General features: G+C 42.0%; 38 protein-coding genes. 14 read left to right on the forward strand and 24 right to left on the reverse strand.

Annotation, left to right across the window (positions count from 1 at the left end):
* Nucleotides 1–119 precede the first annotated feature (119 nt).
* A complete protein-coding gene (locus F8S12_RS27235) occupies nt 120–506 on the reverse strand; it encodes a four helix bundle protein (RefSeq protein WP_196517134.1) in 387 nt (128 codons plus the stop codon).
* Between the two features lie 121 nt (nt 507–627).
* Here F8S12_RS27235 and F8S12_RS27240 point away from each other — a divergent pair, with 121 nt between their 5' ends.
* The 9 genes from F8S12_RS27240 to F8S12_RS27280 all read left to right on the forward strand — a co-directional run bounded on the left by F8S12_RS27240 (nt 628) and on the right by F8S12_RS27280 (nt 10,127).
* Nucleotides 628–4,191 carry a strawberry notch family protein gene (locus F8S12_RS27240; RefSeq protein WP_230968309.1) on the forward strand — a complete coding sequence of 1,188 codons (3,564 nt, stop codon included), beginning with the start codon at nt 628–630 and terminating at the stop codon, nt 4,189–4,191.
* 249 nt (nt 4,192–4,440) lie between these two features.
* On the forward strand, nt 4,441–5,247 hold the full coding sequence (locus F8S12_RS27245) for a P63C domain-containing protein (RefSeq protein WP_196519412.1): 807 nt from the start codon (nt 4,441–4,443) through the stop codon (nt 5,245–5,247).
* Nucleotides 5,248–5,903: 656 nt separating this feature from the next.
* Complete coding sequence (locus tag F8S12_RS27250; RefSeq protein WP_190944375.1) at nt 5,904–6,494, forward strand: ParA family protein; 591 nt, start codon at nt 5,904–5,906, stop codon at nt 6,492–6,494.
* Nucleotides 6,494–7,045, forward strand: a complete 552-nt coding sequence (locus F8S12_RS27255; protein ID WP_196519413.1) for a hypothetical protein — start codon at nt 6,494–6,496, stop codon at nt 7,043–7,045. The genes F8S12_RS27250 and F8S12_RS27255 overlap by 1 nt, the downstream gene beginning before the upstream one ends.
* A 94-nt stretch (nt 7,046–7,139) precedes the next feature.
* Complete coding sequence (locus tag F8S12_RS27260; RefSeq protein WP_196519414.1) at nt 7,140–7,469, forward strand: hypothetical protein; 330 nt, start codon at nt 7,140–7,142, stop codon at nt 7,467–7,469.
* Nucleotides 7,470–7,883: 414 nt separating this feature from the next.
* A complete protein-coding gene (locus tag F8S12_RS27265) occupies nt 7,884–8,843 on the forward strand; it encodes a ParM/StbA family protein (protein ID WP_196519415.1) in 960 nt (319 codons plus the stop codon).
* An 8-nt stretch (nt 8,844–8,851) separates the two neighbouring features.
* Entirely contained in the window at nt 8,852–9,142 is a 291-nt protein-coding gene (locus tag F8S12_RS27270; protein WP_196519416.1) for a hypothetical protein, read from the forward strand.
* Nucleotides 9,143–9,340: 198 nt separating this feature from the next.
* The gene (locus F8S12_RS27275) at nt 9,341–9,586 is read left to right on the forward strand and encodes a hypothetical protein (RefSeq protein WP_196519417.1); all 246 of its coding nucleotides are present in this window, start codon (nt 9,341–9,343) and stop codon (nt 9,584–9,586) included.
* Between the two features lie 199 nt (nt 9,587–9,785).
* On the forward strand, nt 9,786–10,127 hold the full coding sequence (locus F8S12_RS27280) for a hypothetical protein (protein ID WP_196519418.1): 342 nt from the start codon (nt 9,786–9,788) through the stop codon (nt 10,125–10,127).
* A 76-nt stretch (nt 10,128–10,203) separates the two neighbouring features.
* Here the strand turns inward: F8S12_RS27280 and F8S12_RS27285 are convergent, their stop codons facing one another.
* Both F8S12_RS27285 and F8S12_RS27290 read right to left on the reverse strand, forming a co-directional pair.
* Nucleotides 10,204–10,380, reverse strand: a complete 177-nt coding sequence (locus tag F8S12_RS27285) for a hypothetical protein (RefSeq protein WP_196519419.1) — start codon at nt 10,378–10,380, stop codon at nt 10,204–10,206.
* A 217-nt stretch (nt 10,381–10,597) separates the two neighbouring features.
* Nucleotides 10,598–15,790, reverse strand: a complete 5,193-nt coding sequence (locus tag F8S12_RS27290; protein ID WP_196519420.1) for a hypothetical protein — start codon at nt 15,788–15,790, stop codon at nt 10,598–10,600.
* A 74-nt stretch (nt 15,791–15,864) separates the two neighbouring features.
* On the opposite strand from F8S12_RS27290, the gene F8S12_RS27295 reads away from it, so the two are divergent.
* Nucleotides 15,865–16,368, forward strand: coding sequence for a hypothetical protein (locus F8S12_RS27295; protein ID WP_230968310.1), 504 nt, complete (start codon nt 15,865–15,867; stop codon nt 16,366–16,368).
* A gap of 220 nt (nt 16,369–16,588) precedes the next feature.
* On the opposite strand, the gene F8S12_RS27300 is transcribed toward F8S12_RS27295, so the two are convergent.
* From F8S12_RS27300 to F8S12_RS27320, 5 genes are all read right to left on the reverse strand, one after another.
* Nucleotides 16,589–16,993: a hypothetical protein gene (locus tag F8S12_RS27300; protein ID WP_196519422.1), complete on the reverse strand. Its 405-nt coding sequence runs from the start codon at nt 16,991–16,993 to the stop codon at nt 16,589–16,591.
* A gap of 252 nt (nt 16,994–17,245) precedes the next feature.
* Nucleotides 17,246–17,581, reverse strand: a complete 336-nt coding sequence (locus tag F8S12_RS27305) for a hypothetical protein (RefSeq protein WP_230968311.1) — start codon at nt 17,579–17,581, stop codon at nt 17,246–17,248.
* 86 nt (nt 17,582–17,667) lie between these two features.
* Nucleotides 17,668–18,483, reverse strand: coding sequence for a hypothetical protein (locus tag F8S12_RS27310; protein ID WP_196519423.1), 816 nt, complete (start codon nt 18,481–18,483; stop codon nt 17,668–17,670).
* Between the two features lie 16 nt (nt 18,484–18,499).
* The gene (locus tag F8S12_RS27315) at nt 18,500–18,934 is read right to left on the reverse strand and encodes a hypothetical protein (RefSeq protein WP_196519424.1); all 435 of its coding nucleotides are present in this window, start codon (nt 18,932–18,934) and stop codon (nt 18,500–18,502) included.
* Between the two features lie 16 nt (nt 18,935–18,950).
* On the reverse strand, nt 18,951–20,057 hold the full coding sequence (locus F8S12_RS27320) for a ParM/StbA family protein (RefSeq protein WP_230968316.1): 1,107 nt from the start codon (nt 20,055–20,057) through the stop codon (nt 18,951–18,953).
* A gap of 725 nt (nt 20,058–20,782) precedes the next feature.
* Between F8S12_RS27320 and mobF the strand changes: the two genes are divergently transcribed.
* Nucleotides 20,783–26,068: a MobF family relaxase gene (gene mobF, locus F8S12_RS27325; RefSeq protein ID WP_196519425.1), complete on the forward strand. Its 5,286-nt coding sequence runs from the start codon at nt 20,783–20,785 to the stop codon at nt 26,066–26,068.
* 603 nt (nt 26,069–26,671) lie between these two features.
* On the opposite strand, the gene F8S12_RS27330 is transcribed toward mobF, so the two are convergent.
* The 16 genes from F8S12_RS27330 to F8S12_RS27405 form a co-directional block, all read right to left on the reverse strand.
* A complete protein-coding gene (locus tag F8S12_RS27330) occupies nt 26,672–27,160 on the reverse strand; it encodes a restriction endonuclease (RefSeq protein WP_230968312.1) in 489 nt (162 codons plus the stop codon).
* A 92-nt stretch (nt 27,161–27,252) separates the two neighbouring features.
* Complete coding sequence (locus tag F8S12_RS27335) at nt 27,253–28,500, reverse strand: hypothetical protein (RefSeq protein WP_196519426.1); 1,248 nt, start codon at nt 28,498–28,500, stop codon at nt 27,253–27,255.
* A complete protein-coding gene (locus F8S12_RS27340) occupies nt 28,493–28,909 on the reverse strand; it encodes a hypothetical protein (RefSeq protein WP_193949933.1) in 417 nt (138 codons plus the stop codon). Before F8S12_RS27340 ends, F8S12_RS27335 begins: the two co-directional genes overlap by 8 nt.
* A 52-nt stretch (nt 28,910–28,961) precedes the next feature.
* Complete coding sequence (locus F8S12_RS27345; protein WP_196519427.1) at nt 28,962–30,725, reverse strand: type IV secretory system conjugative DNA transfer family protein; 1,764 nt, start codon at nt 30,723–30,725, stop codon at nt 28,962–28,964.
* Complete coding sequence (locus F8S12_RS27350; RefSeq protein ID WP_196519428.1) at nt 30,722–31,936, reverse strand: hypothetical protein; 1,215 nt, start codon at nt 31,934–31,936, stop codon at nt 30,722–30,724. The genes F8S12_RS27345 and F8S12_RS27350 overlap by 4 nt, the downstream gene beginning before the upstream one ends.
* Nucleotides 31,937–32,002: 66 nt before the next feature.
* A complete protein-coding gene (locus tag F8S12_RS27355) occupies nt 32,003–32,812 on the reverse strand; it encodes a hypothetical protein (RefSeq protein ID WP_196519429.1) in 810 nt (269 codons plus the stop codon).
* 12 nt (nt 32,813–32,824) lie between these two features.
* Nucleotides 32,825–34,249: a hypothetical protein gene (locus F8S12_RS27360; protein WP_196519430.1), complete on the reverse strand. Its 1,425-nt coding sequence runs from the start codon at nt 34,247–34,249 to the stop codon at nt 32,825–32,827.
* Complete coding sequence (locus F8S12_RS27365) at nt 34,246–34,965, reverse strand: hypothetical protein (RefSeq protein ID WP_196519431.1); 720 nt, start codon at nt 34,963–34,965, stop codon at nt 34,246–34,248. The genes F8S12_RS27360 and F8S12_RS27365 overlap by 4 nt, the downstream gene beginning before the upstream one ends.
* The gene (locus F8S12_RS27370) at nt 34,962–36,020 is read right to left on the reverse strand and encodes a hypothetical protein (protein WP_196519432.1); all 1,059 of its coding nucleotides are present in this window, start codon (nt 36,018–36,020) and stop codon (nt 34,962–34,964) included. The genes F8S12_RS27365 and F8S12_RS27370 overlap by 4 nt, the downstream gene beginning before the upstream one ends.
* 87 nt (nt 36,021–36,107) lie before the next feature.
* A complete protein-coding gene (locus F8S12_RS27375) occupies nt 36,108–36,839 on the reverse strand; it encodes a hypothetical protein (RefSeq protein WP_230968313.1) in 732 nt (243 codons plus the stop codon).
* Entirely contained in the window at nt 36,781–37,323 is a 543-nt protein-coding gene (locus F8S12_RS27380; RefSeq protein WP_196519433.1) for a hypothetical protein, read from the reverse strand. The genes F8S12_RS27375 and F8S12_RS27380 overlap by 59 nt, the downstream gene beginning before the upstream one ends.
* The gene (locus F8S12_RS27385) at nt 37,320–40,058 is read right to left on the reverse strand and encodes an AAA family ATPase (RefSeq protein WP_196519434.1); all 2,739 of its coding nucleotides are present in this window, start codon (nt 40,056–40,058) and stop codon (nt 37,320–37,322) included. The genes F8S12_RS27380 and F8S12_RS27385 overlap by 4 nt, the downstream gene beginning before the upstream one ends.
* Nucleotides 40,052–40,390, reverse strand: coding sequence for a hypothetical protein (locus F8S12_RS27390; protein ID WP_196519435.1), 339 nt, complete (start codon nt 40,388–40,390; stop codon nt 40,052–40,054). The genes F8S12_RS27385 and F8S12_RS27390 overlap by 7 nt, the downstream gene beginning before the upstream one ends.
* A gap of 2 nt (nt 40,391–40,392) precedes the next feature.
* Nucleotides 40,393–40,842 (reverse strand): hypothetical protein, encoded by a 450-nt coding sequence (locus F8S12_RS27395; protein WP_230968314.1) that lies wholly within the window; start codon nt 40,840–40,842, stop codon nt 40,393–40,395.
* A 33-nt stretch (nt 40,843–40,875) separates the two neighbouring features.
* Nucleotides 40,876–41,166, reverse strand: coding sequence for a hypothetical protein (locus tag F8S12_RS27400; RefSeq protein ID WP_196519436.1), 291 nt, complete (start codon nt 41,164–41,166; stop codon nt 40,876–40,878).
* A 104-nt stretch (nt 41,167–41,270) separates the two neighbouring features.
* Nucleotides 41,271–41,477 carry a hypothetical protein gene (locus F8S12_RS27405; protein ID WP_012412959.1) on the reverse strand — a complete coding sequence of 69 codons (207 nt, stop codon included), beginning with the start codon at nt 41,475–41,477 and terminating at the stop codon, nt 41,271–41,273.
* Nucleotides 41,478–41,678: 201 nt separating this feature from the next.
* Between F8S12_RS27405 and F8S12_RS27410 the strand changes: the two genes are divergently transcribed.
* The 3 genes from F8S12_RS27410 (at nt 41,679) to F8S12_RS27420 (ending at nt 45,444) form a co-directional block, all read left to right on the forward strand.
* Complete coding sequence (locus F8S12_RS27410; protein WP_196519437.1) at nt 41,679–42,071, forward strand: hypothetical protein; 393 nt, start codon at nt 41,679–41,681, stop codon at nt 42,069–42,071.
* Between the two features lie 497 nt (nt 42,072–42,568).
* The gene (gene recD2 / locus F8S12_RS27415; RefSeq protein ID WP_196519438.1) at nt 42,569–44,878 is read left to right on the forward strand and encodes an SF1B family DNA helicase RecD2; all 2,310 of its coding nucleotides are present in this window, start codon (nt 42,569–42,571) and stop codon (nt 44,876–44,878) included.
* A gap of 332 nt (nt 44,879–45,210) precedes the next feature.
* The gene (locus tag F8S12_RS27420; protein WP_230968315.1) at nt 45,211–45,444 is read left to right on the forward strand and encodes a hypothetical protein; all 234 of its coding nucleotides are present in this window, start codon (nt 45,211–45,213) and stop codon (nt 45,442–45,444) included.
* Nucleotides 45,445–45,606 lie beyond the last annotated feature (162 nt).

Consider the following 45,606-nt stretch of genomic DNA (forward strand, 5'->3'; position numbering starts at 1 on the left):
GGGAGCGATGCGATTTTGTGAGATGCCTTGCTTCGTTTGGGCAGGGGGCAGGGAGCAGGGAGCAGGGAGCAGGGAGCAGGGAGCAGGGAGCAGGGAGCAGGGAGCAGGGGGATTAGAAATTAGCGTTTTATGAGCCAAGGAGATGGATTGTTAATTATGGTTACTAGAATCCCTAAAACTCGGTTGTAAACTCCATAAAGCTCTCTGCCTATATCAACGTCTAAATAACTACATTTAACAGCAAATTTCAGCCAAGTCTGAGTTTCTGCTGCTTCCGCTTCTGAATCATTCAATTTTGCAATAAAAGCAGCTTCATAACGGCGTTTTCTCCATGCTTCTGCCAGATTTGCACAAACTGAACGAGATGAACGACGAATTTGATCAGTTAAAGAATAACGTTCTTCAACAGGAAACTTCTTAGATAATTCAAAAATTTTCATGGCTACATCAAATGCCATTTTATATACTTCCAAGTCTTCATGACTTTTTATTGGTTCTTTTTCCATTCCCCCTGCCCCCTGCTCCCTGCTCCCCTGCTGTCTTTAACATGATCTCACAAAATCGCATTGCTCCCGCTCCCGCTTCTGTGACGCAACTCCTCGGCATATTAACTCAGCACTACAAAGATTGTGCGATGGTGGACGGCTGATAACGATCACAGCCAACTGGTTTTCTCCAGCTAACCCAACTTGGAGAGAAACTTTTGTGAAATGGCAGGACAACGCAAGGGTGGTACTTTCGGTTGGGGTTAATGGTAAAGCCTACGCGAAGCATGGAACAACAATAGAAACCCGAATCACGGTGATTGATAAAGTTCCTGCTGATAATCCTGCCGCAATCCCTTGTATTACTGAGACTCTGGAGCTGCCCGAACTACTGACATTGATTGAACAGTTACCGCAGCGTTTTCCGTGGCAGCATTCTCAAGCTAAACTTCTTACCACTGTTAACAAAGTCGTTGCGCTACCAAAACGTACCGTAGTTGCTCAACCAGAAGCAGAAACAGTTTCCTCCATTCTAGATGTTGTCATCTTAGAATATGAAGTCATTGAGTGGTTTGCCACCGATGGCTTAAAAGATACTCTTTACGAAACCTATCGCCCACAACGTATCCGAATCAAGGACGCTTTACCCCATCCCTCGTTACTTTGCGAGAGTGCAGCCCTAGCACTTGTCTCGCCACCAGCCCCAACTTACAAACCGCATTTTCCTAGCAATATTATCACACAAGGCTTGTTGTCAGAGGCACAACTTGAAAGCGTTATTTACGCTGGTCAAGCGCACTGTGAATTTCTCTCTGGTTCATACTTGGTAGATGACTCGCTTGATAATGTAACTGTAGCAGCAACTAGCTCAGAAAACGCTGTTAGATTTCGCCGTGGCTGGTTCCTTGGTGATGGTACTGGTGCTGGTAAGGGTCGTCAAGTCGCTGGTATCATTCTCGACAATTGGTGTCAGGGGCGGCGAAAAGCAATTTGGGTATCTAAAAGTTCTGCCTTAATTGAAGATGCCCGTAGAGACTGGTGTGCTTTAGGAGGTGATGCAAAAGACATTATCGACCTCAGTAACATCAAACTTGGCGACCCCATCCCTTTCACCCAAGGCATCTTATTCTGCACATACTCGACTCTGCGCTCACAAAAGAATGGTAAAAGTCGGCTCAAGCAAATCGTGGAGTGGGTAGGTAAGGACTTTGAGGGAGCGATCGCCTATGACGAGTGCCACAGTATGGGCAATGCGATGGCGCAGGAGGGGACACTCGGCTTAGTGAGTGCATCACAACAGGGCATTGTTGGGCTGCGGTTGCAAAACGCATTACCGCAGGCACGGGTTGTCTATGTCTCCGCGACTGGAGCGACGAAGGTTTCTAACCTATCTTATGCAAATCGTTTGGGGCTTTGGCAAACAGGTGATTTCCCGTTTACCTCCCGTGAGGATTTTGTGGAATCCATAGAGGGCGGTGGTATTGCAGCGATGGAGGTAGTAGCCAGGGATCTCAAGGCTTTGGGGCTGTATCTGGCGCGGAGCCTTTCATTCGAGGGAGTTGAGTATCAGACTCTCGAAATTGAGTTAACGCCGACGCAAGAACGGATTTATAACAGCTATTCTGATGCTTTTCAAGTTATTCACCATAATTTAGACAAAGCCCTGCAAGCTTGTAATATCTCTGGTTCCAAGACTTACAACCGTGCTGCGAAGATGAGCGCGGTGTCTCAGTTTGAGTCGCACAAGCAAAGATTCTTCAACCATCTGTTGACTGGCATGAAATGTCCGCAGTTAATTAAAGCAATTGAAGAGGATTTAGCTGCTCTTAACGCCATTGTTATTCAAATTGTATCAACTAATGAGGAGTTGCTTAAGCGCCGACTCAATGAAGTTGCACCCGAAGAATGGCAGGATCTCAATCTTGACCTGACTCCACGGGAATATGTTATGGACTACTTAATGAGTGCTTTCCCTGTTCATCTGCATTCCATTCATTCTGGTGAGGATGGAGAAGAAAGATCCGAGCCAGTCTTTGATGCCGATGGCTCTCCAGTTATTTCGCAAGAAGCCGTAGCTTTGAGAAATGCCTTAGTCGATAAGTTAGCAAGTCTTGACCCAATCCCTGGCGCATTAGAACAATTGCTGTGGCATTTTGGTCACAAGCAAGTGGCTGAAGTCACAGGTCGTAGCAAGCGAGTTCTCAAGGATGATTCCGGGCGTTTGTTTGTTGATTCGCGTGGTTCCGGCGCTAACATTGCTGAAACTGCTGCATTCATGGCGGACGAGAAACAAATTCTCATCTTCTCTGATGCTGGTGGTACTGGTCGCAGTTACCATGCTGACCTTAACGCTGTGAATCGTCGGCGGCGATCGCATTATTTGTTGGAAGCCGGCTGGAGAGCAGACAATGCCATCCAAGGACTTGGGCGATCGCACCGCACAAACCAAGCATCTGCACCCGTGTTCAAACCTGTTACCACTAACGTCATAGGTGAACGCCGCTTTATCTCAACCATTGCCCGAAGGCTGGATAGCTTGGGCGCTCTTACTCGTGGTCAACGGCAGACGGGTGGCAATGGGATATTTGAGGCTAAAGATAATCTGGAATCGAACTATGCAGAACACGCCCTGTATGAATTATTCAGACAAATATACCAAGGTCGATTTTATGAAGTTCCACTAGGGACTTTTGAGCAAATGACAGGACTGAGTTTAACCTCTCATGAAGGCGGGATGAAAATCGACTTGCCTCCATTGCGGCAATTCCTCAATCGACTGCTGGCTCTACGCATCGACATGCAAAACATCATTTTTGAGCGTTTTGAGTTGTTGCTAAGTCAGCAGATTGAAGCAGCGATCGCGGCTGGTGTCTACGAGATGGGTGTAGAGACTTTACGGGCTGAACGCTTTACTGTTGAGAGCCAGGAAGCTGTATATACTCATGCTCAAACTGGTAGCGTCACCAATTACTTGAAAGTGGAACGCACCCAGAAGAACAACATCAAAACTGCTGAAGAGATGTTGGAGTTCGCCACTCAATATCAAGGACGGCTCATGATCAACTCCAAGTCAGGCAATGCTGCTGTATCAATTCCAACACATAGTATCTACGACGCTGATGGTGGTGTTGTACCAAGAGTGTTACTCGTCCGCCCTCAAAAAGAAACCCGTATACCAGTCAAGGATTTAGAATCTTCCACTTGGAAAGCGGTTTGTGTCGATGCGTTCGTCGCAGGGTGGTCTATTGAAGTAGACGCACTGCCCAAGTTCACTACCGATTACCTGCATTTGGTAACTGGTATTTTGTTGCCCATTTGGAAAATCTTGCCGCAGCACAATAGCCGAGTATTCCGCTTGCAAACCAGCGATGGACAAAAGATACTCGGTCGGGTGGTGAATGCTAATGATATTAAGTCGGTGGCTGAACAACTCGGACTCAGGAACAAGCTGTTAAGTCCACAGAAGTTAGTCTCTTTAGTGCTAAACGAAGGCTATTCCCAGCAGTTACCGGGTGGCGTAACTTTGCGGCGTTCTTACATTGCCGCAGAACCTCGCATAGAACTGGTTAATGCTATCTCACTGGCAGAGCGACTCTTAGCTGTTGGATGTTTCACCGAGATCATCAACTGGCAAAAGCGCCTATTCATTCCGGTTTCAGACAAAGCACCGGCTATTCTAGCGGCTGTGATTGAAATCTTGGGGTAATTCCTAACCTCAAAGACCCAGATTAAATATCTGGGTCTTTTTTACTTTTAAAAAATTAATAAGCTAATCGGTATTGAAGTTTTACCTTCATCCTTTGAGTGTTAACTCTTACCCCTTACTGGCGTTGACTATCTTAACTAAATACTGATTCAAATAACTTTGGGCAGCGATGATAACACCAAGGGAAGTGCAATCTACCATACAAACGCTCCGCGAGAAATTAATGAAATTCTTGTGGAGAAAGCGATTATGGCTAAGAAAGACTTTGCAACCGCCCAAGCCGTTGAGTTGTACATCGGCAACTATCGATTTGATGCCATTAGGATTGTTGAAACGAAAGAGTACCGGATGTCTCAAAATCACATACTTGAGACAATAGGTATAAATAAAAACTGGTTGACCAGGTTACAGTTTAGCCTACCCCGTGTCTACAAAACCCTTATAGAGCAAGGGTTAAATCAGGTTACACTTTCTGCGGAATATACGGTTAAAACGACAGTAACACGTGCTATAACGTGGTCACTAAGAGATGCCAGAATAATTTGGCGTTACTTTGACACAAAAGGAAATGCACAAGCTCGAAGGTTAATTGATGCCTTATCTGAAGACTCACTTACTAGCAGATTCGATCAAGTCTGGGGTGAACGACGTACAGTCGAACAGCGACGCATCGATGATTGCCGCATCCTTGATACCCCGCGTCCTTGGACAAAACTTTTTGAAACTGAGTTTGAGGAGAATCTAGCACGGATAAGCAAGCTGCATAAAAAGCATATACAAAATGGCAAATACTATTGGGAGTTTGTCTACAACTGGATGACTCCAGAAGAAAAAGCCAAGCTCGATATCGTTAATCCAATTTTGCCTAACGGGAGGAGGAAGTACAAAATACATCAAATGCTGTCGAAAGAAACAAAGGAGAGATTATCTCCCCATGTGATATCAGTTCTGGTTCTAATGAAGTCGGCTAACTCGGTGGCAGAACTGAGGCGGCTGGTGCAGCGGCAGTACGGAATAGATCAGCCAAATCTCTTTGATGGTTGGAATGTGGAATAGTTGACGTAAGTTCTGCGGTAAACTGTTGTCAGCTTACCGCAATCTTGTGTGAGCTTTAAAATGGCATTCCAGCAATATGAAGCTTTGGTTTTTCAGAGTTTCGCTATATCAGAATTTTGCATACGTGAAAATAACATCATTGTTTAACCTTGGTTTGAGAAAACCTATAATGGCATTCCAGCAATATGGAGCTTTGGTTTTTCAGAGTTTCGCTATATCAGAATTTTGCATACGTGAAAATAACATCATTGTTTAACCTCGGTTTGAGAAAACCTATAATGGCATTCCAGCAATATGGAGCTTTGGTTTTTCAGAGTTTCGCTATATCAGAATTTTGCATACGTGAAAATAACATCATTGTTTAACCTCGGTTTGAGAAAACCTATAATGGCATTCCAGCAATATGGAGCTTTGGTTTTTCAGAGTTTCGCTATATCAGAATTTTGCATACGCGAAAATAACCAAATTACTTGGCAGAACAAATCTTAATTTTGTAATTTTTGATATAGTGCTATTTTAGCATATTGGAATTTTGCATACGCGAAACTACAAAATACTGAAATTGTGAAAAACTAAATTTTTAAAGTTGTATAATTTCACTATTTCGCTAACATACGCTATAAGTCTAAGCTCTAATTCAGCAAAAGGAACCAATAGTGATTATTACAGTGGCTAGTTTCAAAGGTGGAGTAGGCAAGACAACAACGGCTGTTCACTTAGCAGCTTATTTAAACCGAAAGGGGGCAGCTTTACTTGTTGATGGTGATCAGAACCGTTCTGCTATGACATGGGCTGCACCAGGGAAACTACCATTCAAGGTAGTCACTGATATTCAGATGCCTAAATATATTCGTCAGTTTGAGCATATTATAATTGACACCCAAGCCCGACCAACTAAAGAAGACCTTGAAGAGCTAGCTGACTCTTGTGATCTTCTTATCTTGCCAACGACACCAAAAGCTTTAGATTTGGATGCTCTTTTAAGAACAATTGAAATCTTGCACCAGATGAAATCCAATTTTAAAGTTTTACTAACGATGGTTCCACCACCACCAAGCCAGTCTGGGAAGGAGGCAAAAGAAATGCTTTTAGCTGAAAATATTCCTATTTTTAAAGCCGAAATTAAGCGCCTAGTAGCTTTTGAGAGAGCGCCTTTAGAGGGTGTTATCGTCAAAGATTACCCTGACCCAAGAGCAGATGCTGCTTGGGCTGGGTATGAAGAACTTGGAAAGGAGATAATGGTCTAATGACACAAGAAAAACCAGCAGGTGGTCGCTTTGCAAGTCTTCGAGCATTGCGAGAACAGCGTACAGAAGAACCACTTGAACCGCAAGAATCGCTCGAAGCACAAGAAGTACTTGAACCACAAGAAGTACCTGAACCACAAGAAGTACCTGAACCACAAGAAGTACTTCAAGAGCAAGAAATAGAACAAGCTAGTTTATTACAAACAGATGTAACAGACAAAACAGAGAAAGGCTTGAAAGAGATACCAGAGGCAATGAAGCTTCAACCAGTTGTAGCAAAGAAAACAAAAAGCAACCTGCCTCAGAAAAATAAAACTGTACCTCAAGATGAAAAGCGTGGGCCAGGACGCCCTGCTGGTCGTCGGAGCAATCCCGACTATACTCAAATTTCTGCATATATTCCTTTGGATATGTTATTAGAAGTTCAAGATGTCTTAGCAGAGGAAAGAAAAGAATTGAGAAAGCGAACACCGCGCCCTGTAAGCGATTTAGTAGAAGAACTATTAGGAACATGGCTGAAAAAGCAAAAATCTAGTAAATCAGATAGATGAAAAACTGAAATTTCATATTTTTGCGTATGCAAAATTCTGAAGTCTTTCATTCCTAATCTTTAAGCAAAACATTGAAACATGAACGAATACTTCAGTGGTGAATCCGAATGAATCGAAACCGCCAGGAGCAGTTGTTGGCCTAGATGACCAAGGGTTATGGTGGCCTACTTTACCGTTGCGGCTAAGTGTTGATGAAGTTGAACAACACAAAAGACCTCAAGAAGAGGCTGGAAAACCTGAATTGGTGAAAGATATAAATTACAAACTAACCTATGAGTGGGTAATTCTCACTACTACACTACCTGCTAATTATGATGTTTATCGCCAAGTAGTAAAACCTTACCTCCAAAAAACTCTTTTGGAATTGACTTTGGGTGTGAATGATAATTCAGTTGAGAAAGCTGAACCTGTAAGCAAGTACTAACGCACTCGTTACATAGTCAGCGAGAAGTTAAAGAGCAAGACTGAATTGCTTTTCAACAAAAGATTGACGGTAAAGTATAAATCAAAGAGTCAACGATGATCTAATTTAATTTCTGCTGTGTTGATAAAAAAGATTTCAAAAATGACTATTGGGGGCTATATGGGGGCTATATATACCCCAACACAGGTTCAAGACTTTGGGGATATTTTGACCCCTATATAGGGTGTATATAGGTGCTAAGTAGGGTATATTTGACTGATTAATATTTTATACCCCATTTAGCCCCCAAGGGGTTATGATAAGCTCTTGAGTTGGGAAAATAAGGGTGAAGTTATTTTATTCTCCTTTCTCTTGCTCTTGCAGATCGCTTGAACAGATAATTTTCACAAATCAAAGTCTATTACCTTTCTCTTTATGTCTAACATTCACACCTTGCAAAAAATTTTTCCTGCCGGCTTTGATAACGGTTACGGAAGCCTAAAACTTTTAGTCGAAGGGTTTGAAGTAGTTCGCGTCCCCAGCTATATAACTAATGCCGAGATGGAAGATGTTCCAGGACGTGTAGTTTTCAACGGTACTGCTTACACAGTTGGAGAGTCTGCTTACCGTACAGGAAATTATTTTGACCGCAACACAGACAATAATGAAAATAAAGTCAATAACGCGTTGTTGACTTTATTAGGTGCATTAGCACATCTCCCGCACCGTAGGGCTTGGCACTTAAAATTAGTAGTTAGTTTGCATGATGTCGGTCTGGCTGAAGAATTACAAAAAGTACTCAATGGAGAATATCAGCCAATACTTGCTGGCAAACAATCAGATGTAAAAGTAGAAGTGCTGAAAGTTGTACTAGAGGGTATGGGTGCATTATTTGGGCATCCACTACCCAAAAAATTAACCATTTTAGACTTTGGCAATGGTACGACTTTGTATTCTCGTTATAACCGGGGTCAGCGAGAAGTTCACACTGCTTACCCCATAGGTGTAGAAGTTCTCATCGATGATATCTCCCAAAAAATGAAACATTTAAATGGCGGAAAAATTGGGGATGCTTCCAAAATCCGATTTTGTCTGGAAATGGGGCATACCAGGTACAGCCGTGACATCGATATCAAAGATATATACAGTGCAAGTTTAAAAGATTGGTATGAAAAATACTTGAAGAAAGTGGTGAATCTGACACTTGATGCCAAGCACCAGGGGGATGAAATCTGGGCGATTGGTGGAGGTTGCCTCTTACCAGGATTTAAGAAGCTGTTGGAGAAAAACGGCTTCAAAATCCTGGACAATCCGGTAGAAGCCAATGTCTCTGGGCTTTTAGAGATGGCAAAAACTATGACCAGCAAGAACCCAACTACTACATCTCTTAAGTGAATATAACTATGGCAGATAAAAAAGACTTAGCACCGGAAAAAGTTCGCCTTAAAGATAATTACCGAGAGCGCATATTTGCAGAATCGCAAAAACTAGATAAAAGTTACCTGGACACGCTTTACTTTATAGTTGATTGCTATTTTGTTTTCATCAAGGCTGGATTACCTGCACAACTTTTAGCTGACACACCGATTAATACTGAAGATAACCAACTCACGTCTTGGACTCCAACTCCATTTGCAGAGGAGAAAGAAGAAGATTCTTCAGGGGAAACATTCAGCCTTGATTTTGATTTGTAACCGTCAAAGGAAGTTGGCAACGTAGTAGTCACGGTATCAATTTGATACATTTTGAGCGATATCCGTTCCTCAGCTCCCTCTGAAAAATCACCACTCAACGCCGGCGATCGCTGCCCTTGACATATCTACCTTGCCTTTATCTGTAGGCAAATATCATAAATGTAGCTATTTGACAAGACATTTGTTATACTTGTTTACATGAACAATGATTTAGACTTCAAATCTCCTGAGCTATTTGGTTCTGTTGTTTTCAGACCTGATTTTAATAGCTTTAAGACTATCAATGCTTCCCAAGCTTGGTCTTTATTCTTTACAGGTGGTAGAGAAGACAAAAAACTAGATTCTAACCCTCGAATAGGTCTTTTGTTTACTAGTATTTTGCTAGGTCTTAGTGTTTCTGGGTTCGCCAGCGCACTGATTACCCGGACAATATTTCCTGCTTAAGTGCTTGACTAGTAGCTAATACGAACTATAACTCTGAACCACCAACTTCTTGGTGGTTCAGAGTTATAGTGTGTCTTCACTAATATCTGAGTAACGCCATCGTTTTGCCTAACCTACAAATCTTTTAAAGTCTGACTAACCTTGAGGATATCAGGACAAATATTCATCTAAAATTTGGCAATTTAATCTAGGAGAATTCATGTTAGACTTTAACACCTTGACGATATTCTCAAGCACTTACTGCATTGGCATTTGTGCCTTTCTAATCCCAGTCAACCTAATTGCTACCTCGTTAACAATAGGTTTGACATTATTGTGTCGTCCAGCTATTGAGATTTGGCGAAGTGCTGCAATTGCCAGTACCTTTGCTTTATTAATCATACTGCACGTATTTGCTTGGTTCATGATTGGAGTTGTCATGGCTCCCACATACATTTTATTGGGACTAGGAAGCATCTGCCTGGGAGCAAATTTAGGAGCAATTCTCCTATACAAACGCTTTGCAAATGCGTATGTAGCGATGAAAGTTGAATTTTCCTAAGTACACTGAAAAGTAGCCCTTTATAGAGCAACCTTCTAGCCAACTTAGTTTTTCAAAAATCCAAAACTACTGTGTGCTAAAGTTGACGAACTTGATGGAAAACTTCTGTAATATCACCTTCTCTGTCAAAAGCATGAATCACACGAGTGGACTTGCTTACAAGGTTTTCTACAGTCGTAAGTGCCTTTACCCACCTGTAATAGCATTTTTTGCTCAAAGGGTCGGTTTCTTGCTTCTTTACGTGCTGCTGCAAGTCATTTTTCCTTTCAAGCTCCTAACTTTAGCTATAGGAGACAAAGAAATGCTTCCGCTCCATATTCCAAGCTCCTGAATTTATTCATGGGGTTATTAATTACGGATTACGTAAAGCCTGCGGCATAGCTTTGCTTAGAGCGTAGCGGGGCGCAGCCCATTAGTAATTACGAATTGGAGCAAAGCGACTTGGCTCCTGGCTGCCGAATTCTTCAAATCTATCTTTGTAAGTCTATTTGTTGCGCTTGAGATTTAGCTAATATTTGATCAATTTGAGTATTAGCATCCTCAAAAGTTTGCAATATCTGTGGAGTTAGTTTATTAGTCTGTACCTGACCAGATTGCAAGTTTAAAATTACCTCTCCATTTTTCTGCGAAATAGTTAAACTTCTCTGCTGGGTATTGAAAGCCAAGTCATAAATTTTTCCAAGAAATTGAGTACCATTTTCATCAGACTTACCCCAGACCATGCCAATCCTTTGAGCAATTTGACTTAGCCGACTGATGGCTTCAAGCTCAAATGTATCTTTCTTCATTACTGTCAACGCTTGGGCTGATAATTGCTCACCAGCTTTAAACTGATTGGCCACCTCTATAATGCGTTTTTTGTAATTTTCCGACTTCCCTAACTTATCTGCGGCATTGTACCAATTTCTTAAGTCATCAATAGTAACTGATTGAGTTTGGACTTCTTGGTTGGGTGCGGCTCTGTTTTGTGGTTCAGGAAACGGGACTATAAAACCCTCCACATAATCCCCCAAGGGTTCAAGATATAGTCCCCAGACCTGCCCTTTGCCCGTGAACAGTTCTGGTAATGCTTTGGGTGAGTGCTTTTCCATATCAGCCCATTGCTGTTGATAAACGGGGTCAGCAATCATATCAGGTGTGATTTGATACTGCTTACCAACTCGAAAGGCGACTTGTTTATCAATACCTGTCGCCAGAGCAATGTCCCCTTCCTTAAACCCATACTGTTTGTAAGGCTGATAAGCTCTAGTGGTATGAGTCCGACCATATCCTCTGATCGCATCAATGCAAGTATCCACGGGTAAAAGATTGGTGTCACCATGCATCATTAATGGGTAGTTCATGGGAATCGGTTTGCCTTTGATGCCTGAAGGAGCAACATTTTGAATATCTTGGGGTGGAGTGGTTGGAGTGCTTTGCAAAGGCTGGGATTGCGCTGATTGAGATGGAGGTTTCAAAAACTGCGGTCGTGTGGCGAGGGAGCTAACTCTTTGCTGATACTCAAGGGTAGACTCAATAATTGCCCCAAATTTCTTAGTCATATTATCCAAAGTTTTGGGAGGAATTGAACTACTGACTAAGTTAAAGACCGTTAAACCTTTTTGGGTTTCCCTGATAACATCATCTATTGGTACTTGCTGACATTCAACTTTTTGAGCAGTTAACCATTTAGTAACAGCCTCAGCTTTCTGGTTGTCAACAGCCAAGCCCATGACTCCAAGTTTTCTGTTTGATTCTGTCGAAAATAAGAAAGTAGGACGCTCTTTAATATGATGGAGAATTTTCGCACTACTCTCAATCATCTCTTGTTGTTCAGGATTAACCGATTGAGTCTCAAAAGCCTGAAATTCCTTCGTCCATTTCTGGGGATATTCAACGGTATTAGGATCAATTTGAGCGCAAATAACAGAAAAATTACTTTGAATAATCGCCGGTGCGGGTGTAAGTTGTCTGCTTTTGAGCAGTCCAAGCTGTCTGAGCGCGTCTTTGTCTTTTTTGAAATGTAATACCCCCAAGGGTTCACCATTCAAAAATACACCATCTCTAGTTTTAGAAGCTGAGGTTTGGATAGTCAGTTTTCGATAATCTTGATCATTGAATGTCTGACCAGAAAAATCATAAAAGTTAATTTTATTAATTTTGAGGAGATTCCCATTAGGAGACTCACCCAGCACGAAAGCTTGATCTCCAGTTTCAGAGATAGACGTGAGCTTTAATTTTAGAGGATTACCATTTTTTAAGTAATCAATTTGTTTCAACTGAAGGAGCGAATCACTGTCTAACTCACCCAAAGTCAAAGCATCAATTTTGATTTTTACAGTTTTGTCAGGAATCGGCACAGTGCCAAATTCCAAGTTGACCGATTCGGTATTAAAAACAAGTCCTGCATAAGAGAAGTTCTTGAGTTCACGGATAGTAATTTCAACCGGCTCGTTTCCTGGCAGCCCAATAGTTGCTTTGGCAGTAGCAGGTTCTACCCCAACGAAACTAGCTTGCGCTTTCGTACCAATGGGAAGCTGTGCGGTTCTGGTTTCGAGCATGGCGAATTCCTTATATTCGCCGTCACTATCCTGGACAAATAACAATCTGGAAACATGGCGCTCATGTCCGACTGGGTGGTGAGAAGCTCTGATTTCTACAGGGTGCAAATCATCCTTGTTCCAGCCTCGACCCAAAAATTGATTCGCTTCATTCAAAAGTGTGACTAACTTCGGTTCAGTAAATTGCAATTTATCTAAGCGAGAAATAATCTCATTGGGGAAAGCAGCGAAGGCGAAATTAGAGACTTTTTTAGCGATCGCCTGGGGGTTTGCGTTTTCTTTTCTTGCAACTTCGAGTTCATCCTGGCGGGATGCACAGATGTTCCAAGCGGCGGCAGCGGATGCAAGTTTTTCTGACTCTGGTATCTTCGCATAAAATGCTTCTGCCCCTTCATAAGCCAAGGCAAAGAGTAGTTTAGTTTGGCTTCTAGTAAGTTCTGGTTTTAGTTCTAGGAGTTTAGCTCCCTGCATGGTCATCCCCGTCTTGAGGTTGTGGTCAGTCACAGATTGTTGGCTAACTGTTCCCAGTTTATGGTATGCGGGTTTCCTATCCTCCCCAATCTCACCATCTATCTGTGCAACTGCTAATAATCGGTGCGGGCGTTCTTTACTTCTGAATTGCTCTCTTATTTCATCTAGGCGAATGTTCAACATCTGGGCTTTCCAGATTAGGGGATGCCCGTAACGGGTGATATTGGTAATTTCGAGTTTCGCCCCTTGTGGAGTTTGCACAATTGCGGATGGCCCTTTCTCAGTTTCACGCCGTTGGGACATCCGAACCGCAGCGTTGAATTTCCGATCAAACTCGTATTTGGCGGCGATCGCTGCCAATTTTTGCTGTGGTGTAAATTCTACTCCTTGGAACAAGTCTTTAAACTGGACGATGGGACGCGATTCTAACTGTGATTCTTGGAAATATTTATTGGTTTGGCTAATTAATAATTCTACTGGCGAGTAGCCCTTTGGTGTTATCCCCGTGTTTAAATAAACTGACGAAGATTTCTTATCTTTAATATAATTAACATCACGATACAAGTAGCGGCTGTTTTCCCTGATTAAATCCATTTCAGGTTTTTTTGCACTTTTGAATAAATCAACCGCTATTTGGTTTTGATAACACCCCTCACCAATCATTTCTCGGTACATCAGGCGGTTAACATCCATCGCCTGCTGAATAATCTCTGGAGTTCTTTGACCCAAAGCAAGTTCAACAAACCCTTGCATATAAGGCTTGTATTCTTCTCGAATTAACTTTGGATCTTTCTGGCGTTCTTGCTCAAACAGGGTTTCGTAATGGTTTGAAACTTGGTCTAGATAATTTGATTTCTGCTCAAAAGTACCGTAAGTCTTTAGTACCTCAATTTCTGATTCTAATGCCTCCAGTGCTGTCACTTGATTGTTGATTATGCCCACGCTAATGCTATCGCTCATGTGAATAGCGATTTTTTCAAATGGGGGCTGGCTTCCATCTTCCAAATAAAATGATTGCTTTTTGAGCTTAACTGTGGGGGAATAGGCGTTTTGGGGAAGATTTCTTCGCTCTGCCTCTGCTGTTAAATTAGGATATAAGCCGGCTCGTGCTACACCAATACAATCACCATCGTAGTCTCGTGCTTGGCGTTCTGATTCTGTTTCTGCTGGGTCGATAAAATCAACATCAACCAAGAGTGCTTCTAGCTCTGTGATTCTTTGCTGTATGCGCTTGTGGTCTTCGTCATTGACTACAATTATGCCTTGCAATGATTTACCATCTGGCGCAACACGGTCTTCAACGTGTTTATTAGTAGAGACACACAAACCATTAGAGTTGAGGAAAGGAGAGCGAAAATTAAGAACTTTTTCTCCAAGCTTCAGCCAAGGGACACAAATTTCACCATTTTTGAGTTCCTTGGAGGGAATAATCATTGCTCGGTCAAAAGTAAGCGTTTTCCCAATAGCAATATCTCGCCACTCACTTTGTACAAACCGACTTAATTCCTGTTTAACCTTCTCAGTTTCTAATAACTGCTGATGCCCTAGTAAATCGGTTTTAATGAGTTGGTACATGAACAAATCATCTTTGGTACTCTCGTCATCCAATTCCTGATCTGCATCTAAGTCATCATTTGTCCTTAAGTTTTTAACATCTGCTTCTTGATTGTTGACTTCTCCTATTTTTAATTTATTTTGGCTCAATGATTCTTTACGTTTTTCGTATCTTTCACAATAGTAAGCAGCAACAATTCTTGGGTCATTTTGAATAGAGGCTAATCTTTGAGCTTGTACCTCTAGTTCCTCGGCAAAATCTTTCATTCCTTGGGGGAAAGATGCCAGCAGTTGGGAGATAGACATCTGACCTTGTTGAGATTGCCCTTTTTCAGCTAACCAAATATTTTGCTGATATAATCCTGGCTTAATCTGCGGTTTAGTAGATCCTTTGGGTCTATCCTTGTCTGTTCCCTTAAAACTGCTTACGGGGAGAATTATCTCTATTTTTGGTTTGTTATTTGGATCTGCATATTTTATTCTATCTAGTCTGTATGGTCGGAGCGTTCCTTTGCCAAAACGATATTTAGTAGTATCTTCTCCAACTCCATCCACCCAACCAAATCGATGCTGAATTACACGATAGCTTTTATCTACTTGGGATTCTCTTAAGGTTAGCTTGTCATAAAGCTGTGTTGAAATCTGCCCATAACAATCGCCAACTAATTTATATGCTAAATCATTTGATAATATTCCTCCATTTTCACCCCTATTATCAGTAGAATCATCTACTACCAGAATGTTTAGCTTTTCGTGGATCGCATTTTTACAAGCCCCAAGGAAGATGGAACCATAAGCGCCCCGGTCTTTACTATCTGGACAAATTTTTTGAATCGTTTCTAAACATTCCTTTTCTCCATAAAGTAAACGAGTTTTTGAAGATAATAGTAAAATCTGTCCATCTGGATGATTTTTTAAATCTTCGTCTGTACTGTATTCATCTGAATGTCCAAATGAGAATTTTTTGTCAGGAAAGTAAAATTCCAGTAAAGTATTACTGAGCTTTTCAGTTAAAATTGATTGAGAGTTCGTTTTGTTATCGTCTATATAGATCCATTGATTTAAACGAGGGTCAAAATGCTTCAATTCCAGAGTCATAAAATTTGAAACTTGATAAACATTAATTAAATTTTTGAGAGGTTTTTATGTCAAGGATTAAGCGCTGGATAAATATGAATAAAAAAGAATTCAACCCAGATGGAAGTTTGAAAGATGAAGCCCGACAACAAATGTTGTCTACAGGAATGAGTAAGGAAGCAATTACTGACTATGCTCTTTCGTTGAAAGAAGAATACGACGAGTGGAAGCACTTGGACGAGACTGATCCAGAGCCGTGGCCAATCTACACAGCTTACGATTTCTTCACTGAACAGGAAAAAAAGGAATTCAACCCAGATGGTTCTCTTAGACCTGAATATGTAGAATATGCTCGTCAAATTGGCATCAGTGAAAGTGCGCTGGAACAGCTTGAGTGGCGTAAGAAAATAGAGGTTGATGATTATAATGAAATGTCTGCGGATCACGTAGAACAAGGCATCAACTTTGGTGAATGGTTGATGCAAGGGAGGATTGGAAACAGCAGAACATACGTCCAACGTCGTCAGCAGATGGAGCAAGACCTGCGTAACTTTGAGCCGGAAGACAGTTTGCCTTTCGACAAGTACACCTCTTATTAAAGTAGGTGAGTTACGCTGTAAAGAAAGTTTTTATCCATCAAATACAGTGATTTTACTTGAATATGTGAAAGAAAGCGATCGCCTCACCTTGGGCATGAAAGTAAATATTCATAAACTGCCTTTTTACTCCGTTGACTTGAAAGATTTTAGAAATTACTGATGGAGTATCATAGTCAGTAATCGCAGTGCAGTAAATAAATATACTGCACTGTCACTGTGTTTATCTATGATGTTTTTTACTGTGTGGTGGGGTGCTTTTTGATAATTGTTTGCTAAGAGATAATTCCGACGAAGAATTGCTAGATATTAATGATGAAGTAGCTATTTTATACGTTGCAAAACAGCAAGGAATAGCGACTAAAAAGATTAATGTAGCCTGACCAATTATTTGCCACGAGTTGAAAGTCAGTTGAGACTGAACTCGCCTAAAGAAAACAGACTCTAACTTTTGCTGAGTCGTGCGATTTTTCAAGTACTCTAAAACTTGCAGACATTCAGATATGTCCTCGCCTTTGTGGACTTTTTGGCACAGCAGAATTTCTAAACGTTCAATGCGACGTTCTGGAGTAGATAAATTAATATCGTCCCAATCATCCCAAAGTTTAATTTCCTTTAGTTCGTTCATAACTTCATCCCATTATCATTTAGTTGCGTTTTTATCAAAAGCTAGGGGAGAACTTAAGAGGTTGTTTAAAAAGTGTTTCGCTGTGAATTTAGGCACTTTTAGATCCCCCCTATTCCCCCTAAAAAATGGGAAAACGGAATCAAAGTCCCCCTTTATTAGGGAAATATAGGGGAATCTAAAACTATATTTGATACCGACAAGAGGAATTTTCAAACATCCTCTAAAGACAGTTTATTTTTCGCCAAAACTTTATTACTTGCGCCGTTTAGGTTTATTCTTATTGCGCTCATACTCGGCAATAATATCCTTAGTCTGCTGTGGAAGAATCACACTTTTATTGTTGAATCGCATTTGGTATACCAGATAACAGAGACTTTTGGGATCAGGGCAAGAAAGATTTGTTGGTAGATTAATGATTGATACTCCTGCAAAAGTCGCAGAAGCTAACATGGCAGAGATAAAAAAGAAAATCCCAGAGCGACCAGAACCGACCCAACCACCGAGCCAAAAAACAAACCCCTTGAATTGTTCAAACTGCTTGTGACGAAGCTTTTGACGTTCTAGTTGTGCTTCGTTCCAAGCTTGCAACTTTTCCAGTTTGTGAGCAGCGAGTCGGGTGGCTTTGGCATCAGAGGTTTTTACTGCCTGAATCTCAATAGTTTGTCGTTCCTGTTCTAGTCGGAAGTCAAACCATTCTCTGAGTTCGGTGGCAAACTGTTCAAGAGCTGCTGTGGCATCAGGGTTTGCACCTTCGAGGGAAATTGGACTTGAGACTTTCCCACTGCACGAGCCTTAATCATTTCCAGCAACTTTCGCCAATTCTGCTGAGATGATTCTGAGGCTAACTCTTGTGCTAAATATTTGAGATAAAGTGCGGGGGCAACAGCTGCGTGTTTTTCAGCTTTATCTCGGAGCATTTCACCAAAAAGCTGATCACCTCCATCTTGTATTAGTAGTTCGGTTTCTTCAATGGTTAATTGAATATCTAGATCATCCGACTCACTTATCCCAAAGTGTGCTGCAATCTCTCGTTCTGTTTTTCCTTGTTTTAAAAGGTCACAGGCTTCGAGAAAACGCCTCAATTCCTCTGAAGTATATTCCTCTTGTTCTTTTAGTCCACAAGAAGCGAGAATCCCTAAAGCTTTGCTGAGTGTGAGTTGAAAGCCTTCCTCACGAGCTGTAGATAGGAATTCCGAAATGTCTAGAGATTGTGAATTGGTAGATTTTTTCGACTTTTTTTGTTTGGAAGTGCTAGCTTTTTGGCTATTATCGCTATCAGTAGTCGTCTGAGTTGTTTCTGCTACAACAGGCGGCAATAAATTCATTATCTCAGAGTCAGTCTTGCCTTGTTCAATTAAAGAGCGACATTCACGAAAACGGTCTGCATCGTCTTCGGTATACAATTCCTTTTCAGATATACCGCTTAAATGCAAAGTTCGGTTAACTTCTTCTGGTGCGAGGTTGTTAAAAAGTTCTTGTGGTTGATACATAATCATGGACTCCTATCTAAAAAGGATTTAACCAGTCAGTTCCCGACTCCGATTCTTCTAGTAGATGAGTTCTGGCTATTTGTAATGGTTCTTTGGCTGAAGTCCTGGATATTGGTAATGGTTCTGATTGTATTAGTTGTAGTGGCTGTGATTGATTAGAGGCTACTGCAATCATCGGCGTTCCTTGAGACGGGATTTCTCCCAGCAGTCCCATCAGATATTGCTGGTGTAGTTGAAGGCGGTAAAGACAACCACGAACGTGTTGCTCTAAATCCACAGATTGATCCATAGCTTGATAAGCTAAAGGCAACCAATAACTGCTAATGGCAATCATCGCCATATCCCTAGCAGGATAAAGAGTGTCCCTGGAGTTTAGATACTTAATTACCACGGCTTCGGAACTATCAGCCTTAACTCTACTTCGTAAGCGAAACTCAACATCTGAAAGCATTTCATTATTCCTTTAATTAAGAAGCACGATGAGTTGAAATGGATGACGTAGCGTGTTGGTAACGAAACAATCCATATACATCAGTGAAACGCAAGCACAAGGCATCTTTTTTAATCGGCAGGTTAAAAGCCAAACGCACATCCTCTGATAATTCTGCTGCCCATGAAATGTCGGTATGAGTAAACAAATTTTTCAACTCCGAGCCTAAATATTCCGACGTTCCACCACCAATAATGACTTGCTCAATATGGGCAGGAATATTAATTTTGAGCCAAGTGGATACCCTTTCCCAGTATTCTTTACGAGATAAGTCAGCCACTTCAATAATTTGTGCTATCTCCTCAACCTTAAAATCAGACTTCTTGCTCCGAGCCAAAGGTTTGCAGTATCTCGGTTTCAATGTCGGGCCTGATAGATGAACAGCCTTTAACAGATCATGTAAGTTTTGCCCTGATGTTCGGCTTTTGATTCTCTCCAGCATCCACGCCAAGCCCAATCCTTCCGTTTTTCCAGTTGAGATACCACGCTCAAAGATTACGGCTGATATATCCCGAAAACCCAGCATCACCACAGCAATGTTCATTTTATTAAAATCTGTGCCAAGTTTTTTACTTCGTGTTAATATCAGTCCCCCACCTTCGGGCAAGCACTGAAAGTTAATTAGATTTATACAAAATTGTTTCCCTCGAAAGCTAAAGCTAGACAGTGCCTTAGTTAAACCCCTCTCCAATCTCTCTCTATCTTCCCACTCCCCATAAGGCAATAGCAGTCCCAAGGATAAATCAAAGTTTGCCTTCAACCCTTCTCTAATCGCTATTGCCCCCACTGCTGCCAAAGTTTTTGGAATCGCGTTCTCATACTTGAGTTCTAAAAAATTGATTCGCGCTTCAAAATACTTTTGTGCCAAAAAGCCAACCGCATAATATTCTTCGTTGTACTCTATCCATGCTTCATTCTCTGGATTGGGCCGATTCATTTGCCCAGACTCATATAAATCCAGTGAGTCTTTGGAAATCTTAATCAACTCTGGCTCCATACACAGCAATTCTGACTTGTACGAAATCTCCGAGAGAACACGATAAACCATCTTCGTCATTGAAGTTCCCGGATCAAGGCTCAACATTAAATCCACAAGAAAATTTCTCCCTGTTTTTGACCTTTTTTTGTCTATCTAATTGATAATTACTCTCAAGATAAACCGCTCAGACCGTGATTATTGATACATTTATCAAGAAATATTACAGTTTTGGCACTACTTTTTGACTTTTCATGAATTCGTGCATCTGATAGAAAATCTCCACAAAATCTCCAAATTCCCAATGTTCACCAACTACATTCAATATCTACCAATATCTCAACAACATCTCCCAAATCGCCAATTCATTTCTTACCTTTTCAACTATTAAACATCATCCAGTCACCAAATTCTCATTAGCTTAATATTTTCCAACAATTCCTAGTACTTCCCAAGACTTCCTAGTACTTCCCAACACTTCCCAATTTTCTCAAGGATTCTCCCAATTATCTAGTAATTAGCTTAAATAACCACAAGCCCTGAAATCCATCTTTTGTTGACGCACAGTACGCCATATTTGGCGGAAAGAATGCTCTAGTTTTTTGCTATATTAAATATCAATTACCTGTTGGAGAAAAAACTAAAAATACAAGAATCGTGAAAATATTTTCACTCGTCATCAAGCGTGGCTGCATTTGATGATGGGGATTCACAATCACATTTAATAGTTATTTAAAGGGTGATTATCTTGCCAACAGAGAAAATAATCAGAATTTCTGTCAGTGGAATAGAAGGAGTATTAAGTTATGTTTTGTCCAGAGTTGGGGTGAGCCATGCTAACAGCGGCTAACGTCTCCTCAGAGATGGCGGTGAACTACTTCATCAAGAATTACTATCACCTTGGTAAGTCGCTTTGGAGTGGTCAAGGTGCTGAAAAATTGGGTTTGTCAGGGGCAGTCGATGACGAAGAAGCTTTTAAAAATATCATTGAGGGGCGATCGCCTGATGGTCGTGAGGTATTGAATGCCAGAGTAGTCAAAGAAAAGGGGAAAGGAGAACGCAGAGCCGCATTAGACTGTACATTTTCTGCGCCCAAAAGTGTAAGCTTGATGGCCTTGATTGGTGGGGATACTCGTTTAATCGATGCTCACCATCAGGCATTGAAAGAAGTCCTGCAACTGATAGAGCAGAGGTACGCCTACACCAGAGTGACAGATGACAACAAGAGACATAGAGTTCAGACTGGTAACTTGGTCGTCGCTCAGTTTGACCATATCGAGAGTCGGGACTTAGATCCACATCTGCACACACACTGTTTGCTGATGAATATGACGCAAACAAGAGATGGTAGATGGTTAAGCCTGGGCAATAATGAAATATTTGCCAATAAGAAATTCTTGGGAATGGCATATCAAAGTTATCTGGCGCGTGAAGTCCAGAAACTAGGGTATGAAGTGGAGCCGCGTAAACATGGGCAGTTTGATATCAAAGGCTTTTTGGAGAAAGATTTAGAAACGTTTTCTAAGCGACGACAACAAATCATCGCTTCATCTGGGGTTAATTCTACTTGGGCAGAACGTGAGAAAATCTGGGACGATACCCGCCAGCGTAAGCAAAAACTACCAGAATCAGAGTTACTTGCATTCTGGAAAGAAGAAGCTGCGGCGTTAGGGATTAGGTTTGTTAAGCCTTCTCTTACAAGGCAGGATATACCAGCCCATGATTTGAGTTTGGCAGAGGTTTTGGATTTAGCGATCGCTCACTGCTCAGAAAGGAATGTAGCATTTACCCAGGAAGACTTAGAAAAATTCGTCCTAGAAGAACGTTTAGCCACTGATGTAACAGCCATTGAGCCATTGATAAAATCCCACCAGGAGTTAATCGGCTTGCCGGGTTTAACTCATCAATTTACAACGATGACAGCAGTGCGGCGGGAGTTGGCGACAATAGAGTTAATGCAGCTAAGACTTGGCAACGTTAACCCAATTTCGCACCCGGAAGTAGTTGAAAGCCTTTTGGAGAATACGTTACTGAACAAAGGGCAACGGGAAGCAGTAGAATTAGCTGCAACAACATCTGACCAATTCATTGCATGGCAGGGGGTAGCTGGTGCTGGTAAGACTTTTGCCCTCAAGGAATTAAAAGCGATCGCTATGGATGCCGGATACACTATTAAAGGCTTTGCCCCTAGTTCTTCTGCTGCTAAGGTTTTGAGCGAAGAGTTAGAAATTCCGTCTGAGACAGTGGCTAGATTACTTGTCACTGAACCACAAGAAATTGAACCAAATCAAATCTGGATTGTGGACGAAGCCGGGCTACTCAGTGCTAAAGATGCCCATTCACTCCTACAACGGGCAACCTTACTTCAAGCTAGGGTGATTTTAGTAGGTGACACTCGGCAGTTATCAGCAGTATCGGCAGGCAATCCCTTCAAATCCTTGCAACAGGCAGGAATCAAAACCGCACACCTCAATGAATCGTTGCGCCAAAAAGACCCTCAACTGAAGCTGGCAGTAGATTTAATCGCTGATGGCAGGATTGAAGCGGGTTTTGAACATCTACTGGCAATCGGCTCTATAAAAACTGTTTCTTCAGAGTCAAAAGTAGAACAAATCGCCAATGATTATACAGTAGGGACACCAGAGCAGCGACTCAAAACCCTTGTGTTAGCTGGAACGAATACAGAAAGACTTGCCCTTACCCAAGCTATTCGAGACAAGCTAAAAAATGAAGGGAGTTTGGGAGAAACAGCGACTATCAGCCAGTTACAAACCAAAAATCTGACAAAAGTACAGATGCGGTTTGCCCATAACTTTGAAATTGGTGATGTAATAATGCCGACACGAGACTACAAACGTCGGGGGTTGGAGAAAGGGAAACTGTATGAAGTGGTAGATCGAACTACTGACAGGTTGACTCTCAAGGGCGATGATGGTGGAGTAATGGATGTAGACACAGCTTTTGAGAAGGCAGTTTACCAAAGAAACCAGATTGAAATAGCTGTGGGCGATCGCTTGCAATGGAAGAAAAACGACCGGCAATTGGGACGACGTAACGGACAGGAATTTACTGTCACAGGGATCGACCTGAACATAGTCCACATTAAATATGCTGATGAGCGTACTGAATGCATTAGTTTGGCACAGGCGCAAAACTTAGACTATGCCCTTGTGAGTACAACATATAGTAGCCAGGGGAAAACTGCGGATCGGGTGTTAATTTCGGCAGATTTTACTATTGGACAGGAAAGTTTTTATGTTGCTGCCAGCCGTGCAAGGCATGAATTAAAGATTTACACCGAAGATCCAACGCGGTTGCTCTGGTTAGCGCAACAGTCGAAAGCCAAAGATAATGCCTTGGAATTGCTACGAAAACAAGTTCAGAAATCGACTTTCAAGCAGCACCAAGCAATAACTATAGATATAAGTGCCCCTTTTGAGAAGACAGTACTAAAACAAGAGACGACAGTATCTACTTCAATTGTCCAGCCAATTGTGAAATCAGTCGCATCTAGCCGGACAACAAGCGATGATTCATCAACAAAAGTACCGAAAGTCTTGCCCGTCTTGAAAGAGACACCAAATTATAATACTGTTGAATCAGTTTTCTCCAAGCCAGTACTGAAATCTCCTGCCCCAACAGAAGCATTTTGGACACCACATCATACTGAAGACATTCCCAATTTTCTTGAACCAAAGCACTGGCAAGAGTTTGAAGATAGCGCTATCCATCCTGATATTGCGGCAAAAAACTTTGAAAGTCTTCAATTCAACTATGCAGGTGGTGAGCATGAGTCTTGGGAAAGACTCATGGTTAGTGAAAAACTTAATCGTACAAATACCGGGAGGTTAACGGAGGGATTAATCAGAGCATATTCTCATCTTGATGCTGGAGGATGGTGGTGTGATGCTGGAGTTGATGCGCGTTCATTCGCTGATTTAACCCCAGGTGATAAACCAACTCTTAAACGATGGGGATGCTACAAGCCAAATCAACCAAGACCCAAAAAGGATGAGAATAATCAAATAATTGAAGGGAAATTCATTAAATATGAGCATCCCCCAAAAGTTGAATTAAGTATCTTCTTGCTAGATGTCCCTGACGATATTGCCGAACGCATTTACTCCAAACACAAGGTGAACCCCAGTGATAGCGATCGCCAGTCAGGATTTTGGTACTGTGTATGGAAACATAATATCCCGTGTGCTCTAGCAGAAGGAGCTAAAAAAGCAGCTAGTCTGTTGAGTCAGGGTCATGCTGCCATTGGTCTACCTGGGATTTCGGCGGGATACCGAACTCCCAAAGATGAGTTTGGCAAAAAAATCGGTAAGTCCTATCTTCATGAAGAGTTAGCCGTTTTCGCCACACCTAATAGAGTTTTCAAGTTCTGCTTTGACTACGAAACCAAGCCCGAAACGAAGCTCCATATCGAACGAGATATTTCAGTGACTGGAAGATTGTTACAAGAAGCTGGAGCAAGAGTAAAAGTTGTCAGCTTGCCAGGGCCTTCTAAAGGTGTTGATGATTTCATAGTCGCAAGTGGGCCACTAGCTTACGAGAAATTGAGCCATGAAGCAAAGCGTTTAAGAGACTGGCAACAGCAGAATCAACGCTTCTTGAATGCGGCTTTTCCATCACCGCCTCATCTGACACCAGAACAACGTTCTATACAACTTGAGGGAACAGGCAACAGGGAACGGGCAACAGGGAATGACAAATTGGATCTCTTACCAACACACAGGGAAGAGGAAATAGAAAAAACTGTTGCCTGTTCCCCATTGCCTGTTCCCTATCTTTTACAAAATAAACCACAGGTACAAACCCATGACTTTAACCAACGACAACAACCCAACACAGATACAGTTCCTAACCGAGAAGATAGAGCAATTGACCCAGAAAATCGAGCAGTTACAAACCAACAGCCAGCAGATGAGCGAGCTAATCAAGTTATTAGAAACGAGTCAAACCGAGAAACTAACCGAAATGAGTGCGAGTCACGCGAATTTCTTGCAGCAATTAACCGAGATGCTGAACTCGAAAAAGTCTTCGAGCATGGAGACGATATTGCAGGAATTAACCAAAGCTCTACAGATGATGGGCTTCGAGGTCAACGAACAGAGAAACTCTCAAGACAAGTTAACGGACAAAATTCAACAATTTTTAATAGAGAAGCAAATTATGTCCATTCTTCACAACCAGCCACCAGACAACTCTTAAATACAATCTCTGATTATGTTGAGCAATCAGCTATTGAGTCTGCTTTAACCCAAACAGTATTAGGGCTAACAGAACAAATTTCTCAATCTCATCAACAACTTGTCATTGCTAAAAGTACATTCAATGAGTTTGAAACAGCATTGACGGCTGAGTTGCAATCTTATGCAGAAAATAAAGCTATTCTGTCAATCTCTGATTATGTTGAGCAATCAGCTATTGAGTCTGCTTTAACCCAAACAGTATTAGGGTTAACAAAACAACTTTCTCAATCTCATCAACAAGTTGTTGCTGCTAAAAGTACATTCAATGAGTTTGAAACAGCATTGACGGCTGAGTTGCAATCTCATGCAGAAAATAAAGCTATTCTGTCAATCTCTGATTATGTTGAGCAATCAGCTATCGAGTCTGCTTTAAACCAAGCAGTATTAGGATTGACAGAGCAACTTTCTCAATCTCATCAACAACTTGTTGCTACTAAAAGTACATTTAATGACTTTGAAACAGCATTGACGGCTGAGTTGCAATCTCATGTAGAGAAGAGAGCTATTTTGTCCACCTCTAACTCTGTTGAGCAATCAGCTACTGAGTCAACCTTAGCTAAAACATTACTAGCAGAATTAAAGTTGCATCTCAAACAGATAGTTCAGGGTTTAGATATTGAAAGATTGGCAGAAGTAGTTATGGAAGTAGGAAAATATGTCAAAGGTGAAAAGGTAACAGGAGCAAAGGTCAGCGAGTTATTTACGAGTGTTACAACTGATGCCAAAGCTTTGACTTTTGAGCAGGAAATGAACATCGTTAGGCAACTGATTAAAGATGACAAACCATCGATTATGAAAAGATTGGGAATCAACTCGCCATCGCCAGATGACAACGAGAAGCATCTAAGGTTCCGGCGCTAACTTATCAGTTATCAGTGAATAGTGAATAGTGAATAGTGAATAGTGAACAACTAACCCATCAATGAATTGATGGGAATATCAGATATCTGATACCTGATAATTGATAATTGATAATTGTTCACTGTGATTTTACCCCCTGCATGACCAAATTTTGAACCATAACGTGACCAAAAGTTAACGTAATTTCAAGCTTTTGAGCCAATCAACAACTTAACTTTATGAATCAAATTATGTCCGCGTGTTTTAAATGTGAACCATAATACGACTAAAAGTTTTATTTTTAGACTTGGTAAAAAATGCCGAGCAAGACACACTACTTTAGTCGAAAATTTTAAACTTTCGGTCAAAATATGATTCAAAATGTCCATGATATGGTTCAAAAATATGTTTAGTCGAAAATTCAGTGATTAAGCGATCGCCCGATACTTGGTTTTAAAAGCTCTCGATCAAGAACACGTACAAATGAACTATAAAACCCACGTTGCTTCCTGGAATTAAGTTTTGACGTTTTTGGACTCCATTTATAACTTTGAAGTATATGTTGTTCTAGTGCGGAGTGAAGCGTATCGTGTCCGTTTGGTCAAAATATGGTTCAAATCACATTCACTGATAACTGTTCACTGATTTAACTGGTATTGTTATCCCTATTATCTTCAACTGCTTACCTAAAACAAAATTTACCAGTTTCTGACCGCTCACTAAGATTATTTTGTCGGAGCGACGAATCAACTGTTTTGATAACTGTCCAGTTATGCCAGTATGCACGAAGAATCCACCACTAGCTCTTTCACTTTCAATACAGGACAGGAAATCTTTGATGTGTTCTGGGCTAATGTAATCAGCGTAACGCTTAACCTGGATTACATAAAGCTTTCCCAAAATCAACACGCGACCATCTATCCCGCCGTCACCGGTGTACCGAAAGTTGCGTTGAATTTGCCAGCCCTGTTCAAAGCAGCAAGTGAGTACCAATTCCTCAAAAACGTAGGGTGATATCCTACGCAGTGTGGCGATTACTACTGGCAATTTGGCTAATTGAGTTCTGCTACGAAGCTCAAGTAATACTTGACTAGCGTACTCAATATTATTCAAGTGTTTCTTAAGAAGAGGAGAGTTCAATGTGCCTTGTTCAATCCCCTCTCCCCTCTGCCCAATATCCCCTCAAGCTTGTGAGAAATGCGGACTTACCTGTGCATATTTATAAATTGTGATTCTTGTTGAGAATCCTGCTGAATTTGATGATGCATATCAACAACAGATTGAACCTTATCAAGTGCCTGTAACTGTTTCTCTGAAACGTTAGGCGATAAAACTCCATCAGTGAGAACAGCCTCGCCGTTTTTGGCACGAACGATTACATTATCGCCAAGGCGTTCAAAATCAAAATTTGTACTTTTAAAACTCTTGGAACCATCAGGGTTATCTTTGCCCAAGATATTCAGCATTGCTTTGACACTCTGTTCAATTGCTTGACCTTTAACATCCTCAACAGCAGCCCGTAGTTCAGTTCGAGTATTGTCAATAGCTGACTTGACACCCATAAGGCTTTGATCAACCGTGTTTTTAACACTATCTACCTGTGTACGTATCTCTTGAGTTAAGTTACCAACTTGTTGATTGAGTTGATTTCTTACACTGTCAGTCTGATATTTAACTTCATCCTTGAAGCTAGTAATTTGTTCATTAATTTGAGATTTAAGTGAAGTAATTTCCTTTCTGACCTTCGTTACTTCGGGTGTCAGCACATCTTTAATCCGCTCAAAAACATTCTTGGCAGTTTGTTTTACCTTGTTCTCAACCGTACCCACCCAATTTTGAAGAACCGTATTTTGAACTTGTGGTAAAAACCGTTCATTTACCTGTGACAATGCTTTTTGGGTGTTTTCAATCAACTGCTGCTGCTTCTCCAAGGATTTACTCATTTCGGCAACTTGAGCAGCTAGTTGTGATAAAGATTCGGGTGAAAGCTGTTCTGATTTGATACTATCTACAAGTTTTTGTTGTTCGCTTAGTTTTTTCTGCAATACTTGCACTTGTTTTCCTAAAGCTTCTACACTATAGATTCGCTCATTACTTACAACTTTATTTTTCTGTGATGCCGGAGCTAAACCTAATTTGTCAGTCAGTACTTCTCCATTTTTAATATGGAATACTTTTTCATTACCAATTTTAATGGAAATCGCCCCTTGAGAATTTTTCGGGTCAGACAGAGCTTTTCTTAAGTTCTCTACTATCGTCGGCGTTAATAAGTTTTTAGAGGGTGATTCTCCTAATGTACCTTGATAAACTTTGCTAGAGCTAGAGTAAATATGAACATCCTTGCTGGGATCTAATCCTTTTTCTTTAGCCTTCGCATGGATGAGTTTGAGGAGAGATTCTAAAATTTCTAGATAATCTCGCTTAATCTCTTTAGCTTCACCATCATCAATCATTATTTTCACCTTTGAGAATTGACTGAATTAACACATCGGGATTAATCGCTACTTCTGGCAAAACTATGCCACCGAGTTTATTAAGAACCTGTCTCCCTTCAACTTCAATGTAAGCAAATTCTCCATCAATCATCACTGTTATGGATGATGTATTTTTTTCAGCATGAGATGGGACATAATCTTTCAGAACACCATTTAACACAAAAATATTGGCATCATCTGCATCGCCACTATAGACTTCAAGGCACTCAGGAAAATAGTTAGCATCAAAAGGCAAGTTATCCCAACTATCAGCAGTGTTTAAAATCTCGCTTGGATATTTATCTGCTAGGGCAGCTATATCAGGAGGGAGTTTAGCAATTTGTTTTCTGTCATAATCAGAGAACGGATAAAACTTACTTGGCGACATGAATTTTCTCCTTCAGATTTTCAGCTTTAATTTGATTCCAGATAATATTTACTTAAATCAGACTTGCATATTCTGATAATTGCTCTTGGTTTTCTATTAAAGGTAACAATTTTATCGCGGAGGCTCGGCGAATTTTCATTTCTTCATCTGCTGGAGTTAAGAGAGTAGACTTTTTAGATAAGAACTTTTGAAACTCGTACCAAGCTTTCACACTGTCAGCTTCAGATTGGATTTCATGCTGAGGAATCTTAATTGATTCCAAGATTGGCAAACTTATTTGACCACGAGAACCAAAACCTGGACTAATAATTACTGCTTTTCCCGATGGTAAGGTGTTAAATTGATTGACATCAAATAACTTGCGAGTACTGTTTTGGTCAGAATTAGAAATACTTGCACCACCCTTGCCTCCTGATGAGCGAGAACGTTGCTTGTATTTAATTTCCTCTTCACCTAAAAACTTACTAAATCGTTCGGCGGCTACATCATCTTGGGGGTTAAAGAATGCTTTAGTAGCACAACCACCAAATATTGCATTAGTTGTGTTTTCTCCATAAGCTTCAATCAGCATTGAGAGATTTTGTAACCCTAATATTGAAATTAGCCCATCTTCCCGATTCTGATTCAGCCAATCAACCAGTGCTGGTAAATAAAGAGTAGGTAATTCGTCAATCCCCAATACCAAAGGACAAGTACGTTTGTTAGCCACATTCCGGCTAACTAATAGATGCAGAATCGAGACTAGCAAAGGTGCAATTACATCACGCTTCTCTTTGTTCATCCCGAAAATCACCATCTGCCGCCCCTTCAAATCCAGTGGAATGTTGGTCTGACCACAGAAGGCAGCCAGGGCGGAAGGAACCATAAAGCGGCTAAACAATCCGCTAGCTGTGCCCACAATACTGGCGGCTGTTTCAGGGGAACCCGCAACAGAGACAAACTGAGCAAAAGCCTCTCTAACCATGAAGTTTAGTTCGGCGGCTTGCTCAATGCGCTTAACTAACTTTGGCAACCCCAGAATTGCTTGGCACATCATAATATCTGGGTACTCTGTGCCTTTTGCCAGCATAAACACGGCTTGCACTAGCTGATCTCCAGCATTGGTGAAAAAGCTGTTACCAGAGTCTTTATCACCAAGTTGGAAATTACGATTAAGGGTGATGGCAAGCTGCCGCGCCATCTCCGAATCCTCGTTGCTACGAAGAAAGTCTATAGGGTTGGCAACCGCGGACTCTGCAAAGCCTGGAGCAAGTACGGTAACTTGATAACCGCGCAAAGCGGCATACCCTGCCAGTATTGGCGCTTGCCCCTTGGCTTGTGCGGTGGCTGATTCTTGCTGTGCGTACTTGAAATCATAAAGGGCGATGGGTAGCCCCTGATCTACTGCCGAACGTATCAAAGGATTAATCATTGAAAATGACTTTCCACTCCCCGGCCCACCACAAACTAGGATGCCTCGTTGCGCTTCTGGAAAGTAAAGGGTTGTTGAATCTTCAGGGATACTCGTTTTCCTGATTCCATTGACAATCTCGCTCGTTGTATTCTTGGGAGTTCCCACATACAGCGATACTCGGTTATGCAAGCGTTGCTGGATTTGTTTACACGCCAACTTCCGAGCCGCTGTTTTCTCTGTTATCCCGCCCCAGCGCGCGGTCGCTAGCTTGGCTTTCCCTCCCCTACTATCGATGATTTTGGCGATTACAATCACCGCGCCACAGGCGAGTACCCCTAAACCTGCGGGGGAAAACAGCGCTGATTCAAGTCCTGGGGGAATAAATTGATTTGGGCTAACAATAGTGTTTGCGGTTTTGGTCATCGTCCTGTCCCTACGATAACCAAATCATTCTCGCTCACGGGCAGCCAGGGTATCGGCCCAATGAAGTAAGGAGTGCAAGTTTTCTGCTGGAATGGCGGTCGCGCACAGATCCTAAAGAATAAGCCAAAGTCGGCAGTCCCCTTGGATTCATTAACTCCAGTTAGCGCCACTTTGAACCCACTACCATACACTAGCCGCCCTGTGGGTTCCTTACCCCCATTAACGGCGGCAAGAATTCCATAACCCCCCTTAACTTGCTGAGATGAGCCAGATGCCCAGCGCTTGCCATACAAACTACCTTCAGAACCGGCAAAATCCCCCATTTCTAAGTATGAGCATTCAATGCCTGGAGGACAGGCTACTGTCACAGTGCGATCGCCTCTGACAACGCTGCCAGACACAAAGTAATCATTAAGAGTCCTTGCGTCGCCTTTCTCTGCCGTACCAAGTACAACGGATGCGATACCCACAACACCAATGCCAGAGCTAATAGGCTGAGGCATTTTATCAAAGGGAACTTGACTTAATTTAGGAATTTGATTGACATAGGCTTGCTGCCATGATTTAAATTTCCCTAATTGAGTTTTGTCTAACCCAGGAATTGAATCAAGCGAATATTTGCTTAGGTCAATCTTATCTAGTGTCAGGTTTGCGGCTTGAGGATTTGAGGCTATGGCTTGAGAAATAGTGCCATAGCCCAGTCCAGCAAAATTCTTAGAAAATAGAGCCGCTAATGGGGGAACTTCTGATAGGCTCAAATTGCCTAATTCAGGCATCGCCTTAACTAACGTTTTAGGCGTTTGCCATTGCATTAGCCCAAACTCTTTGAGGGTGGGTTTGGTAGTTGTGGTTGTAGTGGTCAAAGCCACCGCGCCAATAGTCTTCAGGCTCAAGGCAGACATTTTAAAAGCATCATCCGCGTCGCCAAGCATAACAACAGAGTCTACTTTTTGTCCTGCCGTCCACGAGCGCGAGGGGTCGTAGCCAAAAGTCGAAATCAGATTTTTAGGGATTACTAGGAATCCTGGCTGCTGAACGGGCGGCAAAGTATCCCATGTGATTTTTGACCAGTCGGGGGCTGCCGTCTTATATTTGCCCTGCGAATAATTAATTGTTGGGGTTGCTTGAGTAGTTGTCGGTGTCTGTGCGATTGAGGCGGAAAGTGGAAGTAGTGAAGCGATCGCAGTCAGTAGAAAGAGTTTAGATTTCATGATTTTTTTAAGTAATTGGTCGCTTGCATTTATCTAATTCTTTGCGAATAAACTTAACAAAATTACTCACAATCGCCCCCATTCAAGTAATTGATTAAAAGTGTTTTTATCGACCTGAGAAAGTGAAATCGCCTCCTCTTTAGTTTTGCCGCGCCGTAATAGCTTGATAGCATCTTGCACCTTGTTCCATGTGGTAGATCCGGGCTTAACTTGGCCTTTCCGCCCCGCTTCTGCCAGACCAAAAGCAAGAGCGTTAGCATCGTTCCTTTGAATCGCGCCGTTTAGCGTCGTCCCAGGATTGGGGCGTAAAACGGCAACAGACTGAGACGGGGGGACTGTTATTGTTTGTGGTGGCGAGGGCTGCTGGACTTGCGGCTTTTGAACTGTTAGCGGTTGCGGCGATCGCGGACGGGTAATTGGCAACGGGCGATCCGACTCAGATTTAACTACCAAGCTTGTATAGGCTGGGTTGCCCGTAGCAGGGACTATCTTAAATTGATATTGTTTTTCATTGGTAAGTACTGTAATTTGAGTGCTTCCATTGCTGCTAGAGGTAACAGGAAAGTTGATCGGGTTAATCTGGCGAAGAAAAATTACGGTTGCTTTACCTCCTGTGCAGTCAGAATCGTTGCTCTGCTTTTGGCATAAACCACCGTTTGATGTAAAGGCAAAACGACTTGGATCGCCGATCCAAACTTGCTTGATAGTTTCCCCGGTAGGAATCAAATTAATAGTTAGTCCGTAACCTTTCCAAACCTTTAATTCAATAGCGTTGGAGTTGGCATCATTCTCATAAACCGTTCGGATGGGCATTGCCGACACGCTTGAGGTAGTAGTTATTAAAAGGGTTGTAACAATAGCGAGTTTATTTAACATTTTTCCTAGTGACTAGAGCGATATTGTTTGATTAACGAATATTTGCACTGGTTTGCCAACGTCGATCACAAATACTTCTTCTCTACCGCTTAACTGTTGAGAACGGGCGACATTTGAACTTTTGATATTATCGAGAACGCTATTAAATGCACCCTCTCCAAAAGCGGCGGATAAATCTTTTTGCTCGTTGGTAGTGGAGCTAGTAGAGAAGCCATTAGAGTTCGTACTAACTTGAGTTACAGGGCGATTCTGTACCTCCGTAGCCTTCGCAACTCCCGCGATGATCGCAGAAATGAAATTGTTACCCAGGTTGCTACCTCTGCGAGACTCTGCTTTTAAGAAACCACCATCCTTGGCCATTATCAGAACGGCATTTTCTGGGAGTTGCTTTTCTTGCGTATCGCCATTAGAGTTGACCAACACTGAAACACCGCGCAGCTTGGCAAAGCCAGCACCATTGGACTCTGCTAGTTGAACAACCAGATAAGCGCCCACAGGTATCACATCGCTACCATCTGAGGCTTTTAAGGGTTTTGTTAGTTTCACCAAGTAGTTCTGGTTGCCAGCGTCACCAATGCCCCAGGCGATCGGCGTTTCTAGCCTACCCTCTGCGGTGCTACCAACGAGTACGCGAAGAGCGTTGTAATTAATGGTTGTGTTCTGGGTGACTTGCGTAGCTTTTTCTGTCCCTCCTTCTATTCCATTTGTCTTAGTAGGTTCTTCACTTTCTGGCTCCTCGGCTGAACTGCTGAAACTGCCAGCATTGGCAGCAAGAAGCCATTGCTGTGTGGGGTCAACATGAGCGGCGTAGCTTGCAGCCGTTGGCATCGCTTGGGGGCGCGGCTGAGGAGATTGTCTGATTGGCTGGGCAATTTGGGGCTGAGGCTGAGGTTGCAATACTCTAGCTGTGGCAAAGGTTCTAGGCGCTGGATGGCTAGTAACGGAATAAGGCTGTTGTCCGCGCTGCACTGGTTGCAGGGGAGGGGTAACAGGCGCTACAGCTACTGGGGTTGGGCTAGAGGTAGGCGTTGGGCTTGGCTTCTGATCACGAATCTTTTTAAATTCGTAGTTTTGGCTAGTCAGGGCAAGTGCTGTTTTATCTTTGCCCGTCTCATTTTCTGGCTCTGCTATGGGCGTTTGCGCTTCTGTGGGCGGTTGCACTTTGTCGCTCTCAAACTTCAGCATATTCATTGAGTTCCCGATTAAAGCCCCAATGATTATTACAAAGAGAGAGCAAATTAGGGCAACAACGCCCATTTTCAAGAGTGGAGATTGCGAGACTGTTCGAGCAGTAACAATTTCTTCTGGGGCGGGGTTTTCTTCAGGTTGAATTGAATCATTGATTTTATAAGTTTTAGCGCCGTTCATGGCGGCAAAATCTTTCTCTTTTATCTCAATACTCGCCGATGGTAAAGCTTCTTGCTGCTTCTGGCTCATAAATCTAAATCCTGGATTTTGTAAATTTCTAACCCAGCTTTGCGCTCTCGTGTGGCTGTTTCTTGAACATCGGACGAAAATCTAGGAATGGCAGCCGTATCGATCGCCCTGACAAATACAGTTTTGTTAAAGGGGATAGGCTTGCCGACTAAATTGCTGCCTTGAAAAACAACGACCTCGGCTACCATATCCACTTTCCAACGCCCATCCTTAATAGGAGTAGGCTGACTAAGGAGACTGACTTTTAGGATTGATTGGGTAGACCCATTAAAGACATCAGGCGGCGTAAGATTACCTATCTCCTCAAGGAATGGGGCGCGAAAATCTTCTGACAACGCAAAGCCTGAAGCCCATGCGCTAGTAGTAATCTTGGCTTTTGATGTCGATATTCCAGTATCTAGTTTTAATTGCTTAGTGGGGTCTGGATTGTAGTCATTGGTCGCTTTTGGGAGAGCATTCCAACTCAAAAGCCCGGTCATTGTTTGCCCGACAAAACGTGTAATAGCTTGCGGCGATCGCTCCAAGCTGCCTATAGGAATAACTCTGATAGATTCCCCGTCAGACAATTCTACAAGAGTCGAGGCTTTCGATTTAGAAATTGTTCCTATTCGAGCAAAATTGACAATCTCTATTAATAAAATAACTGCCAATAAAACAGCATTTACTATTAAAAAGATTGGGGTAAAATTTAGTTCTTTTCTCTCTAATAATTTCATCTCCGTAACCCCACCGAGAATTTGACCCCACTAGTGAAAGCTGAGAATACAGCCATTCCGCCACCAGTGCCTATGGCGACCGCGAGTAACGGCGAAAAAATGGCTTGTAAAAGTTGCAATAGCAAAGGATTGCTGGAAGGTTTGGACACTATTGCGCTGGCAATAATGCCTACAGTTATGGAGTACGAAATGAGAACCAATGTTAGTCCTAGCCAGCCTGCAAGCCAAGCATAGATAGGCTTGCTTTGGAAGGGCAGCAAAGATAGAACTAGGAAGATTGGGGCAGCGAATGCAATCATTAAGAATGACAGTTGGACGATGTATTGAAAAGCTACTGATAGTCCACTGAGAATGACATAAACAAAACCTTGGATTGCGCTGTTAATTAGTTCGCCGCTTAGGTCTAAGGGATTCCAACTTCCTCCTCCAGAACCTGCGCCAGTCTTTTCTCTAGCTTTCTGTGCGTCTTTTCGTGTATTCTCCACAGCCTGTTTGATACAAGCTTGTTTCTGGCTCAATTCTTCACCTTCCTTCTTTTCGTTGTTGAGCTTTTCGCACTTCGCTAAGGCTATCTGCGCGGCTAAAACAAAGCTTTGATCGGCGTTTACATTCCGTATCGCATCTCTCAGGTTTACGCCATTTCTCGTAATACTTAAAATACTCCTATTTAGTCCAGTCGATACGTTTTTTAAGGCGACTGTTGTATTTGCCAAAAGGAACCCATTATTACTAAGCATTGCAATTACTAGCAAGGGTAAAATCATCTCGGCTATGAAATCAAACCCAAATCCTTCCTCTGCATACTTCCTATACCAGCCGAATGAAGCAAAGCCAATCATCACAACAGCAGCGAGCGTAGAAACGGCGACAATAGCCGTATAAATTGGGCTTGTTCCAGATGCTAACTCTAGCCAATCATTCTCAAACGATTTATAGATTAGGTCTGCACCTTCGATAGCGCCTTCGACTATTTCGCCTGAGTTCGTAGTCCCCGTATTTTCCCCAGCTTGCTGCCCTGTCGTTTGAGCAAAAATAATAGTTAAGAGCGCTATCATCTCAGTTACCGTAACGTTATGTTGACCTTTTTTTTATTCAAAATGCAAAATGAGTAAGAAAATTAATTTTGAATTGATTTGACTTGATTATTGATTTTTCCAAAATGAATCGTTAGCGGCGGCAGATTGAATGATTTGGCGAGATGCGGCGCTGGACTCTTGATCCTTTGCCGCAGCTTGCTCATCCATGCGACTAGAAATATCAGCAAGATTGATATTTGTAACAGCCAAGGAACGAGATTGCTTTTGCGCTTCTGCATGGATAGATTTGGCAATTACAACACTTTGGAAGTTTTGAATTGCGACCTTTTTAAGAATGTCTTGGGTAATGACATCATCCTGCGCGGCATTAGCATTTTCGCTTGATTGGGCGGTAGCATCATTAGTTATTGCTGCCTCCTGTGACTGGATTCGCTGACCTTCAGCGCCAAGTACTGATTCTGATTGTCCGCGTGTATATTGTTGGTTCCAATCCTTGATGGCATTGTCGGCTTGAATGCGCGGATCTAATATCAGCAAATTGCCTTCTTGTTTCTCAATGACTTTCTCGATATTCTTACCAGCTTTTAGGGGATCGGGAATACCCAAATCACCAACACTAGATTCAATTGCCTGGGTTAATTCAGCTTCCAACTTGCCCAAACTTTTAATAAATTCTTTCTGATAATTACTAATGTAAGTCTGCAAGCTGCTATAGATTTGTTGGAATTGAGTTAAGAAAGATTGGGAGTTTTGCTGACTTTGAGCATTGGCAGGGAGGCTAGAAAAGGAAATCAGAATTGCTGCGCCTGAGATCGCGATCAATCGGTTGGTATTCAAGATACAAGTCCTCCATGTCTACTACAAAGGGTTTTTTGGTACAGAGAGATTTTACAGTCGCTTGCTTTTTTGCTAAATCAAAGTAAACAGCTTGAACCATTAATGTTTTAGGTGATTCTTCCTTATTTAATAAACTGGTGAAGAAGGGATCATTGAAAGGCAAAGCATTAGGCGGAAGGGTAGAAGCAGGGGATTGAAAAAGCATGATATAAGCACCTGGATCGGCGGATTCAGAATTAATCCCCGGTTGCTCTAATCCACTCAATCGCTTATTTTGATATTTCAATGCTCTCAGGCTGGGGGAGCGCTTGATGGCATCCTCGCCCAATTCTATGTACACGCTACAGCCATTCTTCGCTTCGCTAATAAGCTTTTCATATTCAGCTTGATTGTATTGCCATACTTGAAAGCCTCCTATTGACACAACACCTGCTAGTATTGCCAGCAACAGCTTATTTTGAATGACTGACGATAGAACCTTCATAATGGCTTCCCTTGCTTAATGCACTCGACATAATACTTAGAAAATTCTGCCACCCAGGTGAACTTGTCGCTGTGAATTTTCTTGAATTTATCTCGCGTGGCTTGTTCTTCTCTGCTATTAGCGACCAACGCCAGCAGGGGATACGAGGGATAATAGCGACAGCGCACATACTTGTTGTTGTAGTCCAACAGCCACAAAGTATATAGCTGCTGAATGTTGGGGACAAAGCTTTCGTTTTTATCGATAATTTCTCTAGGGATGCCCAGCAACTCAGAGAAACTATTAGCCGCGCCTGGGACAATACGCCCAATCAACCGCAATGGCATATTTTGTAATATTTGTTCTCCTGCCTCCGATTTGGCGATAGAGATGACATCCTGCGCTGCCAGAAACACCCGGCAGCCTTGCTTACGAGCGGTGGCGCATTTACGACCCGCAAGCCGCGATAATGCGGAAAATCCCAGCAATACGCTAGCCTCATCCATAAAAAACACGCTGTTGGGCGAGGAGAGGGATTGGCGGGACGCGGCGATATATGCACTCATCCCAAACACTTCTGCATCCTTTCCTGATTGCAGATTAGTCAGGGCGAAAGTGATCAACTGGCTATCGGCTTGGAAAGTCGAAGGCTTACAGATTGCGCTACCAATGCTACTAGCTTGCCAATACTGAAGCCGCAAACGGATGTAATTAAGTGCTTTTTCTACATTGTCATCCTGATAACCTAAATAAATATACGCGAGCGAGAAAAATTTCTCCATGTCTGCCAATGTCGGGGTATTCGCCCACTCTGGGGTGTTTATCCCTGCTTTTCGCGCTAATTCAAATCTTTCTTGAATGTCGGCATCTTCGTAAAAGGCTTTTGTACCCAAGGGGATTACAGATTCAATAGTTTGTGATAGCAACCCATCAAATTTTTGTGAGCCTAAAACTAATTGAAGAACAATTAAATTGATATCATTTCGATGGGCTTTTGTCCTTTCCTCCCACTGCGACTCAGGAATCTTTGATAGGTCTAATGGCTGTACAAGATTGTTTGATTCCTTAGAGATATCAAAATAGAAACCTTTAAAATATGGTGTGAAATCTCCGAAGGTTCCCGAACCATCGTCATTGGGCAAATCAATCATCAACACTGACATTCCCAGCGCCAAACACTGATAGATAATAGAGGCGATGATTACCGATTTCCCACTCCCGGTAGTGCCGATTACCATCATGTTTTTAGGCTTTGATAGGTCAATATGAACCGAGGATTGACCTTCGTCGGCGACTAATTCAAAGCCTTGTTTATCGCCATGTGCTGTTTGAACGACTGGCGTTAAACCAATTACTTCACTGGCAAAGAAAGTGGCGCGTCTGTTGAAAGGAAAAGTCAGCTGCGGTCGCTGTCGCAACAGCAAAGTATCAAGCCAGATTGACCATGTATACTGCATTTCTCTAATCAACTCAGCAGGCTGATTGATATACCCTGAAATCAGACGACAAGCGTCGTCGATCTCGGAAGGAGAGTTGCGATAAACGAGAACAGTAACCGCTACATTTTCCGGTACATCACCTGTATAAAGTTGTTTTTGAGCATCAACAGAGCGTTCTGTGTTAATTTGCGCTCCTACGTCAATAGTCTTTTTGCTGGCGCTTACCTCGGCATTTCTTGAACGCCTCGTAATCAATTGTTGGGTAAGCCTAATCATTTTTTGATCGGCTGGGCTAATCTCTGTAATTATCTCGACATCATAAATAACCTCGCGTGAGAATACATCCCATAGAAAGCGTACTTGCTGATGGGTTGAGGCAAATATCTCTGGCTTTTGGGCAAGCGTCATTACGCCGATATACTTCTTTTTTTCACCACATTGATTTGGCAAGCATACCCAGCGTCTATCGGCATAAGGTATGCCGTTATTTAAAAGTACTGAGGTTGCGTGTAGCTGGTCGTTGTATCTCTCTGGCTTCGGTGCGGCTTCGTTGAATTCCTCTCTTAATTCACCAGTATCATAAATTAAGGTATGGGGTACTTTTGTCGGCTTTGCGCCCATTCTAGAAACTAGGTCGTCCCACAATTCCTTGTCTGATTTTGGCGAGGGAAACAAACCCATTTCAGATAGTATTTGTTGATGACGCAAAGAGACAATTATCGCTTTTTCAAGAACTTGAATTAAGTTTTGAAGAGTGAGTTCGGTCGCTCCTGTGGGGGTGAATTTACGTTTTAAAAAATTCTCCAGCTTAACTATCGCTCTATCTACTGCGTCACCTCCTTCCGTTCCGCCTGGGCGAACAGTAAAAGTGGTGTAAATACTCAGCTTGATATCCTTGCGCTGATGATTACGCGTCAGTTCTTGCATTCGGGCAACCTGTCCCCAATCCAAAAACTCACTCTCAAGAGATACAGGGCTGTCTAGCCTTTGACGATAATCTGCAATTACTTTATCCTCATCGCAAAAAGAAGACCATCTAAAGGTGAACTTCTCGCCCTCCGAGAACTCTTTGCAGCCGTTCTCAAAAGCATGAGCGATCGCCTCCAGTCTCTCAGATGAATTAAACAGTGGGTGAAAACCTGTGCAATCATATCCGAATACTAATTGCAAGGTGTTGTTAGTGTCGCTTACTTGTTTTTTGCTCAACAAGTAAGCTCCAATTTGATAGTTACCCTTTTTCAATTTCACTAAAGTTGCTAGGTCTAGAAAGTCTTCAAAGGGGACTATTTTTTGATTACGAATACTGCTTTTTACCATAGCTTAGGCATTCTCTTAGATCCCGCTCTTTTTTTGCTTTGAGGCGAAGAATATCTGACATAACCACGAGTGAAAGTTGGAACGCTTGGGAACACTCTTGACCAGAATAAGTAAGGACGCTTGCCAGATAAAATCATTATCGTAGCGCTTAACCAAACTCCTGCTAATAAGCCCCAAACTATCCCCGCTCCGCATAGATTCGCTACAACAAAGCCCACGCCAAACATAAATAAGGCGATTGCAAACTGAAAGCCAGTAAAAATGCCGATTGAAGCATTTTGACCAAGTGACTGATTGACCCGTTTGATGGGCGATTTATTATACTCGCTCATAACTAGCAAGCGGCTGTAACGCCGTTAAATAAGATGCTTTGAGCAATCCAAAGCACCAGGATTATGAAAAACACGCCTATGGGCTGTTGAACCATCTGCGTTACTTCCTGTCCTTCACCAATGCCGTTCGCAACTTTAAGCCCTGAAGCCACAAAGTATACAAACAAAATCACTGTGATAAAGGCATTTATCACCGCCGGAAGTGCTTTAATGGCGGTAGTAGCAGCCGCTGCACCACCGCCACCAATACCACCCGCCCCCCCGAACATACAAGTCATTGCTACCTGAGCCGAATCGAACAAGCCCCACCCATAAGAGGGCATCGACTGCATGACAATGATTGTCGCCGTACCTGCCGCGTAAATGTGATGCTGATACTTGCGCCCAATCGCCGCGCTAGCCTTAGCCAGAACTTGAGATTGTGTTCTTCGCACAGAATTATTAGATGCCAAGAGAATTGCTCCTTTACTTCATAAACATAAAAATCACTTTTTCGATCCTCTTTGAAGAAACTCATTTTCTATGTCAGCTAAAGTATGCTCTCTAGCTAATGAGCGAATTTCTTGAAGTACTGCAATATGACACTTGTATAGCTTTGCATAGCCATTTAGCCCACCTGTTTTAGTATTGGTGAACTTATTGAACTCTGGTAAATACTTCCGAGCGATATTCAAGTATGCTTGTAGTTGTCTTGCAGAAACTTTTGGCTTTAACATCGCCGCAACTTCTGGTCTTGTTAGTTCTTCATTTTGCCAGGTTAACCCCCCTATCCCCATGATTCTGAGAACTTCTTGCAACTTCTAACTATACATAAAATACCCGCCTTTTTCATGGCGGGGGAGTGTCATTTTAAAAAATATTAGCGGTCACAAAAAACTGGTTAAAGATAAGAATTGAGCGCTTTTCCTTCCCGTTCCCACTTTTCATCTAAAAGACGACAAGCTACGCGAACAACATTCTGAGGATTCCGTTTATGTTCTCCTGGCATATTCCAGTTCCGGGTAGTGTATTCACTTTCGTACCCCAAAACCAGGGCAAGCTCTCGATAACTTAATTTCCACTTCTTCTTAAACTCTATTGGGTGCATAGTATTTATTTGATACTTGCATAAGGAACTTATCTAATATTTATAACATAATTAGTTAGTCAAATCTTTATATTTTTATCTGGAAAGATAAATCAAATTTTATATTTGCTTATCTTAATATTTTTCTAAAATATATTAGCCATTTTCGGGTTTATCCAATTTATCTATAATGTAGATATTCTCTTTTAAGCAATTATTTTTATGTCCAACACAAATGCTAATTTTCAGCAACTATTCCAACCCAAAAGTCAAGTTAATAAAGATAACGAAAATCCCACGCTATTAGTCAATCGCTTAACTCCTACTGATGATCAAATCAAAGACTGGCTACAGTCACCACAAATCAAGCAGTGGCTTACAAAACTACTAATGGGCATACCGAATAATCTCAAAATAGAAGCGATAAATACCATCATCAAAAATGTTATACAAAACCCAGACAAAGACTCTCGAGTACAATTCGGTAGTTCAACTATTGGAGTCGATGTTTTACGGTGGCAGCTTTGGGCATCCTATAAATTACCTTACGCCAGTGGAATCAAAACTCCTGATTGCCCCTACACTTTGAAAAAACATTTGGATGTTTCCCACTAAGTTACCGGATGACATAATCCCGTAGTTTCATTAAATTGCCACACAATATACGATCTATTCTTACCAAAACTACCATGCTTAACTGCGAACTGAGAATTGCTTCCACTATCTCACAAACAGCAATGACAAAGAAATAGATAAAAGTACGAAAATAATCCGCACTTCCGTCTCTTTATTTTTAATCAATCATCGTTATATCTTGGAGGATCAAGTAGAGAGCAATGCAACAGGCGATCGCACACTTGGCGGGCGGGTACGCCATCGCTTGACTGCCATTAACTTAGCAGATGACTAAACCTTGTATTGAAGCTAAATTTAATGACGTTAACAGAAACATTTCTTCACATCTATTTTAGGCTCTAGCCCATGAACATCTTTCATCGCCCAAGGAGATTCTTTAGAGTTCGTAAGCCAATTGGATTTTCGATTTGAGACGATGAGTTAGCTTTAGAGCTACCCTTGTAGAATAACAGAATCTCTCAATTACTCTTTGACTCATGATCAGGCTCCTTCAAGTCGAAAAATTTCCGATTCTGATGTTGCCGGAAATCGAGGCGTATTTAGAAAGTGGACTATTTCGTGGGATTGGCAAGAAAACTGCTCAAACTTTGGTCAATTGCTTTGGAAGTGAGACTTTATCGATATTAGATAACAACCCCGAAAAGCTTTACACTGTTCCCGGACTAACTCAATATCGTATTGATGGTATTACCAAAGCTTGGTCAGAGAGTAAAAAGAATCCGAACTTGGGAGTGATTACCCAACTTTTGGCTGTGGGAACTTCATTGAAGTTAGCTTTGAAAATTTGTGACTATTACGGACACAAAACTGCAAATGTACTTCAGAACAACCCTTACAGATTAATTGATGATATTGATGGCATCGGTTTTAAGACTGCTGATGAGCTAGCAATATCTCTTGGTATCCCACTATACAGCGATACTCGTTATATCTCAGCTTTAATCCATGTTTTAAAATCCGGCTTGCGTGAAGGGAATTGTTTTTTACCGTTTGAGCAATTAGTAAGTATTGCCACTGACCTGCTTTCTTCACCACAGCATACGCCCGATGTTCAATTTTTAAATACAATCATTCAACAGTTACTCGAAAAGGGGACTTTAGTTTCGGGTGATGTTGGTAATAGTGTTTATCTCAAAGCTGCTTATCGGGCTGAACTTTCTGTGACTTTGAAAATTCTTGCTCTCCTTGAGCAACCGACTCACCCCACTGAACATTTAGAACACTGGTTAGCCCAATTCCAAACTACTGACTATCGCCAACTTTCACGTTTAAGTGATGAACAAATCAGCGCCTTGATGATGGCAGCCAAACATCCAATTAGCATTATTACTGGTGGCCCTGGTCGAGGGAAAACTTATGTACTGAAAACCTTAGTTGAATGGTTCATTCATACTGATAAAGCGATTGCACTTGCCGCTCCAACAGGGAAAGCTGCTAACCGGATGAAAGATGCTACAGGCATTGAAGCAACTACTATTCACCGTTTATTGCAATGGCAGGGGCATCAACAGGTTTTTCTTTATAACGAGGAGAATCCTCTAAATCTTGATTGTCTAATCGTTGATGAATTTTCAATGGTTGATATATTTCTGTTCAATTCGCTACTCAAAGCCTTGGACAAAAAAACCAGAATTGTACTGGTAGGGGACTTTGATCAATTACCCAGTATTGGCGCGGGAATGGTCTTGCGGGATTTAATTGTTTCTGAACTCGTGCCAACAACTCTCTTACAGACGATTTATCGCCAACGGCACGAAAGCCCGATTATTTATGCTGCTAATGATGTCAATTCTGGCATAGTCCCTACACTGCACAATTTTAATCAAGTTTCTGATTGGATGGATGTCGGTGACTGTGCAATGATTCAAAAAGACTCGCCCCAAGCGACCTCCCAAGCCATCGTTGAGTTGGTTAAAGCTATTGGCCAGTCAGGTGTTGATTTAAATCAACAACTAATAATCTTAGCGCCCCAAAAACAAGGAGACTGTGGAGTTCACAATCTCAATCAGCTTCTTGCCCCCATCTTTAACCCAAAACAAGAAGATGAACCACAAGTTGTCTCTGGGTCGGTTGTCTACCGAATCGGCGATCGCGTAATCCAGCTGAAAAACCGTTATGAAACTGTCCCGCCTGTGATGAATGGCGAGATCGGTCAGGTTATTGCTGTGGAGCCGGAAAAATTTCTGGTTACGATCTCTTGGGAGGGCGGTGCAGTTGTTAATTATTATCCTGGAGACTTCGAGCAAATTATGCACTCGTTTTGTATAACTTGCCACAAGAGTCAAGGTAGCCAATTTCCTTATGTGATTTTCCCATTGGTCAGGGCTAATTACCGGATGTTAACCCGTCAGCTGCTCTACACGACTATGACTCGCGCAATGGGTACATTCATCGCAGTTGGACAGCATGAAGCATTGAAAACTGCTGTCGCTACTGATAAACCCGCCCAGCGTTTTACTGGACTAACCAATCTCCTCATTTCACCTGTTGAGCAACTTAGTGAAATCTGGCAGAGTTTGAGCAACACCAGAAAAACCACTTGTACGACAACATCTTCCCCTACTGTTACTGTCGCTTCTAGGCTACAACAACGCCAACTGACTGCAACACCTGGACAGATGACTACTATTGGTAGTCTCGCACTACAAATGTATGAGTCTAAATATGGTTATCGTCCGTCAAAACAGCCCGAACTTGTCGGGAAGTTTCGCTTTAATACTTATCACTATGAGACTACCGCAATTGACGAGATTGATTCAGCAATTGACGCAGTTCTCCGCCTTTAATAAAACCCATGCCCAACATGGGAACAACGGTCGCATCCAACCACATTCCTCTTGAAGTACACAATAAAATAGTTATCAGTTATAAGTTATCAGTAAACAGTTAAAAGTTTTGATAATTGGGTTTAAGTTCCCCACTATACGCCGCCAGGACTGATAACTGTTGACTGTTTACTGATTTAACAAAGTTTAGGGGTTTAATTCCCCAGCAATACAGGCAGCACGTTTTGATGCCTAATTAAAATCCCCGTTACAAAACTTAATTACGTTAGCGCAGCGGGGCGTTCGCTTTTAGCGTCTCGCAGAGAAGCCCATTACGAATTATTTTAATATCTATGGCTATTCCGGCAGCAGAGTTAAAGATCGGGCAATCGGTGAAGTATCTGATCGGTACTCGAAGCGGTATGAGTGCGGCAATAACCAATATCAGCAAATCATCTCTTAGTCTCAAAAATACTCATATTGTTACTTTGACCTTTGATGACGATTCATTGCCAAACCACTTAAAAACACAACAACTAACTGTTTATGACGAATTGCTTGAAGGTTGTGAAATAATCACATTTTAAAAAATTAAAATTGGCAACAGCAGAGCGCACATTCGCCGCTACAAGTTGAAATTAATTAAAATACTAACTTGCCGGCTGATATAATCCCGTATTTTCGTTAAATTCCCACCCCAACCCTGCTCTATCCTTCCCCTTACACCATGCTACAAAAAGCGGTGGGGG

This window comes from Nostoc sp. WHI (assembly GCF_015714725.1).
Classification (GTDB): domain Bacteria; phylum Cyanobacteriota; class Cyanobacteriia; order Cyanobacteriales; family Nostocaceae; genus Nostoc.

Bases quoted from the DNA above. Each gene is read 5' to 3' on its own strand.
- F8S12_RS27235 (WP_196517134.1), bottom strand. From the start codon at position 506: ATGGAAAAAGAACCAATAAAAAGTCATGAAGACTTGGAAGTATATAAA.
- F8S12_RS27245 (WP_196519412.1), top strand. From the start codon at position 4,441: ATGGCTAAGAAAGACTTTGCAACCGCCCAAGCCGTTGAGTTGTACATC.
- F8S12_RS27255 (WP_196519413.1), top strand. From the start codon at position 6,494: ATGACACAAGAAAAACCAGCAGGTGGTCGCTTTGCAAGTCTTCGAGCA.
- F8S12_RS27265 (WP_196519415.1), top strand. From the start codon at position 7,884: ATGTCTAACATTCACACCTTGCAAAAAATTTTTCCTGCCGGCTTTGAT.
- F8S12_RS27270 (WP_196519416.1), top strand. From the start codon at position 8,852: ATGGCAGATAAAAAAGACTTAGCACCGGAAAAAGTTCGCCTTAAAGAT.
- F8S12_RS27275 (WP_196519417.1), top strand. From the start codon at position 9,341: ATGAACAATGATTTAGACTTCAAATCTCCTGAGCTATTTGGTTCTGTT.
- F8S12_RS27280 (WP_196519418.1), top strand. From the start codon at position 9,786: ATGTTAGACTTTAACACCTTGACGATATTCTCAAGCACTTACTGCATT.
- F8S12_RS27290 (WP_196519420.1), bottom strand. From the start codon at position 15,790: ATGACTCTGGAATTGAAGCATTTTGACCCTCGTTTAAATCAATGGATC.
- F8S12_RS27295 (WP_230968310.1), top strand. From the start codon at position 15,865: ATGAATAAAAAAGAATTCAACCCAGATGGAAGTTTGAAAGATGAAGCC.
- F8S12_RS27300 (WP_196519422.1), bottom strand. From the start codon at position 16,993: ATGAACGAACTAAAGGAAATTAAACTTTGGGATGATTGGGACGATATT.
- F8S12_RS27310 (WP_196519423.1), bottom strand. From the start codon at position 18,483: ATGTATCAACCACAAGAACTTTTTAACAACCTCGCACCAGAAGAAGTT.
- F8S12_RS27315 (WP_196519424.1), bottom strand. From the start codon at position 18,934: ATGCTTTCAGATGTTGAGTTTCGCTTACGAAGTAGAGTTAAGGCTGAT.
- F8S12_RS27320 (WP_230968316.1), bottom strand. From the start codon at position 20,057: ATGTTGAGCCTTGATCCGGGAACTTCAATGACGAAGATGGTTTATCGT.
- mobF (WP_196519425.1), top strand. From the start codon at position 20,783: ATGCTAACAGCGGCTAACGTCTCCTCAGAGATGGCGGTGAACTACTTC.
- F8S12_RS27335 (WP_196519426.1), bottom strand. From the start codon at position 28,500: ATGATTGATGATGGTGAAGCTAAAGAGATTAAGCGAGATTATCTAGAA.
- F8S12_RS27340 (WP_193949933.1), bottom strand. From the start codon at position 28,909: ATGTCGCCAAGTAAGTTTTATCCGTTCTCTGATTATGACAGAAAACAA.
- F8S12_RS27345 (WP_196519427.1), bottom strand. From the start codon at position 30,725: ATGACCAAAACCGCAAACACTATTGTTAGCCCAAATCAATTTATTCCC.
- F8S12_RS27350 (WP_196519428.1), bottom strand. From the start codon at position 31,936: ATGAAATCTAAACTCTTTCTACTGACTGCGATCGCTTCACTACTTCCA.
- F8S12_RS27355 (WP_196519429.1), bottom strand. From the start codon at position 32,812: ATGTTAAATAAACTCGCTATTGTTACAACCCTTTTAATAACTACTACC.
- F8S12_RS27360 (WP_196519430.1), bottom strand. From the start codon at position 34,249: ATGAGCCAGAAGCAGCAAGAAGCTTTACCATCGGCGAGTATTGAGATA.
- F8S12_RS27365 (WP_196519431.1), bottom strand. From the start codon at position 34,965: ATGAAATTATTAGAGAGAAAAGAACTAAATTTTACCCCAATCTTTTTA.
- F8S12_RS27370 (WP_196519432.1), bottom strand. From the start codon at position 36,020: ATGATAGCGCTCTTAACTATTATTTTTGCTCAAACGACAGGGCAGCAA.
- F8S12_RS27380 (WP_196519433.1), bottom strand. From the start codon at position 37,323: ATGAAGGTTCTATCGTCAGTCATTCAAAATAAGCTGTTGCTGGCAATA.
- F8S12_RS27385 (WP_196519434.1), bottom strand. From the start codon at position 40,058: ATGGTAAAAAGCAGTATTCGTAATCAAAAAATAGTCCCCTTTGAAGAC.
- F8S12_RS27390 (WP_196519435.1), bottom strand. From the start codon at position 40,390: ATGAGCGAGTATAATAAATCGCCCATCAAACGGGTCAATCAGTCACTT.
- F8S12_RS27400 (WP_196519436.1), bottom strand. From the start codon at position 41,166: ATGGGGATAGGGGGGTTAACCTGGCAAAATGAAGAACTAACAAGACCA.
- F8S12_RS27405 (WP_012412959.1), bottom strand. From the start codon at position 41,477: ATGCACCCAATAGAGTTTAAGAAGAAGTGGAAATTAAGTTATCGAGAG.
- F8S12_RS27410 (WP_196519437.1), top strand. From the start codon at position 41,679: ATGTCCAACACAAATGCTAATTTTCAGCAACTATTCCAACCCAAAAGT.
- recD2 (WP_196519438.1), top strand. From the start codon at position 42,569: ATGATCAGGCTCCTTCAAGTCGAAAAATTTCCGATTCTGATGTTGCCG.
- F8S12_RS27420 (WP_230968315.1), top strand. From the start codon at position 45,211: ATGGCTATTCCGGCAGCAGAGTTAAAGATCGGGCAATCGGTGAAGTAT.